Source organism: Rhizobium sp. P1_B8 (genome assembly GCF_056406515.1).
In genome coordinates, this window is record NZ_JBFTZZ010000041.1 from 1 (window position 1) to 50,423 (window position 50,423).

47 protein-coding genes, 1 tRNA gene and 1 pseudogene are annotated in these 50,423 nt (G+C 60.7%); 22 read left to right on the plus strand and 27 right to left on the minus strand.

Annotation, left to right across the window (positions count from 1 at the left end; translation table 11 throughout):
- The first annotated feature begins 502 nt into the window (after positions 1-502).
- Positions 503-2,443, plus strand: coding sequence for a M23 family metallopeptidase (locus AC1D2N_RS32635; RefSeq protein ID WP_130653132.1), 1,941 nt, complete (start codon positions 503-505; stop codon positions 2,441-2,443).
- A 98-nt stretch (positions 2,444-2,541) separates the two neighbouring features.
- On the opposite strand, the gene clpB is transcribed toward AC1D2N_RS32635, so the two are convergent.
- The 6 genes from clpB to AC1D2N_RS32665 all read right to left on the minus strand — a co-directional run bounded on the left by clpB (position 2,542) and on the right by AC1D2N_RS32665 (position 12,122).
- Positions 2,542-5,142 (minus strand): ATP-dependent chaperone ClpB, encoded by a 2,601-nt coding sequence (clpB, locus tag AC1D2N_RS32640; RefSeq protein WP_130759061.1) that lies wholly within the window; start codon positions 5,140-5,142, stop codon positions 2,542-2,544.
- Between the two features lie 252 nt (positions 5,143-5,394).
- On the minus strand, positions 5,395-6,183 hold the full coding sequence (locus AC1D2N_RS32645) for a DUF4167 domain-containing protein (RefSeq protein WP_130653134.1): 789 nt from the start codon (positions 6,181-6,183) through the stop codon (positions 5,395-5,397).
- Between the two features lie 341 nt (positions 6,184-6,524).
- Positions 6,525-7,385 (minus strand): peptide chain release factor N(5)-glutamine methyltransferase, encoded by an 861-nt coding sequence (gene prmC, locus AC1D2N_RS32650; protein WP_028734614.1) that lies wholly within the window; start codon positions 7,383-7,385, stop codon positions 6,525-6,527.
- The gene (gene prfA, locus AC1D2N_RS32655; RefSeq protein WP_130653135.1) at positions 7,382-8,461 is read right to left on the minus strand and encodes a peptide chain release factor 1; all 1,080 of its coding nucleotides are present in this window, start codon (positions 8,459-8,461) and stop codon (positions 7,382-7,384) included. The genes prmC and prfA overlap by 4 nt, the downstream gene beginning before the upstream one ends.
- 29 nt (positions 8,462-8,490) lie before the next feature.
- Positions 8,491-10,758 carry a phosphoenolpyruvate--protein phosphotransferase gene (ptsP, locus tag AC1D2N_RS32660; protein WP_130653136.1) on the minus strand — a complete coding sequence of 756 codons (2,268 nt, stop codon included), beginning with the start codon at positions 10,756-10,758 and terminating at the stop codon, positions 8,491-8,493.
- 89 nt (positions 10,759-10,847) lie between these two features.
- Positions 10,848-12,122 carry an aspartate kinase gene (locus AC1D2N_RS32665; RefSeq protein WP_011653679.1) on the minus strand — a complete coding sequence of 425 codons (1,275 nt, stop codon included), beginning with the start codon at positions 12,120-12,122 and terminating at the stop codon, positions 10,848-10,850.
- Between the two features lie 295 nt (positions 12,123-12,417).
- On the opposite strand from AC1D2N_RS32665, the gene ubiG reads away from it, so the two are divergent.
- Positions 12,418-13,164 (plus strand): bifunctional 2-polyprenyl-6-hydroxyphenol methylase/3-demethylubiquinol 3-O-methyltransferase UbiG, encoded by a 747-nt coding sequence (ubiG, locus tag AC1D2N_RS32670; protein WP_130653137.1) that lies wholly within the window; start codon positions 12,418-12,420, stop codon positions 13,162-13,164.
- 185 nt (positions 13,165-13,349) lie between these two features.
- Here the strand turns inward: ubiG and AC1D2N_RS32675 are convergent, their stop codons facing one another.
- The 4 genes from AC1D2N_RS32675 to AC1D2N_RS32690 are packed head-to-tail and all read right to left on the minus strand — an operon-like array spanning position 13,350 to position 15,708.
- Positions 13,350-13,778: a DUF1178 family protein gene (locus tag AC1D2N_RS32675; RefSeq protein WP_018243746.1), complete on the minus strand. Its 429-nt coding sequence runs from the start codon at positions 13,776-13,778 to the stop codon at positions 13,350-13,352.
- Positions 13,775-14,632 carry a carbon-nitrogen hydrolase family protein gene (locus tag AC1D2N_RS32680; protein WP_130653138.1) on the minus strand — a complete coding sequence of 286 codons (858 nt, stop codon included), beginning with the start codon at positions 14,630-14,632 and terminating at the stop codon, positions 13,775-13,777. Before AC1D2N_RS32680 ends, AC1D2N_RS32675 begins: the two co-directional genes overlap by 4 nt.
- Before the next feature lie 10 nt (positions 14,633-14,642).
- Entirely contained in the window at positions 14,643-14,900 is a 258-nt protein-coding gene (grxC, locus tag AC1D2N_RS32685) for a glutaredoxin 3 (RefSeq protein ID WP_011653683.1), read from the minus strand.
- A gap of 31 nt (positions 14,901-14,931) precedes the next feature.
- Positions 14,932-15,708 (minus strand): ComF family protein, encoded by a 777-nt coding sequence (locus AC1D2N_RS32690; RefSeq protein ID WP_130653139.1) that lies wholly within the window; start codon positions 15,706-15,708, stop codon positions 14,932-14,934.
- Positions 15,709-15,785: 77 nt separating this feature from the next.
- Between AC1D2N_RS32690 and AC1D2N_RS32695 the strand changes: the two genes are divergently transcribed.
- A complete protein-coding gene (locus AC1D2N_RS32695; protein ID WP_130653140.1) occupies positions 15,786-16,670 on the plus strand; it encodes a methyltransferase domain-containing protein in 885 nt (294 codons plus the stop codon).
- A 15-nt stretch (positions 16,671-16,685) separates the two neighbouring features.
- Here the strand turns inward: AC1D2N_RS32695 and AC1D2N_RS32700 are convergent, their stop codons facing one another.
- The 5 genes from AC1D2N_RS32700 to argJ all read right to left on the minus strand — a co-directional run bounded on the left by AC1D2N_RS32700 (position 16,686) and on the right by argJ (position 19,809).
- Complete coding sequence (locus AC1D2N_RS32700; protein ID WP_024323594.1) at positions 16,686-16,853, minus strand: Flp family type IVb pilin; 168 nt, start codon at positions 16,851-16,853, stop codon at positions 16,686-16,688.
- Between the two features lie 73 nt (positions 16,854-16,926).
- On the minus strand, positions 16,927-17,244 hold the full coding sequence (locus AC1D2N_RS32705) for a hypothetical protein (protein WP_018243751.1): 318 nt from the start codon (positions 17,242-17,244) through the stop codon (positions 16,927-16,929).
- Positions 17,245-17,370: 126 nt separating this feature from the next.
- Positions 17,371-17,784 carry an 8-oxo-dGTP diphosphatase MutT gene (gene mutT, locus AC1D2N_RS32710; RefSeq protein ID WP_012759141.1) on the minus strand — a complete coding sequence of 138 codons (414 nt, stop codon included), beginning with the start codon at positions 17,782-17,784 and terminating at the stop codon, positions 17,371-17,373.
- Positions 17,781-18,587, minus strand: coding sequence for a GNAT family N-acetyltransferase (locus AC1D2N_RS32715; protein ID WP_130653141.1), 807 nt, complete (start codon positions 18,585-18,587; stop codon positions 17,781-17,783). The genes mutT and AC1D2N_RS32715 overlap by 4 nt, the downstream gene beginning before the upstream one ends.
- Positions 18,568-19,809, minus strand: a complete 1,242-nt coding sequence (argJ, locus tag AC1D2N_RS32720) for a bifunctional glutamate N-acetyltransferase/amino-acid acetyltransferase ArgJ (protein WP_018448082.1) — start codon at positions 19,807-19,809, stop codon at positions 18,568-18,570. The genes AC1D2N_RS32715 and argJ overlap by 20 nt, the downstream gene beginning before the upstream one ends.
- On the opposite strand from argJ, the gene AC1D2N_RS32725 reads away from it, so the two are divergent.
- Positions 19,808-19,999 carry a hypothetical protein gene (locus AC1D2N_RS32725; RefSeq protein WP_018448083.1) on the plus strand — a complete coding sequence of 64 codons (192 nt, stop codon included), beginning with the start codon at positions 19,808-19,810 and terminating at the stop codon, positions 19,997-19,999. The genes argJ and AC1D2N_RS32725 overlap by 2 nt on opposite strands.
- 36 nt (positions 20,000-20,035) lie before the next feature.
- Here the strand turns inward: AC1D2N_RS32725 and AC1D2N_RS32730 are convergent, their stop codons facing one another.
- Positions 20,036-20,917 (minus strand): peptidylprolyl isomerase, encoded by an 882-nt coding sequence (locus AC1D2N_RS32730; RefSeq protein ID WP_113543116.1) that lies wholly within the window; start codon positions 20,915-20,917, stop codon positions 20,036-20,038.
- Between the two features lie 246 nt (positions 20,918-21,163).
- Between AC1D2N_RS32730 and secA the strand changes: the two genes are divergently transcribed.
- The 3 genes from secA to AC1D2N_RS32745 all read left to right on the plus strand — a co-directional run bounded on the left by secA (position 21,164) and on the right by AC1D2N_RS32745 (position 26,756).
- Positions 21,164-23,881 (plus strand): preprotein translocase subunit SecA, encoded by a 2,718-nt coding sequence (gene secA / locus AC1D2N_RS32735; RefSeq protein WP_018243756.1) that lies wholly within the window; start codon positions 21,164-21,166, stop codon positions 23,879-23,881.
- Between the two features lie 181 nt (positions 23,882-24,062).
- Complete coding sequence (locus AC1D2N_RS32740; RefSeq protein ID WP_130653142.1) at positions 24,063-25,478, plus strand: lipopolysaccharide biosynthesis protein; 1,416 nt, start codon at positions 24,063-24,065, stop codon at positions 25,476-25,478.
- Positions 25,479-26,756, plus strand: a complete 1,278-nt coding sequence (locus AC1D2N_RS32745) for a GNAT family N-acetyltransferase (protein ID WP_130653143.1) — start codon at positions 25,479-25,481, stop codon at positions 26,754-26,756.
- 149 nt (positions 26,757-26,905) lie between these two features.
- On the opposite strand, the gene AC1D2N_RS32750 is transcribed toward AC1D2N_RS32745, so the two are convergent.
- Positions 26,906-28,534 carry an AMP-binding protein gene (locus AC1D2N_RS32750; protein ID WP_130653144.1) on the minus strand — a complete coding sequence of 543 codons (1,629 nt, stop codon included), beginning with the start codon at positions 28,532-28,534 and terminating at the stop codon, positions 26,906-26,908.
- Positions 28,535-28,756: 222 nt separating this feature from the next.
- Between AC1D2N_RS32750 and AC1D2N_RS32755 the strand changes: the two genes are divergently transcribed.
- Positions 28,757-29,737: an aldo/keto reductase gene (locus AC1D2N_RS32755; RefSeq protein WP_130653145.1), complete on the plus strand. Its 981-nt coding sequence runs from the start codon at positions 28,757-28,759 to the stop codon at positions 29,735-29,737.
- 94 nt (positions 29,738-29,831) lie between these two features.
- On the opposite strand, the gene AC1D2N_RS32760 is transcribed toward AC1D2N_RS32755, so the two are convergent.
- A complete protein-coding gene (locus tag AC1D2N_RS32760) occupies positions 29,832-30,410 on the minus strand; it encodes a TetR/AcrR family transcriptional regulator (protein ID WP_130653146.1) in 579 nt (192 codons plus the stop codon).
- A 128-nt stretch (positions 30,411-30,538) separates the two neighbouring features.
- On the opposite strand from AC1D2N_RS32760, the gene AC1D2N_RS32765 reads away from it, so the two are divergent.
- Both AC1D2N_RS32765 and AC1D2N_RS32770 read left to right on the plus strand, forming a co-directional pair.
- Positions 30,539-31,834, plus strand: coding sequence for an MFS transporter (locus AC1D2N_RS32765; protein ID WP_018243762.1), 1,296 nt, complete (start codon positions 30,539-30,541; stop codon positions 31,832-31,834).
- A gap of 125 nt (positions 31,835-31,959) precedes the next feature.
- Positions 31,960-32,044 (plus strand) — tRNA-Leu (locus AC1D2N_RS32770).
- A gap of 159 nt (positions 32,045-32,203) precedes the next feature.
- Here the strand turns inward: AC1D2N_RS32770 and AC1D2N_RS32775 are convergent.
- Positions 32,204-32,755 (minus strand): annotated as a pseudogene (locus AC1D2N_RS32775) (site-specific integrase); the annotation flags it as partial.
- A 385-nt stretch (positions 32,756-33,140) separates the two neighbouring features.
- Between AC1D2N_RS32775 and AC1D2N_RS32780 the strand changes: the two are divergent.
- Together AC1D2N_RS32780 and AC1D2N_RS32785 are read left to right on the plus strand one after the other, a co-directional pair.
- Positions 33,141-35,099, plus strand: a complete 1,959-nt coding sequence (locus tag AC1D2N_RS32780) for an acyltransferase family protein (RefSeq protein ID WP_130653159.1) — start codon at positions 33,141-33,143, stop codon at positions 35,097-35,099.
- Positions 35,100-35,342: 243 nt separating this feature from the next.
- Complete coding sequence (locus AC1D2N_RS32785; RefSeq protein ID WP_130653160.1) at positions 35,343-36,035, plus strand: hypothetical protein; 693 nt, start codon at positions 35,343-35,345, stop codon at positions 36,033-36,035.
- A 177-nt stretch (positions 36,036-36,212) separates the two neighbouring features.
- Here the strand turns inward: AC1D2N_RS32785 and AC1D2N_RS32790 are convergent, their stop codons facing one another.
- Together AC1D2N_RS32790 and AC1D2N_RS32795 are read right to left on the minus strand one after the other, a co-directional pair.
- On the minus strand, positions 36,213-37,283 hold the full coding sequence (locus tag AC1D2N_RS32790) for a hypothetical protein (protein WP_130653161.1): 1,071 nt from the start codon (positions 37,281-37,283) through the stop codon (positions 36,213-36,215).
- A 373-nt stretch (positions 37,284-37,656) separates the two neighbouring features.
- The gene (locus tag AC1D2N_RS32795; RefSeq protein ID WP_130653573.1) at positions 37,657-38,115 is read right to left on the minus strand and encodes a DUF3237 domain-containing protein; all 459 of its coding nucleotides are present in this window, start codon (positions 38,113-38,115) and stop codon (positions 37,657-37,659) included.
- A gap of 112 nt (positions 38,116-38,227) precedes the next feature.
- Here AC1D2N_RS32795 and AC1D2N_RS32800 point away from each other — a divergent pair, with 112 nt between their 5' ends.
- Positions 38,228-39,085: a LysR family transcriptional regulator gene (locus AC1D2N_RS32800; RefSeq protein ID WP_130653162.1), complete on the plus strand. Its 858-nt coding sequence runs from the start codon at positions 38,228-38,230 to the stop codon at positions 39,083-39,085.
- 228 nt (positions 39,086-39,313) lie between these two features.
- Here the strand turns inward: AC1D2N_RS32800 and AC1D2N_RS32805 are convergent, their stop codons facing one another.
- A complete protein-coding gene (locus AC1D2N_RS32805; protein WP_012759154.1) occupies positions 39,314-39,601 on the minus strand; it encodes a hypothetical protein in 288 nt (95 codons plus the stop codon).
- 169 nt (positions 39,602-39,770) lie between these two features.
- Complete coding sequence (locus AC1D2N_RS32810; RefSeq protein WP_130653163.1) at positions 39,771-40,055, minus strand: hypothetical protein; 285 nt, start codon at positions 40,053-40,055, stop codon at positions 39,771-39,773.
- Between the two features lie 283 nt (positions 40,056-40,338).
- Here AC1D2N_RS32810 and AC1D2N_RS32815 point away from each other — a divergent pair, with 283 nt between their 5' ends.
- Entirely contained in the window at positions 40,339-42,087 is a 1,749-nt protein-coding gene (locus AC1D2N_RS32815) for a cation:proton antiporter domain-containing protein (RefSeq protein WP_477982759.1), read from the plus strand.
- 47 nt (positions 42,088-42,134) lie between these two features.
- Here AC1D2N_RS32815 and AC1D2N_RS32820 read toward each other — a convergent pair whose 3' ends face one another.
- Positions 42,135-42,419, minus strand: coding sequence for a hypothetical protein (locus AC1D2N_RS32820; RefSeq protein WP_130653164.1), 285 nt, complete (start codon positions 42,417-42,419; stop codon positions 42,135-42,137).
- Positions 42,420-42,621: 202 nt separating this feature from the next.
- Here AC1D2N_RS32820 and AC1D2N_RS32825 point away from each other — a divergent pair, with 202 nt between their 5' ends.
- A complete protein-coding gene (locus AC1D2N_RS32825; protein ID WP_018243768.1) occupies positions 42,622-43,212 on the plus strand; it encodes a YqaA family protein in 591 nt (196 codons plus the stop codon).
- Positions 43,213-43,290: 78 nt separating this feature from the next.
- Positions 43,291-43,809 carry a disulfide bond formation protein B gene (locus AC1D2N_RS32830; protein WP_130653165.1) on the plus strand — a complete coding sequence of 173 codons (519 nt, stop codon included), beginning with the start codon at positions 43,291-43,293 and terminating at the stop codon, positions 43,807-43,809.
- 74 nt (positions 43,810-43,883) lie between these two features.
- On the opposite strand, the gene AC1D2N_RS32835 is transcribed toward AC1D2N_RS32830, so the two are convergent.
- The gene (locus tag AC1D2N_RS32835) at positions 43,884-44,441 is read right to left on the minus strand and encodes an HNH endonuclease (RefSeq protein ID WP_011653702.1); all 558 of its coding nucleotides are present in this window, start codon (positions 44,439-44,441) and stop codon (positions 43,884-43,886) included.
- A gap of 111 nt (positions 44,442-44,552) precedes the next feature.
- Complete coding sequence (locus tag AC1D2N_RS32840; protein WP_130653574.1) at positions 44,553-45,245, minus strand: DNA-3-methyladenine glycosylase family protein; 693 nt, start codon at positions 45,243-45,245, stop codon at positions 44,553-44,555.
- On the opposite strand from AC1D2N_RS32840, the gene gluQRS reads away from it, so the two are divergent.
- Complete coding sequence (gene gluQRS / locus AC1D2N_RS32845) at positions 45,244-46,125, plus strand: tRNA glutamyl-Q(34) synthetase GluQRS (RefSeq protein ID WP_130653166.1); 882 nt, start codon at positions 45,244-45,246, stop codon at positions 46,123-46,125. The two genes, AC1D2N_RS32840 and gluQRS, sit on opposite strands and share 2 nt — an antisense overlap.
- On the opposite strand, the gene AC1D2N_RS32850 is transcribed toward gluQRS, so the two are convergent.
- Positions 46,090-47,013, minus strand: coding sequence for a YihY/virulence factor BrkB family protein (locus AC1D2N_RS32850; RefSeq protein ID WP_018243772.1), 924 nt, complete (start codon positions 47,011-47,013; stop codon positions 46,090-46,092). The two genes, gluQRS and AC1D2N_RS32850, sit on opposite strands and share 36 nt — an antisense overlap.
- A 76-nt stretch (positions 47,014-47,089) precedes the next feature.
- Here AC1D2N_RS32850 and AC1D2N_RS32855 point away from each other — a divergent pair, with 76 nt between their 5' ends.
- The 5 genes from AC1D2N_RS32855 to AC1D2N_RS32875 all read left to right on the plus strand — a co-directional run.
- The gene (locus AC1D2N_RS32855) at positions 47,090-47,923 is read left to right on the plus strand and encodes an SDR family oxidoreductase (RefSeq protein ID WP_130653167.1); all 834 of its coding nucleotides are present in this window, start codon (positions 47,090-47,092) and stop codon (positions 47,921-47,923) included.
- Between the two features lie 18 nt (positions 47,924-47,941).
- Complete coding sequence (locus AC1D2N_RS32860; protein ID WP_018243774.1) at positions 47,942-48,145, plus strand: twin transmembrane helix small protein; 204 nt, start codon at positions 47,942-47,944, stop codon at positions 48,143-48,145.
- Between the two features lie 21 nt (positions 48,146-48,166).
- A complete protein-coding gene (locus AC1D2N_RS32865; RefSeq protein ID WP_130653168.1) occupies positions 48,167-48,745 on the plus strand; it encodes a cob(I)yrinic acid a,c-diamide adenosyltransferase in 579 nt (192 codons plus the stop codon).
- Between the two features lie 33 nt (positions 48,746-48,778).
- On the plus strand, positions 48,779-49,564 hold the full coding sequence (locus AC1D2N_RS32870) for a rhomboid family intramembrane serine protease (protein WP_130653169.1): 786 nt from the start codon (positions 48,779-48,781) through the stop codon (positions 49,562-49,564).
- A 185-nt stretch (positions 49,565-49,749) separates the two neighbouring features.
- A partial coding sequence (locus AC1D2N_RS32875; protein WP_477982764.1) for an electron transfer flavoprotein subunit beta/FixA family protein occupies positions 49,750-50,423 on the plus strand: 674 nt, incomplete at its 3' end.

Below are 50,423 nucleotides of genomic sequence, written 5' to 3' on the forward strand. Positions count from 1 at the left end.
AACCCGTTCCAAACTCGCGCCCAGAACACAAACCAGCTTACCGCTAATCCGCTTGAGTTTCTTTAGAACGAAAGACTTCGTCGCCAGCAGCGCCGCCGCCCTCGTTCAGTGAGTGGGCTTATAGAACTAACCCTCCCAAACAGTCAACAGCGCTTTTTGAAAAAATTGATTTTTCTTTCAGGTCATTGTTTTTTAAGACAAAATTTCGGGCGACAGTCGAATGCGGTCATTTCCCGGATTCCGACCGGCCTGATACGGCCCGGAAAGATGAACGTCTTTCGACTTTTCGTGGAAAGAACGCTCTTTTGTCTCCTGCGCCCCGACATCATCACAATCTGCTGGTCTTAAGAGACACATGATTCACACAGGCAAATGCAGGCAAACTGCCTTTTCCTGAGTGATTTGACTTCCATGCCCAAAATATGCACATCTTTCGCCCCAGCCAGGATGGCCGATAAATGCTCCCACAGACGCCTGATGTAAGGACGCGGACCCGACTGCCATGATGACGGAGAAAATGATGATCCGCTCGTTGGGCAACGAGCCTCCGCTTCTGGCCGACGGCAGGCGTGCGCCCGACCGCCGCGAGGTTTCCTTGCGCTGGCTCTCGGGCACGTTCCTCACCGGCATTACATCATCCGTTCTGATGGGTGTCGCCCTTTTTGCCGCCCTTGATGGCCGCCAGCAACTGGCGATCCCCGCCGAAGCCTATGCGAGCGTTGCGGCTGACGCGCATGAGGATACGACCGTGGTCCGTGGCGGCCGGCTGGTCGCGCCCGCCATTGCCGCAAAACCGTCTGACCGTGCCATCATGGAAGTTTCAACCGTCATCCACGACGGCGAAAAGGAAGTGGTGCGCCGCCAGCCCTTCGCGCATGTGAAGATGACGCTGGCCGCCAATCATGTGGCGACGGAGGACTATCCCGACTTCGATCCCCTGGCGATCTTTTCCGCCGACGAGCCGCAGCCCGCGCCGCAAAGCCGCACCGGCGCGCTTTACGGCTCCGACGTCGAATCCGAAGTCAGCCTGAAGACCATTCCGTTCCCGACCGGCAAGACCGGCATGCAGATGGCATCCGGCCTGTCGCTCGAGGAGGTCGAAGAGAATGTGCGCTCCAACGGCTCGGTGCTGACCGACGGCAATACTCAGCTCGCAGCCCTTTATTACGTCGATCCGCGTCGTTTCTCCAACGAGGATGCCGATGTCGATCTGACCGCCGGTCTGTCCGCCCGCGTACTCGAACAGAACATGACGGTCTCCGCATCGGAATCGATCACGCCGCAGACCGAAGAATTCGCCGACGACATCCTTCCCGTGCGCGTCGACACGCCGATCGCCAAGGCGCTGACGGATTCAGGCTATCCGCAGCAATATGCTGATGGCATTGCCGGCTACATCGCGCAGCAACTGGGTTCCAGTGATCTCGACAAGGGCGACGTGCTGCGCATCGGCATCATTCAGAAGGGCGAACAGGCAAAGATCATCCGAGCCAGCGTCTATCGCGGCACGCGCCATCTCGTCACCGTGGCCGTCGACGACAAGGGCAGATATGTGCCCGGCAGCGAGCCGCCGATGCTGGATGCCATCGCCACCGCCTTCGATGACAATTCCTTCTCACCGCCCCCCGGCCAGAACCTGCCGCGCGTCTATGACGGCATCTATCGTGCTGCCCTTTCCTACGGCATGACCAAGGATATGACGGCGCTGATCATCAAGCTGCTGGCCAGCAATGTCGATTTCCAGGCGCAGCTGAGGCCGACCGACAGTCTCGAGGCTTTCTTCTCCGTCGCCGACAGCGCCGGTCAGGCGACCGAGGATTCCGAACTGCTCTATGTCAACGCCCGTTTCGGCGACACGCAGACGCGCTTCTACCGCTTCCAGGACCCCGACGACGGCTCGGTCGATTATTTCGACGAGAACGGCAAGAGCATCCGCCAGTTCCTGCTGCGCAACCCGGTGCCGAACGGCATCTTCAAATCGGGCTTCGGCATGCGCCGCCACCCCATCCTCGGTTTTGCCCGCATGCACACCGGCGTCGATTGGGCAGCGCCGCGCGGCACGGCGATCATCGCCGCCGGCAACGGCACGGTCGAAAAAGCCGGCTGGGATTCCGGCGGCTACGGCAACCAGACGATCGTCCGCCATGCCAATGGCTATGAATCCTCCTACAATCACCAGAGCGCCATCGCCAAAGGCGTCGTCCCCGGCGCCAAGATCCGCCAGGGCCAGGTGATCGGCTGGGTCGGCACGACGGGCGAATCCACCGGCCCGCACCTGCATTATGAGCTGATCGTCAACGGCACCAAGGTCGATCCGCTGCGCATCCGCCTGCCGGGCGGTAAATCGCTGCAGGGCGAGGCGCTGGCGAAATTCGAGGACGAGCGCAAGCGCATCGATACGCTGCTGAACAACCAGACGCCAGACCAGGTGGCGAGCAAGTAGCGTCCATCTACGCTGGTTCCCCTCCACGAGACGCCTCGGCCACCAAACGAAAAATGGCGGCCCGAAGCCGCCATTTCCCATTCATCCGGCAAACCGATTTACGCCGCTTCGCTCACCGTCTGCATCGTCCTGAACTGCAGCCGGTCCGAACCGCTCGTCACCTTTACGGTCGATCCGTCCGGCACCTGGCCAGACAGGATCTGCTCGGCCAACGGATCCTGCACGAACTTCTGGATCACCCGCTTCAGCGGCCTTGCGCCGTAGACCGGGTCGTAACCCTTGTTCGCCAGCCAGTGGCGGGCTTCCTCGTCGAGATCGATGACGATCTTGCGCTCGGACAGCAGGGCCACCAGCCGCTTCAGCTGGATATCGACGATCGCGCCCATCTCCTCGCGCTTCAGGCGATGGAAGAGGATGATCTCGTCGATGCGGTTCAGGAATTCCGGCCGGAAATGCCCGCGCACAACCTCCATCACCTGCTCGCGAACCGTGTCGCTGTCGTCGCCGTCCTTCAGCTGCGTCAGATATTCGGCGCCGAGGTTCGAGGTCATGATGATCATCGTGTTGCGGAAATCGACCGTCCGGCCCTGGCCGTCGGTCAGACGTCCGTCGTCCAGCACCTGCAGCAGGATATTGAAGACGTCGGGATGCGCCTTTTCGATCTCGTCGAACAGCACGACCTGATAAGGCCTGCGGCGCACGGCTTCCGTCAGCGCTCCGCCTTCGTCATAACCGACATAGCCGGGAGGCGCGCCGATCAGCCGGGCAACGGAGTGCTTCTCCATATATTCCGACATATCCATACGCACCATCGCCGTTTCGTCGTCGAAGAGGAAGCGGGCAAGCGCCTTGGTGAGCTCCGTCTTGCCGACGCCGGTCGGGCCGAGGAAGATGAACGAGCCGATCGGCCGGTTCGGATCCTGCAGGCCGGCACGCGCGCGGCGGACGGCGCGCGACACGGCCTGAACCGCATCACCTTGGCCGATCACCGATTTCGCCAGTTCGTCTTCCATCCGAAGCAGCTTGTCGCGTTCGCCTTCCAGCATCCTGTCGACCGGAATACCGGTCCAGCGGGAAACGACATGGGCAATATTGTCGGGGATGACGACCTCCTGCACCATCGCGCCGCGTTCGCCATCCTGCTTCTCGGCGTCGACGAGCTGCTTTTCCAAATCCGGAATGACACCGTAGGTCAGCTCGCCGGCACGTTGGAATTCGCCTTTGCGCTGGGCGATCGCCAGTTCATTGCGGGCATCGTCGAGCTGCTTCTTCAGATCGGCGGCAAGGCCGAGCTTCTGCTTTTCCGCCTGCCAGCGAGCCGTCAGTGCATCGGCTTCCTCTTCGAGGCCGGTGAGTTCGGTCTCCAGCCGCTTCAGCCGGTCAGCAGAGGCAATGTCGGTTTCCTTCTTCAGCGCCTCGCGCTCGATCTTCAGCTGGATGATCCGGCGATCGAGCTCGTCGAGCTCTTCCGGCTTGGAATCCACCTGCATGCGCAGGCGCGCTGCCGCCTCGTCCATCAGGTCGATCGCCTTGTCGGGCAGGAAACGGTCGGTGATATAGCGGTTGGAAAGTGTCGCCGCGGCCACCAGCGCCGCATCGGCGATGCGCACCTTGTGATGCTGCTCGTATTTTTCCTTCAGCCCACGCAAGATCGAGATCGTGTCTTCGACCGTCGGTTCGTCGACGACGACGGGCTGGAAGCGGCGGGCAAGGGCCGGATCCTTCTCGACATGTTTGCGATATTCATCAAGCGTGGTCGCGCCGACGCAATGCAGCTCACCGCGGGCAAGGGCGGGCTTCAAGAGGTTGGAGGCGTCCATCGCCCCATCCGCCTTGCCGGCGCCTACCAGCGTGTGCATCTCATCGATGAACAGGATGATCTCGCCGTTCTCAGCCTGGACTTCATTGAGCACGGCCTTCAGCCGCTCCTCGAATTCGCCGCGGTATTTCGCACCGGCAATCAGCGCGCCCATGTCGAGCGCCATCAGCTTCTTGTCCTTGAGCGATTCCGGCACGTCGCCGTTGACGATGCGCAGCGCCAGGCCCTCGACGATCGCCGTCTTGCCGACCCCGGGTTCGCCGATCAGCACAGGATTGTTCTTGGTGCGGCGCGAAAGCACCTGGATGGTGCGACGGATTTCGTCGTCGCGACCGATCACCGGGTCGAGCTTGCCCTCGCGGGCTTCGGCGGTGAGATCGCGTGCGAACTTCTTCAGCGAATCGAAACCCTGCTCTGCATTGGAGGAATCCGCCGTCCGGCCCTTGCGGATGTCATTGATGACCTGGTTGAGGCCCTGGGCCGTCACGCCTGAATTCTTCAGCGTCGAAAAGGTCGAGGCCGTGGATTCGATCGCCAGCGCCTGCAGCAGGCGCTCTACCGTGACAAAGCTGTCGCCGGCCTTCTTCGCCGCTTCTTCAGCGGTCGAAAGGACCTTGGCGAGAGGTTGCGCCAGATAAATGTTGCCGTTGCCGCCGGAGATCTTCGGCAACTTGGCGAGAGCTGCGTCATTGGCAAGGCGGGCGGCCTTGGCATCGCCGCCGGCGCGCTCGATCAGCGATGCCGCCATACCCTGATCGTCATCGAGCAGGACTTTCAGCACATGTTCGGGCGTAAATTGCTGGTGACCCTGCGCCAGCGCATAGGTCTGGGCGGACTGGATGAAACCGCGCACCCGCTCCGAATATTTCTCGATATTCATATGGTACCTCCATGGATCGCCCTGCCCTGACGAGGCGCAGACCGATGATTGAGATCGACCCCCTGAAAAGGCAGGTCGCGCTTTGCCCGTCTGGGATTCGGGCGAAGCAGTTCGAAGAGAATATGGTAGCCTGTTCTGCGAGTTTAAAGAGCCCGTAAAATGAAAATCCCCGGCACAAGGCCGGGGATTTTCAAGCTAATTCGAGCAGATGGCATGAGCTTCACGCTCTCCCCTGAGGGGAAAGCGAAATCCTCATTCCGATGCGACGTCAGCCAGCACTGGCGCCTCGGGAGAGGCGCCCTCGCCTTCAGCCGCGGCTTCTTCGCCCTCAGCACCGCGACGCGGGCGACGGGGACGGCTGCCGGTGCTGCGGCGGCGAGGCTGGCGTTCGCGCGGCTGGCCGCCGGCACCTTCCTCGTCCATGGCGACTTCAGCCGGAATGCCTTCGATCTCCGGCTGTGGGCCGGTTCCATCGATGAGTTCGGACTGGGGTGCCGGTGCCGGTGCCGGTGCCTGAGCGGGTACCGGCTTCGGCTGCTGCTGCTGTGCCTGCGGCTGCGGCTGGTGCTGCCTGCTCTGCGGCTGGTGCTGCCTGTTCTGCGGCGGCTGGACGATAACGACGTCGTCGCCGTCATTGTCATTGTCATTCTCATTGTTATCCATATCGTCGCCGTCGCGGTCCGCACCTTCGCGATCATTGTACTCGCCGCGGTCGTCGCGCTGGAAGCGTTCCTGCATCTGCGCCTGGGCGCTGGCGATGATACGATTATAATGTTCGGCGTGCTGGAGATAGTTCTCGGCAATCACGCGATCGCCGGAGCTTTGGGCGTCGCGGGCGAGCTGCGCGTATTTTTCGGCGATATGCTGCGCAGTACCGCGAATCTTCACATCGGGGCCGGAGCTGTCATAGGTCCGGGTCAGCGGATTGCCGCCCTTGCGGTTGAAATTGTTGTTATTGTTATTTCCACCGCCGCCGCCACCGCCGCCGTTGTTATTGTTACCACGCCCTCGACCGCGCTTGTTCTGCTGTCCTGGCCTCATAGATCGTTCACCTGAATTCTCTGTTTGTGATGGATACATGGCACCAACCGCCATGACCGGAAACCGGGTCAGGACCTTTGTGCCGCGAGCATACTGCGCCTTTGCGCCGACCTGCCGCTTGGTTCTCAAGTCAGTTTGACTGATTCACGCATTGGGTCGTGTTCAACCGTTGAAACTCTCGTTTAAAAGAGCGGACCCCCGAGGCAAACCAAGTACCGAACGAATCTCGTTCATTCCTATCTGCCCAACACGTGACCGCAACCTATATTGCTTCACCGGGAAATCCAAGCCTTTTCTTCGCAATAACAATAATGTCCTGTTCAATGCCGCATTATCGTCTCTCACGTGAGCGCGAACACGAGCACCCTGTCGTTCTGACCATAATCTTTCACGGATTTGAGGCACCTGAAGCCTTTCGCTTCAAAGATCGCCGTCACGTCGTTTCGCTGATCGTAGCCGATCTCCAGTCCGACGACCCCATCGGGCCTGATGAACCTTGCCGCATCCTTGGCTATGGCTTTGTAAGCGTCAAGCCCATCCGGGCCGCCATCCAGAGCCGCAGCCGGATCAAATTTCGTCACTTCGGGAGCGAGATCGTGAATGACATTGGAAGCAATATAGGGCGGATTTGAGACAATCGCGTGAAACGATCCCTGGATGTTCTCGAACCAACTCGACTGGACGACCTGAAAACGATCCTGCAACCCGTTTCTTTCTGCATTCGATCTTGCCGTCAGAAGTGCATCCGCCGATATGTCGCTGCCGACACCTGACGCATCAGGACACTCGCTCAAAAGCGCAAGGCATATCGCCCCGGTCCCGGTTCCCATGTCAAGGATATGGAGACGGCTTTGCGCCTTTGCAAGGTCTTTGAGATAGACGAGAACCGTATCGACCAGGATTTCCGTATCCGGCCGCGGTTCCAGCGTTTCCGCCGAGAGCCGCAGCGGCAGGCCATAGAATTCCCGCTCGCCGAGAATGCGATGCACCGGCTCATGGCCGAGCCGCCGCTCCAGCGCCTTGAAAATCACTTCGGCCTGCTCAGGAGAAAGCCGCTCCGCCGATCGCGTCAACAGCTCGGTCGGCGACAATTTCAGAAGGCCCGCGACAAGCAGCCGCGCATCGGTCGCCGGGTCGACGATACCGGCTTCGGTGAAGCGACGGCGCGCTTCGGCAAGCATATCGGCGACCGTCGAGCTCATTGTTGCTCGCCGAGCTGCGCCAGCTGGCTGGCCTGGTAATCGGCCATCAGCGCGTCGACGACCTCCTCGATCTCGCCTTCCATCATTCGGTCAAGCTTATAGAGCGTCAGATTGATGCGATGGTCCGTCACCCGCCCCTGCGGGAAATTATAGGTGCGGATACGTTCCGAGCGGTCGCCGGAGCCGACCTGGCTTTTGCGATCGGCAGAACGCTCACTGTCGGCCCTCTGCCGCTCCGCGTCATAAAGCCTGGAGCGCAGCACCTGCATCGCCTTGGCGCGATTTTGGTGTTGCGATTTTTCCGAGCTGGTGACGACGATGCCGCTCGGCAGGTGGGTGATACGCACCGCCGAGTCCGTCGTATTGACGTGCTGGCCGCCCGCGCCCGAAGAGCGCATCGTGTCGATGCGGATGTCTTCAGCCCGGATCTCGATGTCGATCTCCTCGGCCTCGGGCAGCACCGCCACCGTTGCCGCCGACGTATGGATGCGGCCCCCCGCCTCGGTTTCCGGCACGCGCTGCACGCGATGCACGCCGGATTCGAATTTCAGCTTGGCAAAGACGCCCCTGCCGGTGATCGTCGCGATGATTTCCTTGTAGCCGCCGGCTTCGCCCTCGCTCGCCGAGAGCACCTCCACCTTCCAGCCCTTTTCCGCCGCAAAGCGCTCGTACATGCGAAACAGATCGCCGGCGAAAAGAGCGGCTTCCGAGCCGCCCGTGCCGGCGCGGATTTCAAGAATCGCGCTCTTTTCGTCCGCTGCATCCTTCGGCAGAAGCAGGATCTGCATCTCCTGTTCCAGCACCTCGATCTGCCCTTTTACCTCGGGCAGCTCCAGCTCGGCGAGGTCGCGCATCTCGCGGTCGACCGACCTGTCCTCGAGCAGCGTTTCGAGATCGGCAAGCTCGGCGACCGCTTTCTCATAGACGCGGATCTTCGTCACGACAGGCTGCAGCTCGGAATATTCGGATGCGAGCTTCACATAGACATCGGCAGCCGGGCCAGCCGACATGCGCGCCTCGATCTCGCCGAAACGACGTTCCAGCTCGCGCATCTTTTCAACGGGAAGCTTCGCCACCCTTCACTCCGATTCTTCTTAATCTCTGTCTAAAGGGGAATATTGTGGCTCTCGGCGAAGCGGGCAAGCACCTCGCGCATCGGCGTCAAGGCGTGGTGATCGTCCAGCACCTCGTCCATCGCCTTCGTCAGCGCCCCGACATCGAGCCCAAGCAGCATCGCCTTCACCGGTCCGATCGAGGCCGGTGACATCGAGATCGAGCGGAAGCCGATACCGAGCAGCGCCATCGCCGAGATGGGTTTGCTGGCGAGCTCGCCGCAGAGCGTCACCGGCGTCTTGTTCCGGTCCGCCCCGCGCACAATATCGCGCAGGATACGCAAGAACGGCTTGCCCAGCGGATCGAAGCGGTCCGAAACCCGTGCATTGCCGCGATCGACCGCCATCGAGAACTGGAAGAGGTCGTTCGAGCCGACCGAGACGAAATCGACCGCCTCCATCAGTTCGTCGAGCTGCCAAAGCAGGGCCGGCACCTCCAGCATTGCCCCGAATTGCAGCTTGCGCGGCAAGCCGTGGCCGAAGCGTGAGAGATGCTGCACTTCCTTCTGCAAAAGCTCGCGCACCATCTTCAACTCGGAAACCTCGGTCACCATCGGAACCATCAGCTTCAGCTCGGTGTCGGCCGATGCCTTCAGCAGGGCGCGCAACTGGGTGCGCAACAGTCCCGGCCGGTCGAGCGACAGCCGGATGGCGCGCCAGCCGAGTGCCGGATTTTCTTCCTCATGGCCGCGGAAATAGGGCACGACCTTATCGCCGCCGATATCGAGCGTACGGAAGGTGACGGTGCGGCCCGCCGCCTGTTTGATCACATTGCGATAGAACTGCTCCTGCTCGTCCGCCTTCGGCATGGTGGAGGCGATCATGAACTGCAGCTCGGTGCGGAAGAGGCCGATGCCCTCGGCACCCGATTCCGAAAGCTGCGGCAGGTCGACCAACAGCCCCGCATTCATCATCAGCGAGATCCGCTGCCCATCCTTGGTCACCGGCTCGACGGCGCGCAGTGCTCGGAACTGTTCCTGCCGCCTGGCGCGGAAGCGGACCTTTTCCTCATAGGAACGCCGGTGATCGGCCATCGGCCGCAGATGCACATGCCCCTCGTCGGCGTCGATGATCACGGCATCACCATTCTCGGCGAGCGCCACCACACCCGCCGCTTGGCCGATGACCGGAATGCCCATGGCGCGCGCGACGATCACCACGTGGCTCGTCACCGCCCCTTCTTCCAACACCAGCCCACGCACATTGGAACGCGGATAATCGAGCAGCTCGGCTGCCCCCATAGCGCGCGCCAGGATGATTGCGTCGCTGGGGAAACCTTCGGCGGTCGTCCGGCCGGTATAACCCGTCAACTGTCTGAGCAGCCGGTTCGCCAGATCCTCGAAATCATGCATGCGTTCGCGCAGATAAGGGTCGGTCAACCGCATCATCCGCGCCTTGGTGTCGCTCTGCACCTTCTCGACTGCTGCTTCCGCCGTCAGGCCGTTGCGGATCGCCTCCTCGAGCTTACGCACCCAGCCCTGGTCATGCGCGAACATGCGATAGGTTTCGAGCACCTCACGATGTTCGCCCTCCATCGACACGTCGCGACGCGACAGCATGTCGTCGATTGAAATCCGAAGCGAGCCCATGGCTTCGGCCAGCCGCCGGATTTCCTTCTCGGCATCTTCGTTCAGCAGGTTGGTAACGACGATGCGCGGCTCGTGCAGCACGACGTAACCGAGGCCGATGCCGTCATTATAAGTGTCGCCATCGACGGTCACCGAACGCGTCAGGTCGAGTTCGAGGCCCGGCTTGGTGATCTTCTTGAGCTCGCCGGTGGCGATCATTTCGGCAAGCACCATCGCGGTCGTCTCGAGCGCTTCCAGCTCTTCCTCGCGATAGTTGCGGCTTGCCTTGTTCTGCACGACGAGAACGCCGAGTGAGCGCCCGGTCCTGAGGATCGGCACACCGAGGAAGGAATGGTAGATTTCTTCGCCCGTTTCCGGCAGGTAGCGGAAAGCAGGGTGCGACTGCGCGTCGGAAAGGTTCAGCGGCTGGGCCGAGGCTGCAATCGTGCCGACCAGGCCCTGCCCCATCTTCAGTTGCGCCAGATGCACGGCCTCGCGGTTGAGGCCTTCGGTCGCGTAGAGTTCGAGTACGCCGTCGGCACGCAGCACATAGACGGAGCAAACCTCCGCCACCATATTGCCGGCAATCTGGCGGACGATCCGGTCAAGACGCTCCTGCGGCTCCAGCGGCTCCGCCATCAACTCGCGCAGCCGCCTGAGCAGCACGCGCGGACCGCCGGAAAGGTCTCTCATGGCGTCTCAAGCTCCCGAAACAACGCACTCAGTCCCGGCAGGCCGGCCCTCGCCTCCTCAACCTGAAGGGGCAGGCCGCCCACTGGGAATCAATTCTTATCCAGACCGTAGCAGGAATGCAAAGTCCTGACAGCGAGTTCTGCATAGGGACCGTCGATCAGGATGGAAATCTTGATCTCGGAGGTCGTGATCGCCTTGATGTTGATGCCTTTTTCGGCAAGTGCACGAAATGCGGTCGCGGCAACGCCCGCGTGGCTGCGCATGCCGATGCCGATGACCGATACTTTCACCAGCCCCGATTCGTTTTGCACGACGTCGTAGCCGATCTTCTCCTTATGGTCGCCGAGCACCTTGATCGCCTTCTCGACGTCGCCTGATGGCACGGTGAAGGTCATGTCGGTCTTCGACCCGTCCTCGGAAATATTCTGGACGATCATGTCGACATTGATATGGGATTCGGCGAGCGGTCCGAAGATCGCCGCGGACACGCCCGGCCGGTCGGCAAGACGGCGAAGCGAGATCTGAGCCTCATCCTTGGCATAGGCGATGCCGGTGACTACTTCCTGTTCCACGATTTCATCCTCGTCACAAATCAGCGTTCCGGGCGGGTTCAGCAGATCGCCCATGCCCGGAGCATCGGGGTCTTCGAATGATGAGCGCACGAAGGTGCGCACCTTGTGCACCATGGCAAGCTCGACCGAGCGCACCTGCAGTACCTTGGCGCCGAGCGAGGCCATTTCCAACATTTCCTCGAAGGCGATCTTCTTCAGCCTGCGCGCCTTCGGCACGATGCGCGGGTCGGTCGTGTAGACGCCATCGACGTCAGTATAGATATCACAGCGGTCTGCCTTGACAGCTGCCGCGATTGCGACGGCCGAAGTGTCCGATCCGCCGCGCCCGAGCGTCGCGATACGGTTGTCGGGTCCCAACCCCTGGAAGCCGGAGATGACGGCGACCTGCCCCTCACCCATACGTTTGACGATGTCAGAGCCGTCAATCTCCATGATCCGTGCCGCGCCATGCGCGTTGTCGGTGCGGATCGGGATCTGCCATCCCTGCCAGGAACGGGCATTGATATCCATCGCCTGCAATGCGATTGCCAGCAGCCCTGATGTCACCTGCTCGCCGGATGCGACCACCGCATCATATTCCCGCGCATCGTAAAACGGAGAATTGGCGCCGATCACCTTCGGCGTGCCCTGGACCCAGCCAACCAGTTCATTGGTCTTGCCGGACATGGCCGACACCACCACCGCGACCTCGTGCCCGGCATCGACTTCGCGTTTTACGTGGCGGGCAACATTCTTGATGCGGTCCAGGTCAGCGACGGACGTGCCGCCGAATTTCATTACGATGCGTGCCATATGCCTCTACCACGACTGGCGCCGGGAAAGCGGAAAACCGGACCCGGCATCACGAAAGCTCTGGGCAGACCGCTTGGCCAGAGAGCCGGATTCCCAACTTCCGGAACCGCTCTAAAGCCCAGGTCCCCAAAGGCCCCAAGTTGCGGCGTCTCTTAGCGAGTTTGGCGGGGGGAGGCAAGCGCGGGCGATAAAAGCTATTGGCGAGCGGTTCCGCCCTCGTCAGTCCTCTGGTCTGCGCCCTTGACTTATGCCCCCGATCGTCCGACTTCACATCTCACGAATGAAGGAGTGGACGATGACGGAAGGCGCCAGAAGCACGATCGACCAAGGTGAAGTGGACCGCTTCTCGGCGATGGCGGCGGAATGGTGGAGCCCGACCGGCAAATTCAAGCCGCTGCACAAGTTCAATCCCGTCCGGCTCGCCTATATAAGAGACAAAGCCTGCGAGAATTTCGGCCGTGATCCGAAAAGCGCGCGCCCGCTCGAGGGCCTGCGCGTGCTCGATATCGGCTGCGGCGGCGGTCTGTTATCCGAACCTGTCGCCCGCATGGGTGCGTCCGTCGTCGGCGCCGATCCGTCCGAGAAGAATATTGGCATCGCCTCCACCCATGCGAAGGCCTCCGGCGTTTCGGTCGACTATCGCGCCGTCACCGCCGAGGAGCTCGCCGAGGCTGGCGAGACCTTCGATATCGTCTTGAACATGGAGGTGGTGGAACACGTCGCCGATGTCGAATTCTTCATGACGACCTGCGCGAAAATGGTCCGCCCCGGCGGCCTGATCTTCGTTGCCACCATCAACCGTACGATGAAGGCGGCAGCGCTTGCCATCTTCGCCGCCGAGAACATTCTGCGCTGGCTGCCGCGCGGCACGCATCAGTATGAAAAGCTGGTACGCCCGGAAGAGCTGGAAAGGCCGCTGGCCGCAAACGGCCTCGAGATCACCGACCGCACCGGCGTCTTCTTCAATCCACTGTCGAACCAATGGAACCTGTCCAAGGATATGGAAGTGAATTATATGCTGCTGGCGAAGCGGCCGGCTTAGAGCATGTCGCGCAAAACTGTGCAGCGGTTTTGCGACAACGACATGCGCAAAAACAAAGGCCTAAAGCGCGAGGAGCGAATCTGAAAGATCGCGACGCGCTTTAGTCCCGTCGTCAATAAGCCGGCTACACTTTCAGCGCGATACGCAGGCCGAAATCATAGAAGGCGAGCGGCGTGGACTACACGTCAGTTTACGTCTTCCGGCAAAACAGGAATGGCTGCGATCTCGATGCCCTCTTCGAGGAGGGCCTGCGCCTCGTCGAACGTCGCCTGGCCGATGATGCCGCGGGCATCCGCCTCGCCGTAGTGGATCTTGCGGGCTTCCTCGGGAAATTGCGTGCCGACGTCCTCGGAATTGGCCTTGACCGCCGCAACGGCCTCCTTGAGCTTTTGCAGGGCCTCGCGGCGCATGGCATCCATCGCCAGTGTCTGCCTCTCGTCCTTCTTCCGCGCCGTCGACACCGAAGGCGCCATCAACAGCTTGGAAATGGCGGCGGAATGACAGACCGGGCAGGTCAGAAAACCGGTTTCGACCTGACGATCGAAATCGGCGCTTTCCGAAAACCAGCCTTCGAATTCATGGGCATTGTCACAGGTGAGGGAATAGCGGATCAAGCGGCGACGCCTCCGGCGACTGCTCCCGCAATCTTCTCGACCGAGAATTCCCGGCCATTCCTCAGGTTCGGGATCTTGTCATGCGCGGCCTTGACCGCGGCGGGATCGATCTCGGCGACGATAACCGCCGCACCGGTGGCGCCGGCCGACGCCAGCACCGTGCCCCAGGGATCGATGATCATCGAATGGCCGAAAGTCTCGCGCCCGTCCTCGTGCCGGCCTGCCTGTGCGGCAGCGATGACGAAGACACCGTTCTCGATCGCCCGTGCCCTGAGGAGGATCTCCCAATGCGCCTCGCCGGTCTGCTTGGTGAAGGCGGCGGGCACCGTCATCACTTCAGCGCCGGCCATGGCCTGGGCGCGGAAGAGCGCGGGAAACCGCACGTCGTAACAGATTGCAAAGCCCATTTCGGCAAAGGGCAGCGATAGGACGCGGGCCTCCGAGCCGGCTGTATAGGCGGCACTTTCACGCCAGCTCTCGCCATTGTCGAGATCGACGTCGAACATATGGATCTTGTCGTAGCGATTGAGAATCCTGCCGTCGGGACCGAACAGGAAACCGCGATTGGCGATCTTTCCGTCAGCAAGGGCAATCGCTGTCGAACCGACATGCATGTAAATGCCGAATTCCCTAGCGAGATCTGAGCCTGTCTTGACGATGATGTCATGCGCCTCGTCGGCAAGCACGGCGCGTGCCGCCGCACGGTCTCGCTGCAGCATGCCGGTCATCTCGGGCGTCTGCACATAGGTCGCGCCCTCGGCAGCGGCCTCGCGCACCAGCCGCGCCATGGCGGCGGCATTCTTCACCGGATCGACCCCGGAGCACATCTGGACAGCTGCGGCCTTGAAGCTCATCGGTTCTTCCTCAAGCCGCCAGCATCGGATCGAGCTTGCCGGCCCGATCGAGCGCAAAGAGATCGTCGCAACCGCCGACATGATCGGCGCCGATGAATATCTGCGGAAAAGTGGTCCGTCCGTTCGACTTGCCGATCATCTCCTGGCGAAGATCCGGCGAAAAGGTCGCGTCGTGCTCGACATATTCGACGCCCTTTTCTTCGAGAAGGGACTTGGCGCGGGTGCAATAGCCGCAAAACTGCCGTGTATAGATGGTGACGGGTACCATAATCTCTCCAGACTGATGCCGGGTATTCTTGTCATATAGGCTCGGAGAGAGCCCTTGCAAAGGTCAAAACCGTTATGTCAGCCGCACCCGCCTTGCGCAGTGTCCGGCTTGCCGCAGCGACCGTCGCCCCTGTTGTATAGACGTCGTCGACGAGGACGATACGCTTGCCGAAAATGTCGTTTTCGCAACCCTTGGCAATCGTGAAAGCACCCCTGACATTGTCCTCACGCGCCTTGGCGCCGAGGCCGACCTGCTGGCTGGTGCGCTTGACGCGAACAAGCGTGGCGGCAAGCAGCGGCTTGCCTGAGAGCCTTGCCATATGGCGGGCAAGCTCGGCTGCCTGGTTGAACTTGCGCGCCAGCATGCGGGTGCGGTGCAGCGGCACCGGGATCAGCGCATCGCAGCTCTCGACCGTCCCGTCGGAAGCCCGCAGCATCCAGGCAGCCATCATCAGCGCCAGATCGGTGCGATCGCGATATTTGAGCCCATGAACGAGATCGCGGACCGCATGGTCATGGGTCGCGGCCGACCGCAGCCGGTCGAAGGGCGGCGGGTTGGCGATCGCCTCGGCGCTGAGGATGCCGACGCCGAGATCGTGCGAGAAGGGAATGCCAAGCACCTCGCAATAGGGCCGTTCGATGAAGCGGATGCCGGACCAGCATTTTGCGCAGAGCCCGCGATGGCCGCCTGTGGAAATACCGCAGACAGAGCAGGCGGGCGGATAGAAGAAATCGGCAAGCGCCGAAAACGGCCGCAAGAGTTGCGCCCGCAAGAACTCTGACGGTTTTTCAACGTTGATCAGTCCCATGCCGCGGAGACTAGCCTGTTCTTCGCGAAAGGAAAATCGTCTTGCCGCACAGGCGACACGGGACTAAGGACATCGCCATGGAAACGATCTTCGACAGAGCCCTGATCGCCGCACATCGCCATCGCGCGCTTGTAAACAACGACCCGAAAGCCGCCTTCCTGCTCGACATTGCCGCTGAGGAAATGGCCGAGCGGCTTACTGTGGTCGAGCGGACTTTCGAGACCGCCGTCGAACTGCATGGCGCAACCGGTGCTGCCGCCCGTGCCGCGCTGGCGACGGGCAAAATCGGCACGATGATCCGCATCGAAAGCCAGAAAGCCTATGCCGGGCCGGGCGAAACCTTGATCGAGGCGCCGCTCGAGGACGTGCCGCTCGAACAGCAATCGGCCAATCTTATCCTTGCGCCGCTCAGCCTGCATCTGACCAACGATACGCCAGGTGTCTTCATCCAGATCCGCCGCGCCCTGAAGCCGGACGGCCTGTTCATGGCGGCGATCCCCGGCGCCGGCACATTGCAGGAACTGCGCGATGTGCTGCTGGCCACCGAGGTCGAGATGACGGGTGGCGCAAGCCCGCGTGTCATCCCCTTCGCCGATGTGCGCGATGTCGGCAGCCTCATGCAGCGCGCCGGCTTCACGTTGCCGGTGATCGACGCGGAGAATTATACGGTGCGCTATGATTCGCTCTTTCCGCTGATGCGGGATCTAAGAGCGATGGGCATGAGCAATCCGCTTGCAGCCCGCGCCCGGATGCCGCTGACGCGCGCCTTCTTCCTGCGTGCAGCGGAGATCTACGCCGAACGTTATTCCGATCCCGATGGACGTATCCGCGCCACCTTCTCGATCATCTATGTCTCGGGATGGGCTGCCCATGAGAGCCAGCAAAAGCCGCTCAGGCCGGGTTCGGCCAAGGCGCGCCTTGCCGATGCATTGAAGGTGGACGAGCACAAGCTCAAGCAGTAACGGCCGGCTGCTTCTTCAATTCACCGTCATATTGTTGTTGATCACGTTGAAGACGTCCTGCAGGGCGCCGGTGAAGACCCCGAGACCAGAGACGAGAGCGCCACAAATGAGGGCCGCGATCAGGCCATACTCAATTGCCGTCGCACCCCTGTTATCTGCAAGAAATGCTTTCAAAATACGCATTATTTCGCGACCCCTGAGCGAAACCGACGGCAAACGAACAATTCCACGACCATCGGGCGACGGCCGGCATTTTTCAGCAACCGGCGCCGACGCCATAGCCCTGGACGACGCAGACCGAACCGGGCGTATCCTGGAGGACGCTGCGGCGGATCGTATAACGCTTGCCGCTGTCACTCTTCGGGATCGATCCTGTCGTGATCGTATCAAAATCCGCCGGCGCGCTGGCAAAGACGCTTTTCTTCGAGGAATCCGCAAGCATTGGCGTCAGAATGAGCGTCAGCGCGACCACTGCCGTGCCGAACAGAAGGGCGATATTCAGCGCACCCGTCCTGCGCGAGGCAGACGAGGCCCGTTCCTTTTCCCGGACAGCTTTCCAGAAATCATCGTCCATGACGTCAAGCCTTTTAATACACGCACGCCAGATGCTTGATTGAGGCCGATCTTTGGCAGAAGGTGTTAAACGATCCATTAATATCCACAGCCGAAAACGATGTGGCACAATAATAATCAGATAACGCTAAAGTAAATCCTGCAACATCGGGATGAGCGGCTCGTCAGCCGGCGGCATCGGATAGTCGCGTAGCGCCTGCGGACGCACCCATTTTAGCGCCTGCCCCTCCCGGCCCTGGGGAATGCCCTCATAGCGCCGGCAGATATAAAGCGGCATCAAAAGGTGGAAGGTCTCGTAGGAGTGGCTGGCAAAGGTAAGCGGCGCAAGGCAGGCAATCTTGGTGTTGATGCCGAGTTCTTCCTCAAGCTCGCGCACCAGCGTTTCCTCCGGCGTCTCACCGGGCTCGACCTTGCCGCCGGGAAACTCCCAGAGCCCGGCAAGCGACTTTCCCTCGGGACGCTGTGCCAACAGGATACGCCCATCGGCATCGATCAGCGCACAGGCGGCGACCAGCAATATCTTCCGGCCTGCCTCGCTCATCGCGGCTCCTGCTGCCAATAGCAATAATGATAGGCGTCGCGAAAACCCAGGCGCTCATAGAGTGCGATGGCCGGGTGGTTGGACAGCTTCACCTGCAGCCAGGCCGAACGGGCGCTGCGCATGCGCGCCCAGCGCAGCGCCGAGGTGAGGATTTCGGTGCCGAGCCCCTCGCGCCGCCGCGCCTCGGAGACCGAAAGCGACATGATCCCGGCAAGGTCATTGTCCTGGACGCAGAGCACGGTCGCAAGCGGGCCGTCCGCCGCATTCTCGATCATGAACAGGCCGGATGGCGGCTTGATCGCCGAAATGATTTCGGCAAGCGCCGGCTTCAGCCTCAGTGGCGCCCGGTCGACGGCGAGGTTGGCGTCGACGAAACGGCCGACATCGTGAGTCGGCAGGTGATCGAGCGTATCCGGCAGCTCCGCCTCGGCAAGGTCGCAGGTCATCACCACTGTATCGTCGAAGCGCGTCCAGTTTTGCGCGCGCAGAAGTTCGATCAGCACCGGCGAGGCAAGCGGCGTCTGGCGGACCACAGCGGCGCGGCCATAGGCCTCGAACTTTCGGCGCGCCTTTTCCAGGCGGATTTCGACATCGCGATGATCCGAGGGATCGAGCGGCACGATCGAATTCAGCCGGTTGGACGGGTGACCGGCCGTCAGCCGCACCTGCCAGCTGCCGTCATATTGCACGGATGCCGCCGGCCAGGCGCGAAAGCCGACGGCCTCCAGCCTGCGCACCAGCGGCAGATTGTGTGAGAAAATGGATACCTGCGCCAATGAACGATCAGCTCCGATAGTCGCCATTGATCGCAACATATTCCTTGGTGAGGTCGCAGGTCCAGACGGTTGCTGTGCCGCCGCCGAGGCCGATATCGACTTTGACGGGGATATCCTGCGCCTTCATGACGTTCGAGGCGGCCTCCTCGGAATAATCGGGATCACGCTCGCCATTGACGGCGACCCTGATGTCGCCGAACCAGATGGCGAGCCGGTCGCGGTCGGCCATCTCGCCGGACTTGCCGACAGCCATGACGATACGGCCCCAATTGGCGTCTTCGCCGGCGGCCGCCGTCTTGACCAGCGGCGAATTTGCGATCGATAGCGCGATACGCTTGGCGGCGGCATCGCTCTCGGCACCCGTCACGGTGATTTCAAGCATCTTGGTGGCACCTTCGCCGTCGCGCACCACCTGCAGCGACAGGTCCTTCAGCACTTCGTTGAGTGCGGCCCGGAAGGCGGCAAGGCGCGGATCGTCGGCACGTTCGATGCGGGCCTGGCCGTCCTCGGCCGCGGCACCCGTCGCAAACAGCATCAACGTATCGGAGGTGGAGGTGTCGCTGTCGACGGTCATGGAGTTGAAGGTCGGGCCAACGCCGTCAGACAGAAGCGCCTGCAGCGCGGCAGGCGCAATGTCGGCATCGGTGACAACGAAGGAGAGCATCGTCGCCATATCAGGCGCGATCATGCCGGCGCCCTTGGCGATGCCGTTGATCGTCACGGCCACGCCGCCGATTGCGGCGCTGCGGGTCGAAACCTTCGGATAGGTGTCGGTCGTCATGATCGCCTTGGCGGCCTCGAACCAGAAATCGCCGGTCGCTTCGACCTGCATTCGGTCCAGAACGCCTGAGAATTTGGTGGCATCCAGCGGCTCGCCGATGACGCCGGTCGAGGCCAGATAGACCTCGTTTTCGGCGCAGCCGACGGCAGCGGCAGCCGACTTCGCCGTCAGCGCGGTCGCCTGCCGGCCCTTCAGGCCGGTGAAAGCATTAGCATTACCGGAATTGACGACGACGGCGCGGGCGCTGCCATGGGGGAGATTGGCCCGGCAGAAATCCACCGGCGCCGACGGGCACTTCGAGCGGGTAAAAACGCCCGCAACAGTCGCCGGCCTGTCAAAGACCATCATCAGCACATCTGTGCGGTTCTTGTACTTGATGCCGGCGGAAGCCGTCGCCATCCGCACGCCGCGCAGCGGTGGCATCGAGACGAAGGATTTCGGGGCGAGCGGAGAGACGGAACCGGACATGATGAGACCTGCCAATGAGCACTTCCAGGCGAAATGGAAACCGGTTCGCCGTCCGGAAATGCGACAACAAACGATGCCAGAGCATGATGCCGAAAAGTGTCAGCGGCTTTCGGACAACACCATGCTCACCTTCTTTGATTTAGATCCGGATGATTTTAGGCCGATCAGGCCCAAAATCATCCGGATCTAATGAAGGGCCCGGAAGAACCGGGCCCCGATGCGAATATTACTGCTGCGGCGCTGGCGCGACGGGCTCACTGCCCGGCTCCGGCTGCTTGTTGGCTTGGTCGTAACCCTTGCGCAGCGTCTCGTCCGTGATCTCGATCTTGGCGGAGGCCTTCGCCTTGTTCAGAAGCTCAAGATACTTGTCGCGCATGACGAGCTGACGAACCTGATCCTGCACCTGCTCGAAGGGCGGCGGCGGAGCGTCGCGCTTATCCTCGACCTTGATGACGTGGAAGCCGAAATCGGTCTTAACCGGCGTCTTGGAATAGGTGCCCTTCTCAAGCGCGAAGGCTGCGTCCTCGAATTCCTTGACCATGCGGCCGCGCGTGAAATAGCCGAGGTCGCCGCCTTCCGACTTGTTCGGATCGGTGGACTTTTCCTTGGCGAGTTCGGCGAAATCCTTGCCGGCATCGAGCTGCTTGATGATGTCCTTGGCTTCGTCCTCGGTCTTGACGAGGATGTGACGGGCGTGGACTTCCTCCTGCTTCGGCAGGGCAGCGACTTCCTTGTCGTAGCGGGCCTTGACTTCCTCAGGCGTCACGATGTCGACGACATGCTTCTTGAAATAGGCATTGTGCAGCTCGCGGTCGGTGAGATACTGCATGCGCTTCTTGAATTCGTCGGTTTGATCAAGCTTCTCAGCCGCAGCGTCGGCGGCGAGCAGCTTCACGTCGATGGCGGCGGAAAGGGCTGCGACCTTCTTCTGGTCATCTGGAAGCTGCGCCAGCTGCGGGTCGAGATTGGCGACCGCAAGGTCGAGTTCCGACTGGTGGATCTCCAGAGTGCCGACCTTGGCGATGACGGCGTCATCGGCATGGGCCGGGCCCTGGAGCGCAACAAAAGTTGCAAACGCCAGAACGGCAAGTTTGTTGGTGCTCAACATGAAATACCCTTCACAGTTACATTGCCGGTTTCAGCATCCCCTGAATCCAGCCCAAAATAGCCATCAACACCGGATTGTGGCCTTTCTGTATCCGCCAAATCCGTTGACATCATTCGACCCCCCTCTTATCTGTCACGCAACCTCGCGTCCAGAACAGTTTCCGGGCGTTTTAAGGCGCGCGCCTGATTTTCGGCTGGGCCGCGGACAAGAAACGCCGGGGATGAATATTGAGAAAGGGCCAGTCATATGGTCAGCTTTGGCGGTATAGCCCGCAAGTTATTTGGGTCTTCCAACGACCGCCGCGTGCGGTCCTACCAGCCGAACGTCACTGCCATCAACTCTATCGAAGAGAAGACGAAGGCCCTGACGGACGAGCAGCTCGCGGCAAAGACCGTGGAGTTTCGCGCCCTGCTCGCCGAGGGCAAGACGCTCGACGACATTTTGATCCCGGCCTTTGCAGTCGTGCGCGAAGCCTCGCGCCGCGTTCTCGGCCTGCGACCTTTTGACGTACAGCTGGTCGGCGGCATGATCCTGCATTCGAATGCGATTGCCGAGATGAAGACCGGCGAAGGCAAGACCCTCGTCGCCACCCTGCCGGTCTATCTGAACGCGCTTTCCGGCAAGGGCGTACACGTCGTCACCGTCAACGATTACCTCGCCCAGCGCGATGCCGCGACCATGGGCCGCGTCTACGGCTTCCTCGGCATGACCACCGGCGTCATTGTCCACGGCCTTTCCGACGAGGAACGCCACGCCGCCTATGCCTGCGACATCACTTACGCCACCAACAACGAACTCGGCTTCGATTATCTGCGCGATAACATGAAGTACGAGAAGAACCAGATGGTCCAACGCGGCCACAACTTCGCAATCGTCGACGAAGTGGACTCGATCCTCGTCGACGAGGCGCGCACGCCTCTGATCATCTCCGGTCCGCTCGACGACCGCTCCGAACTCTATAATACGATCGACGCCTTCATTCCGCTGCTGGCGCCGAGCGATTACGAGATCGATGAGAAGCAGCGCTCCGCCAACTTCTCCGAAGAGGGCACCGAGAAGCTGGAAAACCTGCTCCGCCAGGCCGGCCTCTTGAAGGGCAACGCGCTCTACGACATTGAGAACGTCGCGATCGTCCATCACGTCAACAATGCGCTGAAGGCCCACAAGCTCTTCCAGCGCGACAAGGACTATATCGTCCGCAATGACGAAGTCGTCATCATCGACGAGTTCACCGGTCGCATGATGCCGGGCCGCCGCTATTCGGAAGGTCAGCACCAGGCGCTCGAAGCCAAGGAAAAGGTGCAGATCCAGCCGGAAAACCAGACGCTGGCCTCGATCACCTTCCAGAACTACTTCCGTATGTACGACAAGCTCGCCGGCATGACCGGCACGGCGCAGACGGAAGCGGAAGAATTCGCCAACATTTACAATCTCGATGTCATCGAGGTCCCGACCAACCTCCCGATCAAGCGCCTCGACGAGGACGACGAGGTCTACCGGACCTTCGACGAGAAGTTCAAGGCGATCATCGAGGAGATCCTCGACGCCCACAAGCGCGGCCAGCCGGTGCTGGTCGGCACCACCTCGATCGAGAAATCGGAATTGCTTGCCGAGCGCCTGCGTAAGCAGGGCTTCGACGACTTCAAGGTCCTGAACGCCCGCTACCACGAGCAGGAAGCCTATATCGTCGCCCAGGCCGGCGTGCCGGGTGCCATCACCATCGCCACCAACATGGCCGGCCGCGGCACCGACATCCAGCTCGGCGGCAACCTCGACATGCGTATTGAGCGCGAACTCGGCGAAGTCGAAGCCGGTCCGGAGCGCGACGCCCGGATCCAGGCGATCATCGAGGAGATCAAGGCACTCAAGCAGAAGGCGCTCGAAGCCGGCGGCCTCTACGTCATTGCCACCGAGCGCCATGAAAGCCGCCGCATCGACAACCAGCTGCGCGGCCGCTCCGGCCGTCAGGGCGACCCCGGCCGCTCGAAGTTCTACCTCTCGCTTCAGGACGACCTGATGCGCATCTTCGGCTCCGACCGCATGGACAGCATGCTGACCAAGCTCGGCCTCAAGGAGGGCGAGGCGATCGTCCATCCCTGGATCAACAAGGCCCTGGAGCGCGCCCAGAAGAAGGTCGAAGCCCGTAACTTCGACATCCGCAAGAACCTCTTGAAGTATGACGACGTTCTCAACGATCAGCGCAAGGTGATCTTCGAGCAGCGCCTCGAACTGATGGAATCGACCAATATTTCCGAGACCGTTTCCGACATGCGCCGTGAGGTGATCGAAGACATGGTCGAAAAGCATATCCCCGAGCGCGCCTATGCCGAACAATGGGATGCCGCCGGCCTGAAGACCGGCGCTTTGAACATCCTCAATCTCGACCTGCCGATCGAGGACTGGGTGAAGGAAGAAGGCATCGGCGAGGACGATATCCGTGAGCGCCTGACGGAAGCCACCAATGCGGCCTTCACGGAAAAGGCCGAGCGTTTCGGCGACGACATCATGCATTATGTCGAACGTTCGATCGTCATGCAGACGCTCGATCATCTCTGGCGCGAACACATCGTCAACCTCGACCATCTGCGCTCCGTCATCGGCTTCCGTGGCTATGCCCAACGCGATCCGCTGCAGGAATACAAGTCGGAAGCCTTCGAGCTCTTCACGGCGCTGCTCAACAATCTGCGCGAAGCCGTCACCGCCCAGCTGATGCGCGTCGAACTGGTGCAGCAGGCGCCCGCCGAGCCTGAACCGCCGCTGATGCAGGCCCATCACCTGGATCCTACGACCGGCGAGGACGATTTCGCCCCGGCGATCTACCAGGCATCGGAAGTCATCGTTTCTCCTGAAAACCGCAACCCAGATGATCCATCCACCTGGGGCAAGATCGGCCGCAACGAGACCTGCCCCTGCGGCTCCGGCAAGAAATACAAGCATTGCCACGGCGCCTTCGAGCAGGTCTGAGGCAAGCCGCAAAGATCCGCGAATATGCCGCCTCCGGGCGGCATTTTCTTTTCTGCGGCAACGCCGGAAAACCGGAATTTCAGCGTCCGACGGCAACCCCAAACCAGAACCGTTTCTTAACCCTGTTCTGTCAAGACTTCCGGGACGATTTGCCTGACCTTTAGAGTTTTGCGTGTTCATCATGGCGGTCATAGAAACAGCGGAGAAGATGCTGCCCGCGGGCCTGCGCCCGATCGGCGGCCGCACGCTGCGCATGCTTGCTGCCGTGCTCACCGAACGCGGTGAAAAGGCGGCCGCCCAGCGCATGGCGCTGACGGCCTTTTCGATTCGTATCCTCAGCGCCGCACTCGCCTTCGTCTCCCAGATCGTGCTCGCCCGGCTGATGGGCGAATATGAATATGGCATCTTCGTTTTCGTCTGGGTGCTGGTCGTCGTCTTCGGCGATCTCTCATGCCTCGGTTTCCACACCGCGATCATCCGCTTCCTGCCGCAATACAGGGCAGCGGGCGCTTTCGAGGAAATCCGCGGGCTGACCGGCACCGCGCGCATCTTTGCGCTGCTTTCCGGCACGGCGGTGCTCGCCGCTGGCATGCTCGGCCTGCATTTCTTCGGCGATAAGATCCAGGTCTATTATCTCGTCCCGATCTTCATCGGCCTGCTCGCCATGCCGATGATCGCGCTCGGCGACATTTTGGAAGGCACGTCACGGGCGAACCACTGGCCGGTGATGGCGCTGAGCCCGGTCTATATCGTCCGCCCGATCCTCATCATCCTTTTCATGCTGATCGCGATTGCCATCGGCGCCGAGCACACGGCCGTCACCGCGATGCAGGCAGCACTCGTCGCCACCTTCGTCACCGCCCTCGGCCAGTATGCCGCAACGCTCTACCGCCTGCGCCGGCATTATGACGAAGGCCCGCGCAAGGTCGATTTCATCGCCTGGTTCAGCGTCGCCTTTCCGATTTTCCTGATCGAGGGCGTGAGCTTCCTGCTGACCAATTCCGACGTCGTCGTCGTCGGCATCTTCCTCGAGCCGCACGACGTCGCCATCTACTTCGCCGCCGCCAAGACGATGGCACTGGTGCATTTCATCAATTTCTCGGTCAAGGCAGCCTCCGGCCCGCGCTTTTCCTCGATTATCGCCGAAGGCGACCATGCTCAGCTCGCAAGCGCTGCCATCGACGCCGCCCGCTGGACCTTCTGGCCGGCGCTCGGGGTCGGTCTTGTCGTGCTTGCAGCCGGTCATTTGCTGCTGTCGCTCTTCGGCGGCGCCTTTACGTCAGGTTATCTGGTGATGGCGATCCTGCTCGCCGGCATCCTCGCCAAGTCGCTGGTCGGCCCGGCCGAAACGCTGCTGATGATGGCAGGCAAGCAGAACCTCTGCGTCGCGCTCTATGCCGGCGCACTGACGGCCAATGTCAGCCTCAACCTCGCTTTGATCCCGCATTACGGCATCGAGGGCACGGCGATCGCCACGGCCTCGGCCATGGCCGTCGAGGCGATCCTGCTGCATGTCGCCGTGCGCCGCACGCTCGGCATCGTCCTTTTCGCCTTCGCCAGCCCCTCCGCTGCAACGCCAGAAATGAGAGTTCGATAGATGGTGCGTGTTCCCCCCGTTACCGAAAGCACCGACAGCACCGCGAACCGCATGTTGCATGATCTCGCCGCGCTGAATTTCGAAGCGCCGCAGGCCGAGGCTCGCGCCGAGATCGGCCGACCGGGCCGCGAGCTCTGCCTCTACCCCGGAAAGCTCGGCTATGAGCTCCAGGATGAGCTCGATTTCCTCTCCAACCGGGCGATGGAACCGAACGTCTTTTTCTCCGGCCGCTTCCTCGCCCCCGCCATGCCACGGCTCGAAGATCGGCAGGTGAACTTCGCCCTGATCCGCGATCACAATGCCGGCCGCAGCCGCATGCGGTTCCTCTTGCCGTTTTCGGTCGACAAGCCGGGCTTCGCCGTCGGCCCGTCGATCATCCGCGGCTGGTCGAACAGCTTCGGTCCGCTCGGCACGCCGCTTGTCGATGGCGAGGATGCAGCCGAGACCCTCGACAATCTTTTCGAGGGGCTGACCGCTCGCGATCTCAATCTGCCCGGCATATTGGTTCTGCCGGATCTGCGGCTGAACGGTATCTTCGTGCGCATGGTCAAGGCCGTGGCGCTCAGCCGCAATCTTCCAGTCACCGTCACCAATCCTCACGAGCGCCCGATGCTGCAGAGCGAGGATGAGGCGCCGGTCTATCTCGGCAAAACCATCTCCTCCTCGCATATGCGCGAGATGCGCCGCCAGTGGCGCCTGCTGGAGGAGTTGGGAACAGCGGTCTATGCCGTCGCCCGCCAGCCGCGCGAAATCCATATCCGCTTCGAGGAATTCCTGGCAATGGAAGCCGGCGGCTGGAAGGGCAAGCGGCGAAGCGCTCTCGTCACCGATCGTTATCATACGGCCTTCGCCCGTGAGGCGGTGTCGAACCTTGCCGCCGTCGATGCCGTGCGTATTCACACGATCGATCTCAACGGCAAGGCGATTGCCGCCATCGTCGTGCTGATGATGGGCGGCGAGGCCTATACCTGGAAGACCGCCTACGATGAAAACTATGCCCGCTATTCGCCGGGCAAGCTGCTGATGAACGAACTCACCGAATGGCATCTCGACGATGCCAACATCGTCCGCTCCGATTCCTGCGCCGTCTCGGATCATCCGATCATGAGCCGCTTCTGGCAGGAGCGCGAGGAGATGGGAACGCTGGTGATCGGCCTGACGCAGAACAGCGACCGCGACATGCGCCAGGTCTCAGCCCAGCTCCACATGTACCGCAGCACCCGCAACATGGCGAAGATGCTGCGCGAGAAGATCATGTCGCTCGCCGGGCGGGGCTAAATCAATTCCAGCAGAAGTGCCTAAAGCATGTCGCGCGAAAGTGTGCGCGGTTTTGCGATAACGACATGCGTAAAAACAAAGACCTAAAGCGCGAGGGGCGAATCTGAAAGATTGCGACGCGCTTTAGCGGTTTTGCGTCCGGAAATGCTCTATCGCTCGCTGGCCGCCCTCTCCCGCAACAGCCGGCGGATCACCTTGCCGGTGGTCGTCAGCGGCAAGGCATCGATGAATTCCACCTCGCGGGGATATTCGTGCATCGAAAGCCGCGTCTTCACCCACTCCCTTATGTCGGCGGCCAGCGCCTCGCTTGGGTGATGGCCTGGTGAAAGCACGATATAGGCCTTGACGATTTCGGTGCGCACGGTATCGGGCTTGCCGACGGCGGCGGCAAGCTGCACGGCGGGATGGCCGATCAGACAGTCCTCGATCTCGGCCGGGCCGATGCGATATCCCGATGAGGTGATGACGTCGTCGTCGCGGCCTTCGAAGGTAACATAGCCCTCGGCGTCCTGCCGGCCGATATCGCCGGTGAGCAGCCAGCCCTTGGCGAATTTTCGTTTCGTCGCCGCCGCATCGTCCCAGTAGCCGAGGAACATCACCGGATCGGGACTGGCGATGGCGATCTGGCCCGGTTCGCCGACGGGCAGCTCGTCGCCCGTCTCGCTGACGATCGCGACGCGATGTCCGGGCACCGCCCGTCCGATGGCGCCCGCCTTGGTGACGCCATAGGCAGCGCTCGACGCGAGCACGAAATTGCACTCCGTCTGGCCGTAGAATTCGTTGACGGTGATGTCGAGCGTACCCCGCGCCCACTCATAAGTCTCGCGGCCGAGCGCCTCCCCGGCCGAGCCGATGGTGCGCAGCACCAGATCGTATTTCGAGCGCGGATCGGAAACGGATCTCATCAACCTCAGCGCCGTCGGCGGAATGAAGGCATTGCGCACTTTCATCTCCGCCATGATGCGATAGGCCATGTCGGCATCGAATTTCTGCGCTGGCGACGAGACGACGGGAACGCCGAGCAGAAGGCTCGGCAGCAGCGCATTGAGCAACCCGCCGGCCCAGGCCCAGTCGGACGGCGTCCAGACCTTGTCGCCCACTTTCGGAAAGCCCTCATGGGCAAACTGCATACCGGGAATATGGCCGGGCAGAACGCGATGACCATGCAGCGCGCCCTTGGGCGGCCCCGTCGTTCCCGAGGTGAAAATCATCAGAGCCGGATCGTCGGGAGACGTCTTTTCTCCCTTGAAGAAGGGCTCGTATGACACGATCAGATCGGCAAAGGAGAGAGCATCGTGGGCATTATCGAGGCTGATCACATGCCGAAGCTCCGGCAGCCGATCGCGAATTTGCCGGATGCGATCGAGGCCGAAATCATTGGTGACGATTGCCGCTGCACCTGAGGTCCTCAGCCTGTATTCGAGCGCCTCGACGCCGAAGAGCAGCGCCAGCGGCAAGGCGATTGCGCCCATCTTGTAGATCGCAACATGAACGACCACGGTCTCGAAGGACTGGGGCATCAGCAGGGCGACGCGGTCGCCTCGCTTAATGCCGAGCGAAGCCAGCGCATTGGCGAACATGGAAGAGGCACCGGCAAGCTCACCATAAGTCAGCGAAAGATGATCGCCGTCGGGGCTGAAATGCTCAAGGCAGACGCGCTCGGGATCTCTCGCGGCCCAGTCGTCGCTGACGGCGCGGCCGATATTGAAATCCTCCGGAATCCGCCAGGAGAAATCGCGATAAAGATCGTCGTAGCGATCGTGGGACGGCAGTTGCATGGTCGGATTCCGGTAAAATGCTGCATCAGCTAACACCTTGCAGCTGGGATGTGCAAGCCGAAGCCAGAAGCGGCAGTGATGAGCGCGGCTTCAAAAGCCGATCACGGATCATTGTGCGCACGCAGCATAAATTCTTCATTTGCCGCCCCTGCGACTTTAGCCATCTCGCGCTAAATCATGGAAGCCAGCCTGGGGTCATCGAATTCATCACGGAGTCGTTTCATGGAATACGCAAAATTTGGGAAGACCGGTCTCGAAGTGTCGAAAATCTGCTTGGGCTGCATGACATTCGGCGATCCCGGCCGCGGCAATCATCCATGGAGCCTGCGGGAAGAAGAAAGCCGGACGATGATCAAGCAGGCGATCGACCTCGGCATCAATTTCCTCGACACCGCAAACACCTATTCCAACGGTTCTTCGGAGGAGATCGTCGGTCGCGCCATAAAAGACTTCGCCAAGCGCGAGGACATCGTGCTGGCGACCAAGGTGTTCAACCGCATGCGGCCGGGCCCGAACGGCGCCGGCCTGTCGCGCAAGGCGATCTTCGACGAGATCGACAATAGCCTGCGTCGTCTCGGCACCGACTATGTCGATCTCTACCAGATCCACCGCTTCGACTACACGACGCCGATCGAGGAAACGCTGGAAGCGCTGCACGACGTCGTCAAATCGGGCAAGGCGCGTTATATCGGCGCCTCCTCGATGTATGCTTGGCAATTCGCCAAGGCGCTTTACGTCTCCAGGCTGAACGGCTGGACCGAATTCGTCAGCATGCAGGACCACCTGAACCTGCTCTACCGTGAGGAAGAGCGCGAAATGCTGCCGCTTTGCGAGGATCAGAAAATCGCCGTCATCCCCTGGAGCCCGCTTGCCCGCGGCCGTCTGACCCGCGATTGGGACGAGACGACGGCACGCAGCGAAACCGACGAATTCGGCAAGACGCTCTACACGCAGTCCATCGATGCCGACCGCAAGATCGTCGGAGCCGTGGCCGAAATCGCCAAGGCCCGCAACATCTCCCGCGCCCAGGTCGCAACCGCCTGGATCCTGCAGAAGAGTGCGGTGACCGCCCCGATCATCGGTGCGTCCAAACCGAACCACCTCAGAGACGCGGTTGCCTCACTCTCGGTCAAGCTCACCGCCGAGGAAATCGCGGCCCTGGAAGCACCCTACATCCCGCACGCCATCGCCGGCTTCAAATAGTCGCTGGCTTCTCGGTCCTCAGGCATATGCAAGGCGGATTCTCTTCCTCTCCGCCTGGAGGGGGAGAGCGAAACCACGGCTTCCGCGACTGAGATTATGTCCTACTGCCGGGATCGAGCTGACGGCGCATCGTCACCAAAAACTGCTCGGCAAGCGCCCTGTCCTCGACCGCGCGGGCAAGAATGACAGCACCCATCATCGACGAGAGCGTCGTCGTGGCATTGGCGCGGCGCTCCTCTTCCGTTTCGCCGGGAACGATATCAACGAGTGTATCGACCAGCACGGACAGGCCATCGCTAAAGACCGCACGGACCGCGCCGCGGCTGCGGCTCACCTCCTGGATCAGCGTTGCGAAGACGCAGCTGCCGCCCGGATCGTCAACCGTGCGCCAGTGGATGTAATGGTCGAGAAGCGCTTCCAGCGGTCGGTCCGGCGATTCGGCGATATGTTCCTTCCAGCGCGTTTCGACCCTGTCGATCAGCTTGCGGCTGACCTCCAGCGCCAGGTCGTCCTTTGAATCGAAATGACCATAGAAGCCGCCATGCGTCAGACCCGCCGCTTTCATGATGTCGGCAACGCCGACCCCGTCGAAACCGTTTTCTCGGAAAAGCACGCCGGCAACGCTCAGGATCTTTTCGCGGTTTTCGGCAAATTTTTCGCGGCTGACCCGCATTATCGTCTCCAGAAATAGTCGCTTGACAAAATATATGACGTCCATCATCAATACGCAAGAAATATGATGACCATCATGTAAATCGATCCAGTATCTTCTCGAACCTGAATTCAAACGGAATCTTGCCCATGGTTTCCACAGCCCTCGCCTCCACCCTTGCCCGGCGCAACATCCATTACGGCTGGGTCGTCGTTGCCGCGACCTTTCTCACCATGCTGGTCACCGCCGGCGCCATGGGCGCACCCGGCGTTCTCATCAAGCCGCTGCAGGATGAGTTCGGCTGGGAGACCTCGCAGATTTCCTCGGCCCTTGCGATCCGCCTGATCCTTTTCGGTTTCATGGGTCCGTTCGCCGCCGCCTTCATGAATTATTTCGGCGTGCGCAAGGTCATTGTCTTCGCACTGGCGCTGATCGGCGCGGGCTTCGTCGGTTCGCTGTTCATGACGACGCTGTGGCAGTTGCTATTGCTCTGGGGCATTGTCGTCGGTTTCGGTACGGGATTGACGGCCATGGTGCTCGCCGCAACGGTCTCCAGCCGCTGGTTCACCAAGCATCGCGGCCTCGTCGTCGGCATGCTCTCGGCAAGCTCGGCCACCGGCCAGCTCGTCTTTCTGCCACTGATGGCGGAGCTGACGGAACGCTACGGCTGGCGCTCGACGGTGTTTTTCGTCTGCGCCATGATCATGGTCGCAGCCCTTGCCGTGCTTGCCTTCATGCGCGACCGCCCCGCCGACCTCAACCTGCCCTCCTTCGGTGAGACGCAGGTGACGCCGCCACCGGCAAGCACCTCCCTCGGCGCCGCGTTGATGACGCCGATCACTGTCCTCAAGGAAATCTCGAAGACCTCGACCTTCTGGATCCTCTTTGCCACCTTCTTCATTTGCGGTCTCAGCACCAACGGCCTGATCCAGACCCATTTCGTCACCCTCTGCGGCGATTTCGGCATCGTACCGGTGGCTGCCGCCAGTGTGCTGGCCGTCATGGGCATCTTCGATTTCTTCGGCACCATCGGTTCCGGCTGGCTGTCCGACCGATTCGACAATCGTTGGCTGCTCTTCTGGTATTACGGCCTGCGCGGCCTGTCGCTGCTCTACCTGCCCTTCAGTGATTTCAGCTTTTACGGCCTCTCCATCTTCGCCGTCTTTTACGGCCTCGACTGGATTGCCACCGTGCCGCCGACCGTCAAGATCGCCGCCGACCGCTTCGGCCGCGAAAAGACTGGCCTCGTCTTCGGCTGGGTCTTTGCCGGACATCAGCTGGGAGCCGCCACCGCCGCCTATGGCGCCGGCCTCTCGCGCACCGAGCTTTCGAGCTACCTGCCGGCTTTCTTCGTCGCGGGCGCCTTTTGCCTACTGGCCTCGATCCTGGCGATCACGCTGAAGAAGTCCGGTCTGAGCAACCCGGCACCGGCCGCCGCCCATTGATATCAGACAGGATCCGGCCTCGAAGCGATGCCGGATCTCTCTACCGGATCAGTCCGATAACTTCGCTTGCCCGTCTTGCGCGTCCGGGCGCTCGCATGTTAGACAGCCGCCCGTTCGTATCCGTTGCCCCATTGGCGGAATTGGTAGACGCGCTCGACTCAAAATCGAGTTTCGAAAGAAGTGCTGGTTCGACTCCGGCATGGGGCACCACTCTCTTAAATCGTCGTTGTTTTCATTGTGAATTTTCGGCCTTTTTGCCCCACGTTTTTCAACCTCCGAAAGCGTGGGACAAATTTGTGCTAATTTTGTTCCGGGATTAGCTTCCGAATTGCGCCTGCTGCGATCTTTTGCGGCGGGCTTTTTTTTGGTGTAGACCGTCGTCTGGCTCTTCGTCGTCCAGCCGAAAATCGCCATCAGCTCCTCGTCCGTCGCGCCGTTTTCGGCGGCGATCGTGGCGTCGGCCTTGCGTAGGCCATGGGTGGTGCAGTGGAAGAGTCCCGCCTGGTCGCACCAATCGCGCATCTTGTTTCCTAGGCCGTTGGTAGCGAACGGCTTGCCGAATTCGGTGATCAGGGAGGTGAGGTTTCCCGTCTCGCTTTCGTCGATCGTCTTCTGCAGTTCGGCGAGCACCGGGATATCGATAACAACGCCGCTGCTCTTTTTCGTCTTTTCCGGCCGAATGGTTAGCTGCCCATCGCGAAAGTGCTGTCGACCGACGATCGCCAGGCTATTGAGACGAAGGCCGGTGTAGAGCGCAAGGTGCATCGCAAGGCGGGCTCTCGATCCTGCAGGATGCTCTGCCTCATATTGGCGAACCTCCGGCACGGTCCATGTGTGGAAGCCGTCACCGGAATAGAGCAACTTGATCTTCGCGGTTGGGTTTGTCTCGGCGAGGTCGTTGTCGATGGCCCATGAGAACATCGCTGAGATCGCGCGCTTGACCTCGTTCTGCGCTCCCGGCGTGCTGCCTGCGGATCAGGCGCGATTTAAAGATCCGGTCGCCCCGCACACATGAGGGCACGCGCCGATAATGGCGATCCATTCCGGGATATCGTCGAGAGTGCAGCCGGGCGCGGGGCGCATAAGCGGATTTCTTCTTGCCATGATGTAAACTTCACCATGCCGCAGTTTCGTGGATGCTCCCGCCCGAGCTATGTTGCTAATATGTTCTCATGACGAGGCGAGTCAATAACGAAAATGGCCGCCGCACTTGATCAGAAATCCTTTGGGGCCTGCCGGTAAGGGGCATGTCAGGCGTAGAAGGTGTGGTATAGGCCCTTGAGCTAACCACTTTGGACACCCTTTCATGCTAGAGCGGACACCGCCATCAGGGACTTCCGGAAACCGTTTCGGTCTGGACTATCGTCCTGAAATCGATGGCCTCCGCGCAATTTCAGTTGTCTCTGTGATCCTCTATCACTACGGCGTTTCTGCTGCGCGGGGCGGCTTCGTCGGCGTCGACGTCTTCTTCGTTATTTCCGGCTATCTCATAACTTCAATCATCCTGCACGAGATGCGGACTGGAACTTTTTCCCTCGATTTTTATGTTCGCCGCATCAAGAGGATCGTCCCGATCGCGCTTGTCGTGATTTGTGTGGCAAGCCTGGTTGCAGTCGCATTTCCTTCGGTTATCGATCGCCAAGTAACGCTAGAGAGTGCGTTCTTTGCAGCGGCGTCCCTGGCAAATTTCTACTTCTTGGCGGGATCTGGGTATTTTGCCACTGAGGCTTCGTCACAGCCGCTCCTGCATTTCTGGTCTCTGGCGGTCGAGGAGCAGTTCTATCTTGTATGGCCTTTCACGCTGGCGGTGGCCTACGGTTTACTCAGGAAGCCTGCGTATATCGTGCTCTTCACGATTGGCCTCGCAGCATTCAGCTTCGCGCTGTGTCTTCATGCCACGGCCTCAACCCCGAGTGAGGCGTTTTATCTTCCCCAGTACAGGGTATGGGAGCTTCTCATCGGCGCCATGTTGGCACCGGTCCAGCCGGTGAACATTTCCAGAAATATTGCTGACCTGCTGAGGGGAGCAGGCCTTCTGGCGCTAATCGTATGCGTCGGTGTTTACGATGACACGCTTCCGTTCCCGGGTATCTATGCTCTCGCGCCTTGCGCCGCCGGCGCCGCGATCGTCTTTCCTCTCAGCACCCGTGGTCGCATCGACGAGCTTCTGTCCCTGCGTCCTATCCGGTCAATCGGCCTCATTTCCTACTCGCTCTACCTTTGGCATTGGCCCGTCATCGTCGTTTATCGCGGCACTACGGGGGAAGAGCCGGCCGGCGCCATGCTCTTGGCCCTTGTCGCAGGCGTCTTTGCCCTCTCCTATGTCACGTGGAGGTTTGTTGAGATCCCGGCCCGCCGGTGGTCCCCAGTGCCGCTGATGAAGGGTGGTATGTGCGCCGCCTTCGCCACCGTCTTATTCTCAGGCGTCTACGCCTGGACGGCGAATGCTGCAGTCCGCGAATGGACCGCGGAGCGATATATTATCCGAGAGCAAATCAGGAGAGCCGCCCTGTCACCGTCGCCGGCCGTAGGCTTCTTCGGCGATAGCTCATGCCTGACAGGTGTCTATTCGCCGATTGTGTCGACTGAGCTGAGGACCGACGTCGCATCGTACTGCATGTTCGGTAGCGCCGGACCATTCGCGGACGCTACGGCTTTGCGGGTGCTGAGGGAACGACGTGTTCTGCCCCAGACGATTGTCTATATGGTCCACCCTGCCCAACTCGGCCGAGCGGCTGTGGTGACGACGTGGGATGATTTCGCGACGGCAAGCGCTGAGAATAAGGACGGTGTTCTTGATTTGGAAGGTTCCGCCGGTACACGCCTTCAGGGGGCGTTCAGCGACAAGTACAAGACGCCTCGCCAGTTGGTTTCTGAACTGAGGCAGACGGGATCATTGCTCGATCCCAGCGCTGGAGTGCGTGCCCCCGCGCCTGTGCCCTATCGGCTCTCCGCAGCATATCGCTCCTCTCTGCTGCCGCTCGTCGAAGAATTGTCTCACATCGACAGGAGCAGAGTTTATCTTGTGCTTTCCCCGATTCCTGAAGGTGGGGAGGCAGGGGACAGAGGGAAAGCGACCGCCGAGCTGGCAGGCATCCTCGGCATTCCTGTCGCCAATATCGTCGATACGCCGCCGGTGATGGGCAGACAGCTTTTCGCGCAAGACACACACCTCAATGAGCGAGGTCGCGAGGTGTTTAGCCGCGCCCTCGCGCAGTCGCTTGCCAGCGTGTTGACACGAACGCGAGCCCAGCCTTCCTTATAGCGCGACTACGCATCATCTCGAATTGCTCCGGCTCTTGATTTCAATGGCATTCAATGAATACGGGGCACCGTCTCCATCACCAGCTTTACCTCTTGGTCAGCTGGGGACCGGCTTCAGAGAAGGTGATGTCATGCAACTGCGCGAGGCCGAGGTGCCTTTTGGCGGCATGCATTGCAGCGATCGAGCTACTCATGCGATGACTCCCGTCGAAAAGCGTCGGGGGCGATTCTTATGGGGTTATATGTGAAAGCAGCCGGCATCGGCGCCGCGATCTTCGCGTTGCTCGCGATGTTGGTGTTTCCGGTTTGGCAGGCGTGGATCTACCAGTTTCAGACGCTGATATCTGGTCTCGCGGCAGTTGGCGCCGCAGCATTGACCATTGCGAAGATGGAAGAAACCATTCGCGTCATGGAGAGAACAGATAGCGCGAGCGCTGAACGGCATCGCCAACTCGTAAAGCTCCAGCGTAGTCCTGACCAACTGAGAATGGAGCGGGCGCTGCATCCACAAATCGCAGACTTGCAGCACATCCACGCTCAGTTCAAAGCCTTCAATAACGCCCGAAACGAGATAGAGGCGGGAGAAATGACCGACTTCCAGTGGGTAACGGTGGTAGGCAGACGGTACTTCGGCTGTTTTGAAGAAATAACGTCCGTGTTGACGCGAGTGCAGTTTCTGCTCGGCGTTACGCTTTTTGATGGAATTACGACCCGCTACCTCGATCAACTGACTAGGGCAAATGGAATCGTCATTCCAGCACTTCGGCTCCATCTTGGCTACCTCGACGGGGAAATTGCGGACCCAATCTACCCTGATCGTTTTGAGGCGAGTTTCCACGAGATTGAACACGCAATCGTGGACGTTGTCGGGCTGCTGGCAAGGGTCATTGAAAGTCTACAGTTTATGAAGCGCTCCTATGAGGCCGAGGCTGAATAAGGCTTCCGGCGAATTTCCCTTTTAACAAGTTTGGGCTCAACATACCGATTGTGATGGATGCGATAGGTTTGGTGGCTAACCGGTTCGGTAGCCATCTGATTTTCAAGACATTTCTCACGCCCTCCGGGCCTAATAAAAGCGGCAAGCCTGATACCACGGGAAGACGAGGCGATGAACCTACCTGGTTTTCTCAGCTAGGTGTTTGCGAAGCGCGTTTTCTAGGTCTACCGTGAGCGACATTGGCAGGGTCAGTCGAGCGCCGTTCGCGAGTACTTCGAAATTGTATTCGTCCGGCCGCGGCTGTAACACTGTGGACGATTTGCCGCTATGGTGCGACAACACCTCGATGACATGATCTACACCAAACCGTGAGGCGCCAGCTAACGCCCGACCATCGTCTGAAAAGGGGCGAGGCACTGCAAATATTTTGTATGAGCCGGGAAACCACCGGCAGACTATTAGCTGGTCGTCGACATGGGTCATATAGTAGGCGGCGTCAATTTTGCTGCAAGTGTCGCCGACACGGGAAACATTTTCAGCATTCTTGATGGCGTCGCTTTCCGCCTCAGCATCCCAATAGTCACGAAAAACGATTAGCAGACGATCAAAACTCGCAAAGTAGCCACTCTCACATGTAATGAATTCGAATGCGCCGCCAAATCCTTGGTCGAGATGGTGGCCTTGACGATGTTGTTCGAGCAGGTAACGAGCTTGAGCGACCAGTGTGCGTTCGAACAGGGATACACCATTTATCTCCGGGGCGGTGTCTATATCTAGCCTCTCTCGGAATGACTTAGCTCCCGAGCCGCCGACCAAAATCGCGCCGTCCTTCTCCTGCGCAATTTTCTGGAGGTTGTGGCTGATTTCCACCAACCCTCGATCACGCGTAAACGCGTCGATGAACCAAGCTGAAGCCTGATCGCGCGGAAGTCCCGCTCGTTTGCAAATAGCCTGCAAATCCGCCACCGATACAGGCTTATCGAGCGCGGATGCGTATAGATATCGGAGGGCATTTTTAAAATTTGCCATCGGCCCGCTCCACCCGAAGACAAGATAAGGGCCTATTGTGAAAATCTTCCTTGTTAGCCCCGCGACCCAAATACCGATCCCATCCATTTGCTCCGTCTCATTGGGGAGGTTCTGCGTTGGTATCGGAGTATCTTCGTTGATCCTTTTCGAGGTTGTAATCAAGGCGTCCCCGAACGCAAAGTACATCTGTCTCCATTTAAAACTTGCAATCAATGTCATCGTTAGCTCCATCCGGCGCTTCGGTCTCGGGGACTTACAAGAAACCGCCTTTCCTGGCGCCCCCAAAGATGGCGTCGATAGCGACAGTCTCTGCACTTCGGCAAGGCAGGGCCGAACAGGACTGTCTTATCACCGAAGACACGGCGTTATGTGAGACCATCAGCGCGAAAAACATAACAATTTGGTAGATGCTTAGATTGTCTCACAATCTCGCAAACACTTGAAATAATTGCCCCATGGCACATCGGCATGGGGCACCACCAAAATCTTCAAGCTCTTTGTCGGATAGTTCAAGCAACGCAAGCGGACTGCGTCGTCTCGCGTGGACGAGCCCCGCCCGTAATGTGAGAGAGCGGCGAGAACAATATCGTGGTCACAGAACTTCAAAGACTTCGTATTCGACACCGCCCGGACACCTGCCGCCCGTTGCGACCGCGACAATGCTGTTAAGCCAAGCGTGAGCAGGCGCCGCGGTCTCGAAATACGGTGTCGTGCGCAGATAATATTCGGAAGCGTCGACCGTCTCGCCGCGCGCCAAACGCTCGTCGACGGCCTGTGACGCACGCCTTATGCCGCGATAAGTCTTGAGGACGAGCCCCCCGTCGTCGGCGACGAGGAGGAGCCGGACATCTTGATGAAATGTGCCGTCGGCACGAGCGAGCAGGAGATCCGATCCGATCAGCGGCGATACTTCTCCTTTCAGGCGCTCCCCTTGGAAATATCCGCCCGAGACAGGAAAAATGCGCCGGCCGCCGGCTGGCGTCTGCCCAAGCTCCAGCGTCGGATGAAGCGCGATGAAGAGTGTAAACAGGTGCTGAGATTGCAGGGACACAGTAGATCTCCTATTCTTGGCTACCTCCAAATTGCACCAGAGCGTTCCGCCTTCAAAACGCGCTTTGCTTGTCGTCACCGCAAGATAAATTGATCGTGAAGGGAAGCTGATCATGCGACCGTCCTTAGAGTCTCTGCGCGTATTGGAAGCCTGTGTCTCAGCCGGCAGCTTCGCGCGCGCAGCCGATCGCTTGTTTCTGACACCGGCGGCGGTCAGCCTTCGTATTCGCACTCTGGAGGCTGAGCTCGGTCAGCCGCTATTTACGCGCGCCGGTCGGCGAGTGGTCCCGACGGCCGCCGCCTCCGTTCTGGCAAATCGGGTCCGGGAGGCATTAACCGGGATCGGTGACGCGCTCGCAGAATTTCAGGCGGCGACGCCGCCACTCAGGCTCACGGCGCCGCCGACCTTTGCGTCACGCTGGCTTGCACCGCGTCTGGCGCGCTATCCTGCGCCAGAAGCTTCCGTCATCGAGGTCGACGTCTCTGCGGAAATACGTGATCCGGGCGCATTCGACGTCGCCATAAGGACGGGTCGCGGCGGATGGGCCGGGCTGGAAGAATATCGGCTCGCTCCCGTAGAGGTGACGCCGATGCTGTCGCCTTCCCTGCTTGGAACGCGGAAACTTGCCGCGCCGGAGGCGCTGGCTGACTTCGCGCTTTTGCCGCACCCTGATTGGCAGCAATGGTTTAAGGAGGCTCAATGCGCGACCCCGCAGGGTTTGCGCTTTTTGGCGGTCGATTACCCCACGCACGAGTTGGATGCCAATGCGGCGCTGGCAGGCGTGGGTGTGGCGCTGTTGTCGCCGTCGCTGTTTCGGCCGCTTTTGCCCGAGGGCCGGTTGATCGCGCCGTTCCCCTACGTGCTGAGCGGGCCAGCCTGGCATTTTGCGCTCATCCGCTCCAATGACGCGCGCCAGGCGACGCGGCAGCTCTGCGCATGGCTTTGCGAGCAGGCGCGTGAAGTCGCATAATTCCGAACCAAAGATGCTGTGATGGCTTGGGCGGGATGATGGGCGCGGCCGCGCGCTAGCGAAAGACGACACTGCATCACCGCCTCGACCGCCGCCCGTACCCGATAGAATTATTGGCCAAGGTCGCTTTGGCGGCGATCTCAAGTCTCTCCCGAAAAGTCGGATATGAGGCCGTCATATCCCGTTAGGCTGGGAGGCTTGTGAAAATACTCAGCGCCTAAGCGGAGCTTACTTGTTTTTCAGCAGCCACATCTTGCCGGCCATCGTGATGCCGTAGACGTCTTTTGTTGCGTCGTCATCCAGATGCCGCCGCTCCAGAAAACCCGGCTCCTTCAACTCGCCCAGCGTCTTGGCAGTGACCGATTTTATTTTCTGAGGCCGCTCTTTCCACCGGTCAGTTTTTGCATAAGTCACCGTCGCGTTCTCGTGCGTCCATTTATTGGCTGGCTGAGGATAAAGGTCTCCATCCCTGGCGAGTTTAAGTGCGGCGATCTGGGACGGCGTAAGCTCAATCATACTAAAAGATCCTGTGCGGGCGGTGCTTGCGCTGGGAACGCGCTGTTACCAAAGGCGTGCTCATAACACCGACAGACGACTTTCACCACTGCATTGAAATATTCGTGCCACAAAAGGCGAAAACCCGGCTCGTCGGAACGGGGCTTCGTCCTTATCGCACATTTTTTCGTTAATTGCAGCGCCGGACCGTCTTGGTGACCTCGCCTTCGTCGGTCTGTCGGGTGACGCTCCTGGTTTCGCAGCCGTTATCGCGATAGCGGCGGTGCTCACGTTCGCGCACGGCACCGAAAGTGACGCCACGCTCGCTGATGGTGATACCGGGTCGTACCCGCTCGTGACGATAGCCGTCGTCATAGGAACGCTCCCTGACATAGACGCTGTCGGCAAGAACAGGCGCAGCACACGAGCAGACGGCAAGGGCCGCCACAGTACAGTTCAAGATCATCTTTCGCATGTCGTTCTCCTTTCTTGATGAAAGGGCAACGAGGCAAGACACAAGTGGTTCCAACATCGGTGACGGCCCCACCGCGCTACGAAAGAGGGCCGTGCCTACAACGCAACGCATCTTTTTATACCTGAGAAGGACGCTTTAACATTTGGAATTGCAGCATTATTCTATCCTACCCGCCAAAATGAGAGCGAAGGGCCCCGAACAGTAGCCGGTCATCCAAATCAACTGTTTAATTTTGCTTGCGCTTCGTCCAAAGTGGCCGCCGCTATTACCAGAGAGGGCGGACGTGCACCAGGAAGTAGGACTTATCGCGACGGTCGCCGTCAGTTTCGTTTTCGCGGCGGTCCTGGGCTATGCCGCCGACCGGCTTCGGTTGCCGCCACTCGTCGGTTACCTGATGGCGGGCATCCTGATGGGACCGTTCACGCCGGGCTTTGTCGCCGATACCGCCCTTGCCAGCCAGCTCGCCGAGATGGGCGTCATTCTTCTGATGTTTGGCGTCGGCCTGCATTTTTCCGCCTCCGACCTGCTTGCCGTGCGCGGCATCGCCGTGCCTGGCGCAATCGGGCGGATTATCCTCGCCACCCTGTTGGGCATCGGCCTTTGCAAACTCTGGGGCTGGAGCCTCGGCGCCGGCATCGTCCTCGGCCTCAGCCTCTCGGTGGCGAGCACCGTCGTGCTCCTGAAGGCGCTGGAGGAGCGCAATCTCGTCAACGCGGCAAGCGGACGCGTCGCCGTCGGCTGGCTGATCGTCGAGGATCTGGTGATGGTGCTGGCGCTGGTGCTGCTGCCGGCGCTGGCAGAGCTACTGGGTGGTAACGCCGCCGATACGACCAATCACGGCCTCGGCGACCTGCCACTGATGCTGACGATCGGGCTGACGCTGCTGAAGGTGGCGGCTTTMGCCGCCATGGCGATCTTCCTCGGCCCTCGTATTGTGCCCTGGCTGCTGACGATGATCGCCCGCACCGGCTCGCGCGAACTCTTTACGCTGACGGTGCTGGCGATCGCACTCGGCATCGCCTTCGGTTCGGCGGCGATCTTCGGCGTCTCCTTTGCGCTCGGCGCATTTTTCGCCGGTGTTGTCATGAGCGAATCCCAGCTCAGCCACAGGGCGGCGGCCGACTCGCTGCCGTTGCAGAATGCCTTCTCCGTGCTGTTCTTCGTCTCCGTCGGCATGCTTTTCGATCCCTCGATCCTGGTGCGCCAGCCGCTGGCCGTGATCGGCGCACTGGCGCTCGTGATCCTGGGCAAGGGCATCATCACCTTCCTCATCGTCATCCTGCTCAGATATCCGATCAGCATGGGGCTGACATTGGCCGGCGGCCTTGCCCAGATCGGCGAGTTTTCCTTCATCCTCGCCGGGCTCGGCGTCTCACTCGGGCTCCTGCCGCATGAGGGCCAGGATCTGATCCTGGCTGCCGCGATCCTGTCGATCACGCTCAACCCAATCGTGATCTTCGCGACCGACGGCCTTAAGAAATACATCCATTCGAAATGGCCCTCCCTCTGGGAAAGCTACGGCAGGAGCAGGCAGAAGGCGCTCGGCAAAGAACTGGAAAAGATCAGGGCGCTCGGCGAAGAGCGCGAGCGCCAGCATCAACTGAAGATGCAGCAGCTGATCGAGACGTTCCCGCTGTTCTCCGAGGTCGACGAGGACGCGCAGGAGGAGCTGCTGCTGCTCTTCAAGGCGAAATCCGCACCGCCCGGCGAACGCGTCATCCGCCGCGGCGACCGGGGCGATAGCATGTATTTCATCTCCTCCGGCGCGGTGGAAGTGCGGCTCGCCAGTGGCGCGATCCGCCTGGAGCCAGGCGCCTTTTTCGGAGAAATGGCGCTACTGACCGGCGGACGGCGCACAGCCGACGTCATCGCCGTCGACTTCTGCCAGTTCGAGGTGCTCGAACGGCGCGACTTCAATATGTTCATGTCGCACCATCCACATCTGCGCGCCGCGGTTAGCGAAATGGCCCAGAAGCGAACGGAAATGAACGTCCTGCGTCAGCAATGGGAAAAGTCGATGGACCTGTCCTGACGCAAATACCACCGCATTTCAGCGGCAATCACGCTACCGTCATTGCTTCAGCCCGCCGGCCAATAGCCATCGGAGCGGAAATCCTCCGGGATCGGATCGAGCCGCGACAATGTCTCGGCTGCGAAATCGATCTGCAGCGACAAGTATTTAAGAGATGCCAGCATCGGCACGCCGGTCGCGAATTCCCGGATGCGGGACAGACGATAACCGCTCTCGCTGATCCGCCGCGCAGCCTCCCGGCGCACGTCGTCTTTGCTTGGTCCGCGCCGCTCTTCGGACCAGTCATCCATTTGCGCCGCCTGCCCACGGCCGCCTTCAATCACTTTGAACATTCTCTTGCCACCCTGCACGTCGACCCAAACTAGCTTGCCGTAGAATGGCCGATTCGCAATCCCGTGAAATCTTGGGAGAGGCGCCGATACCCCGCATCACGAAAATTTTTGGACGGCGGTGGCAGGAAGGACACGGGCGAGCATTTACAGCGCCGCGCACGGCCCCTAAAGCTCTTTTGCACTGCAACAGGAAGGAAACGGAATGCTCCGCAGACTTTACGACTGGACCATGTCTTTGGCCTCGCGCAAATCGGCTGAAGTCTGGCTCGCCGTCATCGCCTTCGTCGAAAGCTCCGTCTTTCTCGTCCCCGCCGATGTACTCTTTCTGCCGATGGCGCTTGCCAGGCCGGAACGCTCCTATCGCTATGCGTTGATTGCAACCGTCGCCTCCGTGCTCGGCGGCATCGCCGGCTGGGCGCTCGGCTATTACGCCTATGAGACGGTGGCGCGGCCGATCCTGGAATTCTACGGCAAGTTCGAAGCCTTCGAGCAGATGAAGGCCTATGTCACCTACGAGTGGATCCTGCTGCTGCTCGTCACCTCGGGTCTTGCGCATCTGCCGCCGATCAAGATCGTCACCATCCTGTCCGGCGTCATCCACGTCAATCTGGGGCTTTTCATCGTCTCGGCGATCGTCGCGCGCGGCGCGCGTTTCCTCTTCCTCGCCTGGCTGTTGCGCCGCTACGGCGAGCCGATCCGTGATTTCATCGAAAAGCGGCTCGGCCAGATCGTCGGTATCGGTGCCGCCGCCGTGATCGTGTTATATCCCGCCTACCGCTATCTCGCTCACTAGGCGAGAATGATTTTTAGCCGAATAGGCCTGAAATCTGATTTCGCATCTCATGCTCTACCAACGTCGCGGAGTTCCGCCATGACTGCCACTTCCTCGCCGCTCGCCCGCCCCGGCTTTATCTATTCCATGTTGCTGGCCATCGGCATGGCGGCCGCGGTCGGCACCGCGCTCGGCTTCCAGTATATCGGCGGCTATATTCCCTGCGCGCTCTGCCTGTTGCAACGCCAGCCCTATTATTACGCCATCCCGATCGCAATCCTGGCCGCCATCTCCGACCTCGTCGGCCTGCCGAACTGGATCACCCGGGCGCTCATTCTCGCTGCCGGCATGCTGATGCTGGTGACGGCAGGCATGGGTGTTTATCACGCCGGCGTCGAATGGCACTTCTGGCCGGGTCCGGCCACCTGCTCGACGACGGCAAGCAGCATGACGACCAATGCCGGCGATCTGCTTGGTGAACTCAACACCATCAAGGGCCCGTCCTGCACCGATGCGGCGCTGCGGGTGCTCGGCCTGTCTTTTGCGGGCTGGAACGTGATTGCCGGAATCCTGCTCGCCGCCTTCGCCTTTGTCGGCGTTCGCAAGGCGGCCTCGTAAAATTGTCCAGCAATTCAAAGCGCTGCAGCGTCCGTTGCGCGTCTGAAAAGGCGCGCAACGCGTAGGCCGTTCGATCAGGGCTGCAGTTCGGTATCCCAGTAGAGATAGTCGAGCCAGCTTTCATGCAGATAGTTCGGCGGGAACAGCCGGCCGTTATTGTGCAGATCCTGCACCGTCGGCTGATAGGGCTTCTGCGCCGGGAACATGCCTGCCTGCTTCGGAAGCTTGCTGCCCTTGCGCAGATTGCAGGGCGAGCAGGCTGCCACGACATTTTCCCAGGTGGTCTCGCCGCCATGGGCGCGCGGGGTGACGTGGTCGAAGGTCAGGTCGTCATGGGCGCCGCAATACTGGCACTCGAACCGGTCGCGCAGGAACACGTTGAACCGGGTGAAAGCGGGATTGCGGGACGGCTGAACGTAAGTCTTCAGGCACACGACACTCGGAAGACGCATCGAAAAGCTCGGCGAAGAAACCGAATGTTCATATTCTGCTATGATATTCACACGGTCGAGAAATACCGCCTTGATCGCGTCCTGCCAGGACCACAACGACAAGGGGTAATAACTCAGCGGCCGGTAGTCAGCGTTCAGGACGAGCGCCGGCAGGGCCTGTGGGGAGACTGCAATCGTCAAGGGACTCTCCTGATCGATTCGGCATCTGCACCTGTATATTAGGCCGGTTGTTACAGGATTGTGAAGTCCAATAAATTCAGAGGATAAAGGCAATTTGAAGAGTGTTGCCGATCAGCCGATCGGCACCGTGTCACGGCGCATCTTCGTGGCGTAGTAGGCCCAGAAAAGTCGTGCCGCCACCGAGCGCCACGGCGACCAGACCTCCGAAAGCTCAGCAAGCGCCTTCGCCTGCGGCCGTGCTGCAAGACCGAATGCCGCCCCGACGGCATTCTGCAGCGCGACATCGCCGGCCGGGAAAACATCGGCATGGCCGCCGCAAAACATCAGATAGACCTCTGCCGTCCACGGTCCGACGCCCTTCAACGCCGTCAGTTCGCCAAGCGCCTCGCCCGGCGGTTTCAGGCAGAGCCCGGAGAGATCGAGACGGCCGGAGGCGACCGCTTCGGCGATCCGCGACAGCGTCTCGGCCTTGGCGCGCGACAGGCCGAATTCGCGCCATGCCTCGGCGTGAAGCAGTGCGTAACCTTCGGCCGTCAGCGAACCGTCCGCCGGCAGCATGCGCCGCCAGATCGCGTCGGCGCTGGCGCGCGACACCATCTGCGAGACGATGATATGGGCAAGGCCGGCAAAGCCGGGCTCGCGCAATCGCAGTGGAATGGGCCCGGCCTCCGCGACGATCGGCGCAAGACGCGGATCGAGACGAAGCAACGCTTCGAGCCCCTGCCTGACATCGTCTTCGCTGCGGATGATGTGCACTTTGCCTCGCAGTGGTTCAAAAGCCGAATCCATGGCAGAAGAAAGCATGACCACGAGTGAGCGTCAAAAACCCGTCTTTCGTTTTGCGCCGAGCCCCAACGGACCGCTGCATCTCGGACATGCCCTCTCGGCCCTGCTGAACCGCGACATGGCGGAGGCCGAACAAGGCCGCCTGCTGCTGCGCATCGAGGATATCGACCAGGCGCGCTGCACACCTGAGTTCGAGGCCGGCATCCATAGGGACCTCGAATGGCTTGATATCAGTTGGGAAAGCCCGGTGCGGCGCCAGTCGGAACATTTCCCCGAATATCAGGCGGCGTTGCACACGCTGATCGAGCGCGGGCTTGTCTATCCGGCCTTTCTGACGCGCGGCGAGGTGAAGGCGCGCATCGCTGCCTACGAGGCAGCGGGTGAACCCTGGCCGCGGGATCCCGACGGCACTCCGCATTATCCCGCACATGACCGCGAGCGTCCGGCAGACGAATGGCGGGACATGCTGACCTCGGGGAAGAAACATGCCTGGCGGCTCGATATGCGCAAAGCGCTCGACCTGATCGGCGAGCTGCTGTTCTGGACGGAAACCGGCGACGGCAGGACAGGTGAGATCGCCGCCGAGCCCGACGTCTGGGGCGACGTCATCCTGTCGCGCTCGGATGCGCCATCGAGCTATCATCTGTCGGTGGTCATCGACGATGCGCTGCAGGGCGTGACCCACGTCGTGCGTGGGCTCGACCTCTTCCACGCGACATCGGTGCACCGGCTGTTGCAGGTGCTGCTCGGCCTGCCGCAGCCGGTCTATCACCATCATCGTCTCGTTCTCGACGCCGACGGCCGCAAGCTTTCGAAAAGCCAAGGCGACAGCGGGCTTGGCGAATTGCGTGCCCGGGGCATGTCAGGGGCGGATGTTCGCCGCCTTGTCGGGCTCTGATTGCCTTTCGACACGCTCTCTGCCGACGATCGAAAGCGTGTGGGAGAACATCCGGAAGACGCGGAACTTGATCAGCGCCGCATTGATCTCCGCGCCGATGATGAAGATGACGCCGACCATGTAGAGGAAGATCAGCACGATCATGACAGAGGCGAGACCGGCATAGGTTGCCGTATAGTTGGCGAAGGTCGCGAGATAATAGGCAAAGATCAGCGCGCCGGCGAGCCAGAGAAGCAGCGTCAGCAAGACGCCGGGAATGACGTCGAAGACCCGTCGCTTGCCGGCCGGCAGCCAGAGATGCATGACCAGCAGTCCGACCGTCAGAACCACCAGCGTGCCATAGATGCGCCAGCTGAAGACGATATCGAGGGTATCGGCAAACAGCGGAAACCACTTCCTGGAATAATCGAGCGCCAGCGGCAGGGCGACGAGCAGAATGCTGATCGCCGTGAAGATGATGACTGCGATCAGCACGTAGCCCAGGCTGGCGAGACGCGTGAAATACCAGGGCCGCGTTTCCTGCACCCGGTAGGCGCGATTGAGCGAGATGCGCAGCGCCTCGACACCGTTCGAGGCGAAATAGGCGGCCGCCAGCACCGAGATCGTCAGCAGCCCGCCGCGCGGAATGGTCAGCACCTGCAGCACCTGGTCGGCAAGCGGCTTGGCGATCGCCTCGGGCCAGGTGTCGAAGATCAGGTGGATGGCGGTCGAGGAAAACTGATCGGCGCCGAGGAAGCTTGCAAGCGCCGTGCCGAAGATCAGGAAGGGAAAAACCGCAAGCAGGCTCGACAGCGCCACGTGACTTGCCATGGCGAAGCCGTCGTCCTCGACCATGTGACAGATCGCGTCATAGATCACGTCGTAGATCGTGCGCAGCACCTTCAGCATTCCGTCTCCGGCTTTCCAGATTGTATCCTCTGGCCGAATATGGGAAACGAGTCCCATTTTGTACAGGAATCATTCCATGGCGGGAGAGCGCACCATCGTCGTGACCGGATGTTCGTCCGGTATCGGCGCTCATTGCGCACGGGCGCTGAAAGCCGATGGTTGGCGTGTCTTCGCGACGGTCCGCAAGCCGGACGATCTCAAGGGGTTGGAAGCGGAAGGCATCGAAGCCTTCCTGATGGACTATGCCAGGACCGAGACGATTTCCGACCTGGTCGGCGCAGTTCTGGAACGCAGCGGCGGTCGTATCGACGCGCTCTTCAATAACGGCGCCTACGGCCAGCCGGGCGCCGTCGAGGATCTATCGACGGCAACGCTGCGCGCGCAGTTCGAGGCGAATTTCTTCGGCTGGCACGAGCTGACGCGGCAGATCATTCCGCTGATGCGCAAACGCGGAGAGGGGAGGATCGTGCAATGTTCGTCGATCCTCGGCATTGTCCCCTATCGCTTTCGCGGCGCCTACACCGCTTCCAAATTCGCGCTGGAAGGTCTCAGCATCACCCTGCGCATGGAGCTGCAGGGCAGTGGCATCCATGTCAGCCTGATCGAGCCGGGACCGATCGCCACGCGGTTCACCGCCAATGCGCTCGCCAAGATCAAGGAGCATATCGATCTCGAGAATTCGCCGCACGCAGTCGATTACACCAGACAACTGGCGAGACTCGACGGATCGGGGCCGGTCAACCGCCATAAGCTCGGCCCAGAAGCGGTCTATTCCGTGTTGAAACACGCATTGAACTCGAAAAATCCGAGGCCACATTATCCTGTAACGACTCCGGCTAAGCAGGGCATGTTCCTGAAGCGGCTGCTTCCGGCAGACCTCTTCTACCGCCTGATGCGCTGGACGGACTGACTGAGAAAGCTGAACGCCATGTCCACGGTCACCTATATCCTCGCAATCATCGTCATGGGCGTCGTCGCCCTCGTCCTGATCCGCGGTCTCTTCAACATGATGAAGGGCGGCGATGCCAACCGTTCCAACAAGCTGATGCAGCTTCGTGTGCTGTTGCAGGCGATCGCCGTCGTCCTGATCATGCTGACGCTCTGGCTGACCGGCGGCGGCCGCCCGACCTGACCGGACTTCAAGGGGGAAACCATGGTCAAGCTCAACAAAATCTACACGAAAACAGGCGATGACGGCACGACCGGGCTGGTTTCCGGCCCGCGCCGGCTAAAAGACGATCTGCGCGTCGAGGCCTACGGCACGATCGATGAGGCCAATTCCGCGATCGGCCTGGCGCGGCTGCACACGGCCGGCTTGCCTGAACTCGACGCCATGCTGATGTCGATCCAGAACGATCTCTTCGATCTCGGCGCCGATCTCGCCACCCCTGACACCGGTGAGCCACCGACCTACGAGCCGCTACGGATCGCCGAGACGCAGGTCGACCGCGTCGAGCACGATATCGACCGGCTGAACGCCGGGCTGGAGCCGCTGAAATCCTTCGTCCTGCCAGGCGGCAGCCCGGCTGCCGCCCATATGCATCTTGCCCGCACGATTGCGCGGCGCGCCGAGCGTTTGATGGTCGCGCTTACCCGCACCGACGGCGAAATCGTCGGCGAGCCGGCGATGAAATACGTCAACCGCCTCTCCGATTTCCTCTTCGTCGCCGCGCGTCATGCAAATGACCAGGGCCATGCGGATGTACTTTGGGTTCCGGGAAAAAACAGATAGGCTTGCCGCGTTCACGATCGCCGGGGGGCCTTTATGTTCATACCACTTCACGATGCCAATACGCTGAAATATATCAAGGTTCAGTGGGTGACGCTCACACTGATCGCGCTGAATATCGCGGTCTGGCTTTTGACCAGCCTGGAGAGCGAACAGGCAGCCCAGGCGACGACCGTCGGGCTCGGCTACATCCCGGCGATTGCCTTCGGCCATGCGATGCTGGCGCAGGGACTCGAAATCGTGCCGGAACCGCTGACCTACCTCACCTATGCCTTCGTCCACACCGGCTTCTGGCATCTGGCCGGTAACATGATCTTCCTCTGGGTCTTCGGCGACAACGTCGAGGATGCGATGGGACATCTGCGCTTCCTGATTTTCTATCTCGTTTGCGCCGCCGCCGGCGCGCTTTGCCACGGCCTGCTGACCATGACCTCGGAAGCGCCGCTGGTCGGCGCATCGGGGGCGGTCTCCGGCGTCGTTGCCGCCTATGTCTTGCTGCATCCACGCGTCAGGGTCTGGGTGCTGGTGTTTTTCCGTGTGCCGTTGCCCCTGCCGGCCTTCGTGCCGCTGCTTTTGTGGATAGGACAGCAATTCTTCATGCTGGCGATCGCACCTGACGGCGACGTTTCCTGGGGGGCGCATGTCGGCGGCATCCTGGCCGGGGCTTTCCTGATCCTGGTGTTACGCCGACCTGGTGTGCCGCTCTTCGACCGGCAGATCGTCACGCCCCGCGCCGTCAGAAACGACACAGGCGCCGGCCCGGCCATCGCAGCCGCCGCGGACGGGCGGACGGCACAGCGATTTCCCTGGGGCCGTCGCTGACGACAATATTGACGTGAACGTAAACGTCCATATATTGCCGAGGCAAATTGCCTGTCGGCGTCATGGAAGCGTTGAATTTGGAGGAAAAACGCGTATCCATGTCGCCATTCGACAATCGGAGCGGCGCCCAAGCGCGCATTTTCTAAAAAGCCTCTGAAGCCAGTTTCTCCTGAAGGAAGGACCCCATGAAGATACTCGTCCCAGTCAAACGGGTTGTCGACTACAACGTGAAGATCCGGGTGAAGCCGGATGGCACGGGTGTCGAGCTTGCCAATGTGAAGATGTCGATGAACCCGTTCGACGAGATCTCGGTGGAAGAGGCGCTGCGGCTGAAGGAAGCCGGCAAGGCCGAGGAAGTGGTGGTCGTTTCGATCGGTCCAGCCAAGGCCGAGGAGACGCTGCGCACCGCACTTGCCATGGGTGCTGACCGGGCGATCCTGGTCGAGACCGACGATCAAATCGAGCCGCTCACTGTCGCCAAGATCCTCAAGGCTGTGGCCGATGCCGAACAGCCCGGCCTGATCATCGTCGGCAAGCAGGCGATCGATGACGACAGCAACCAGACCGGCCAGATGCTGGCAGCGCTGCTGGGCATGCCCCAAGCGACCTTCGCCTCGAAGATCGAGATCGGTGACGGCAAGGCTCAGGTGACCCGCGAAGTCGATGGCGGCCTGCAGACGATCGAGATCAAGCTGCCGGCGGTCGTCACCACGGATCTGCGCTTGAACGAACCGCGTTATGCCTCGCTGCCGAATATCATGAAGGCGAAGAAGAAGCCGCTCGACAAGAAGACGCCTGATGATTTCGGCGTGTCGACCACGCCGCGCCTCAAAGTCCTAAAGACCGAGGAACCGTCGGG

What these genes read in the sequence shown, in the direction of transcription:
- prmC (WP_028734614.1), bottom strand. Translation starts at nt 7,385, where the DNA reads ATGAGCTCGACGGTCGCCGATATGCTTGCCGAAGCGCGCCGTCGCTTC.
- AC1D2N_RS32750 (WP_130653144.1), bottom strand. Translation starts at nt 28,534, where the DNA reads ATGCAACTGCCGTCCCACGATCGCTACGACGATCTTTATCGCGATTTC.
- AC1D2N_RS32725 (WP_018448083.1), top strand. Translation starts at nt 19,808, where the DNA reads ATGATGAGACCTGCCAATGAGCACTTCCAGGCGAAATGGAAACCGGTT.
- AC1D2N_RS32765 (WP_018243762.1), top strand. Translation starts at nt 30,539, where the DNA reads ATGGTTTCCACAGCCCTCGCCTCCACCCTTGCCCGGCGCAACATCCAT.
- AC1D2N_RS32695 (WP_130653140.1), top strand. Translation starts at nt 15,786, where the DNA reads ATGGAAACGATCTTCGACAGAGCCCTGATCGCCGCACATCGCCATCGC.
- AC1D2N_RS32635 (WP_130653132.1), top strand. Translation starts at nt 503, where the DNA reads ATGATGACGGAGAAAATGATGATCCGCTCGTTGGGCAACGAGCCTCCG.
- AC1D2N_RS32730 (WP_113543116.1), bottom strand. Translation starts at nt 20,917, where the DNA reads ATGTTGAGCACCAACAAACTTGCCGTTCTGGCGTTTGCAACTTTTGTT.
- gluQRS (WP_130653166.1), top strand. Translation starts at nt 45,244, where the DNA reads ATGACCACGAGTGAGCGTCAAAAACCCGTCTTTCGTTTTGCGCCGAGC.
- AC1D2N_RS32840 (WP_130653574.1), bottom strand. Translation starts at nt 45,245, where the DNA reads ATGCTTTCTTCTGCCATGGATTCGGCTTTTGAACCACTGCGAGGCAAA.
- AC1D2N_RS32860 (WP_018243774.1), top strand. Translation starts at nt 47,942, where the DNA reads ATGTCCACGGTCACCTATATCCTCGCAATCATCGTCATGGGCGTCGTC.
- AC1D2N_RS32805 (WP_012759154.1), bottom strand. Translation starts at nt 39,601, where the DNA reads ATGATTGAGCTTACGCCGTCCCAGATCGCCGCACTTAAACTCGCCAGG.
- AC1D2N_RS32800 (WP_130653162.1), top strand. Translation starts at nt 38,228, where the DNA reads ATGCGACCGTCCTTAGAGTCTCTGCGCGTATTGGAAGCCTGTGTCTCA.
- mutT (WP_012759141.1), bottom strand. Translation starts at nt 17,784, where the DNA reads ATGAGCGAGGCAGGCCGGAAGATATTGCTGGTCGCCGCCTGTGCGCTG.
- AC1D2N_RS32760 (WP_130653146.1), bottom strand. Translation starts at nt 30,410, where the DNA reads ATGCGGGTCAGCCGCGAAAAATTTGCCGAAAACCGCGAAAAGATCCTG.
- AC1D2N_RS32790 (WP_130653161.1), bottom strand. Translation starts at nt 37,283, where the DNA reads ATGACATTGATTGCAAGTTTTAAATGGAGACAGATGTACTTTGCGTTC.
- AC1D2N_RS32850 (WP_018243772.1), bottom strand. Translation starts at nt 47,013, where the DNA reads ATGCTGAAGGTGCTGCGCACGATCTACGACGTGATCTATGACGCGATC.
- AC1D2N_RS32865 (WP_130653168.1), top strand. Translation starts at nt 48,167, where the DNA reads ATGGTCAAGCTCAACAAAATCTACACGAAAACAGGCGATGACGGCACG.
- AC1D2N_RS32810 (WP_130653163.1), bottom strand. Translation starts at nt 40,055, where the DNA reads ATGCGAAAGATGATCTTGAACTGTACTGTGGCGGCCCTTGCCGTCTGC.
- AC1D2N_RS32740 (WP_130653142.1), top strand. Translation starts at nt 24,063, where the DNA reads ATGGCGGTCATAGAAACAGCGGAGAAGATGCTGCCCGCGGGCCTGCGC.
- secA (WP_018243756.1), top strand. Translation starts at nt 21,164, where the DNA reads ATGGTCAGCTTTGGCGGTATAGCCCGCAAGTTATTTGGGTCTTCCAAC.
- ptsP (WP_130653136.1), bottom strand. Translation starts at nt 10,758, where the DNA reads ATGAGAGACCTTTCCGGCGGTCCGCGCGTGCTGCTCAGGCGGCTGCGC.
- AC1D2N_RS32745 (WP_130653143.1), top strand. Translation starts at nt 25,479, where the DNA reads ATGGTGCGTGTTCCCCCCGTTACCGAAAGCACCGACAGCACCGCGAAC.
- AC1D2N_RS32870 (WP_130653169.1), top strand. Translation starts at nt 48,779, where the DNA reads ATGTTCATACCACTTCACGATGCCAATACGCTGAAATATATCAAGGTT.
- AC1D2N_RS32705 (WP_018243751.1), bottom strand. Translation starts at nt 17,244, where the DNA reads ATGGACGATGATTTCTGGAAAGCTGTCCGGGAAAAGGAACGGGCCTCG.
- ubiG (WP_130653137.1), top strand. Translation starts at nt 12,418, where the DNA reads ATGACGGAAGGCGCCAGAAGCACGATCGACCAAGGTGAAGTGGACCGC.
- AC1D2N_RS32820 (WP_130653164.1), bottom strand. Translation starts at nt 42,419, where the DNA reads ATGTTCAAAGTGATTGAAGGCGGCCGTGGGCAGGCGGCGCAAATGGAT.
- AC1D2N_RS32680 (WP_130653138.1), bottom strand. Translation starts at nt 14,632, where the DNA reads ATGAGCTTCAAGGCCGCAGCTGTCCAGATGTGCTCCGGGGTCGATCCG.
- AC1D2N_RS32825 (WP_018243768.1), top strand. Translation starts at nt 42,622, where the DNA reads ATGCTCCGCAGACTTTACGACTGGACCATGTCTTTGGCCTCGCGCAAA.
- AC1D2N_RS32780 (WP_130653159.1), top strand. Translation starts at nt 33,141, where the DNA reads ATGCTAGAGCGGACACCGCCATCAGGGACTTCCGGAAACCGTTTCGGT.
- AC1D2N_RS32715 (WP_130653141.1), bottom strand. Translation starts at nt 18,587, where the DNA reads ATGGCGACTATCGGAGCTGATCGTTCATTGGCGCAGGTATCCATTTTC.
- AC1D2N_RS32830 (WP_130653165.1), top strand. Translation starts at nt 43,291, where the DNA reads ATGACTGCCACTTCCTCGCCGCTCGCCCGCCCCGGCTTTATCTATTCC.
- AC1D2N_RS32700 (WP_024323594.1), bottom strand. Translation starts at nt 16,853, where the DNA reads ATGCGTATTTTGAAAGCATTTCTTGCAGATAACAGGGGTGCGACGGCA.
- AC1D2N_RS32755 (WP_130653145.1), top strand. Translation starts at nt 28,757, where the DNA reads ATGGAATACGCAAAATTTGGGAAGACCGGTCTCGAAGTGTCGAAAATC.
- grxC (WP_011653683.1), bottom strand. Translation starts at nt 14,900, where the DNA reads ATGGTACCCGTCACCATCTATACACGGCAGTTTTGCGGCTATTGCACC.
- argJ (WP_018448082.1), bottom strand. Translation starts at nt 19,809, where the DNA reads ATGTCCGGTTCCGTCTCTCCGCTCGCCCCGAAATCCTTCGTCTCGATG.
- clpB (WP_130759061.1), bottom strand. Translation starts at nt 5,142, where the DNA reads ATGAATATCGAGAAATATTCGGAGCGGGTGCGCGGTTTCATCCAGTCC.
- AC1D2N_RS32665 (WP_011653679.1), bottom strand. Translation starts at nt 12,122, where the DNA reads ATGGCACGCATCGTAATGAAATTCGGCGGCACGTCCGTCGCTGACCTG.
- AC1D2N_RS32690 (WP_130653139.1), bottom strand. Translation starts at nt 15,708, where the DNA reads ATGGGACTGATCAACGTTGAAAAACCGTCAGAGTTCTTGCGGGCGCAA.
- AC1D2N_RS32645 (WP_130653134.1), bottom strand. Translation starts at nt 6,183, where the DNA reads ATGAGGCCAGGACAGCAGAACAAGCGCGGTCGAGGGCGTGGTAACAAT.
- AC1D2N_RS32855 (WP_130653167.1), top strand. Translation starts at nt 47,090, where the DNA reads ATGGCGGGAGAGCGCACCATCGTCGTGACCGGATGTTCGTCCGGTATC.